Source organism: Streptomyces sp. NPDC004732 (assembly GCF_040609235.1).
GTDB lineage: Bacteria > Actinomycetota > Actinomycetes > Streptomycetales > Streptomycetaceae > Streptomyces.
In genome coordinates this window covers 385549-439807 of sequence record NZ_JBEXJR010000002.1, presented here as the reverse complement: position 1 = coordinate 439807, position 54259 = coordinate 385549, and the positions used below count along the sequence as shown (strand labels likewise).

General features: G+C 71.5%; 58 protein-coding genes (2 of these 58 running past the window's edge). 26 read left to right on the top strand and 32 right to left on the bottom strand.

The window, feature by feature from the left end; genetic code table 11:
- Positions 1-156, bottom strand: the 5' portion of a protein-coding gene (locus ABZV77_RS06605) for a gamma-glutamylcyclotransferase (protein WP_055568517.1). It extends 282 nt beyond the left edge of the window; the window shows 156 of its 438 coding nt (coding positions 1-156); the start codon lies at positions 154-156; its stop codon lies off the left edge, out of view.
- A gap of 121 nt (positions 157-277) precedes the next feature.
- On the opposite strand from ABZV77_RS06605, the gene ABZV77_RS06600 reads away from it, so the two are divergent.
- Both ABZV77_RS06600 and ABZV77_RS06595 read left to right on the top strand, forming a co-directional pair.
- Positions 278-1726 (top strand): NAD(P)H-quinone dehydrogenase, encoded by a 1449-nt coding sequence (locus tag ABZV77_RS06600; RefSeq protein ID WP_356251079.1) that lies wholly within the window; start codon positions 278-280, stop codon positions 1724-1726.
- Positions 1727-1902: 176 nt separating this feature from the next.
- A complete protein-coding gene (locus tag ABZV77_RS06595; RefSeq protein WP_356251076.1) occupies positions 1903-2874 on the top strand; it encodes a DeoR/GlpR family DNA-binding transcription regulator in 972 nt (323 codons plus the stop codon).
- 78 nt (positions 2875-2952) lie between these two features.
- Here ABZV77_RS06595 and ABZV77_RS06590 read toward each other — a convergent pair whose 3' ends face one another.
- The 4 genes from ABZV77_RS06590 to ABZV77_RS06575 form a co-directional block, all read right to left on the bottom strand.
- Positions 2953-3516 (bottom strand): helix-turn-helix domain-containing protein, encoded by a 564-nt coding sequence (locus ABZV77_RS06590; RefSeq protein WP_356252336.1) that lies wholly within the window; start codon positions 3514-3516, stop codon positions 2953-2955.
- A gap of 115 nt (positions 3517-3631) precedes the next feature.
- On the bottom strand, positions 3632-3805 hold the full coding sequence (locus ABZV77_RS06585) for a hypothetical protein (RefSeq protein WP_356251073.1): 174 nt from the start codon (positions 3803-3805) through the stop codon (positions 3632-3634).
- Between the two features lie 5 nt (positions 3806-3810).
- On the bottom strand, positions 3811-4701 hold the full coding sequence (locus ABZV77_RS06580; protein ID WP_356251070.1) for a hypothetical protein: 891 nt from the start codon (positions 4699-4701) through the stop codon (positions 3811-3813).
- Positions 4702-4883: 182 nt separating this feature from the next.
- Complete coding sequence (locus ABZV77_RS06575) at positions 4884-6656, bottom strand: biotin carboxylase N-terminal domain-containing protein (RefSeq protein WP_356251068.1); 1773 nt, start codon at positions 6654-6656, stop codon at positions 4884-4886.
- A 355-nt stretch (positions 6657-7011) separates the two neighbouring features.
- Here ABZV77_RS06575 and ABZV77_RS06570 point away from each other — a divergent pair, with 355 nt between their 5' ends.
- Positions 7012-7443: a hypothetical protein gene (locus ABZV77_RS06570; protein WP_356251065.1), complete on the top strand. Its 432-nt coding sequence runs from the start codon at positions 7012-7014 to the stop codon at positions 7441-7443.
- Positions 7444-7452: 9 nt separating this feature from the next.
- Here ABZV77_RS06570 and ABZV77_RS06565 read toward each other — a convergent pair whose 3' ends face one another.
- From ABZV77_RS06565 to ABZV77_RS06550, 4 genes are all read right to left on the bottom strand, one after another.
- Entirely contained in the window at positions 7453-8061 is a 609-nt protein-coding gene (locus ABZV77_RS06565) for a nucleoside triphosphate pyrophosphatase (protein WP_356251062.1), read from the bottom strand.
- 64 nt (positions 8062-8125) lie between these two features.
- Positions 8126-8254, bottom strand: coding sequence for a hypothetical protein (locus ABZV77_RS06560; protein ID WP_356251059.1), 129 nt, complete (start codon positions 8252-8254; stop codon positions 8126-8128).
- A gap of 71 nt (positions 8255-8325) precedes the next feature.
- Positions 8326-8532, bottom strand: coding sequence for an acyl-CoA carboxylase subunit epsilon (locus ABZV77_RS06555; protein WP_055568526.1), 207 nt, complete (start codon positions 8530-8532; stop codon positions 8326-8328).
- 35 nt (positions 8533-8567) lie between these two features.
- Positions 8568-10196, bottom strand: a complete 1629-nt coding sequence (locus ABZV77_RS06550; protein ID WP_356251056.1) for an acyl-CoA carboxylase subunit beta — start codon at positions 10194-10196, stop codon at positions 8568-8570.
- Between the two features lie 126 nt (positions 10197-10322).
- Here ABZV77_RS06550 and ABZV77_RS06545 point away from each other — a divergent pair, with 126 nt between their 5' ends.
- The 5 genes from ABZV77_RS06545 to hutH all read left to right on the top strand — a co-directional run bounded on the left by ABZV77_RS06545 (position 10323) and on the right by hutH (position 16716).
- Positions 10323-11186 carry a biotin--[acetyl-CoA-carboxylase] ligase gene (locus ABZV77_RS06545; protein WP_356251053.1) on the top strand — a complete coding sequence of 288 codons (864 nt, stop codon included), beginning with the start codon at positions 10323-10325 and terminating at the stop codon, positions 11184-11186.
- Between the two features lie 590 nt (positions 11187-11776).
- Positions 11777-12877, top strand: a complete 1101-nt coding sequence (locus ABZV77_RS06540; RefSeq protein ID WP_356252333.1) for an adenylate/guanylate cyclase domain-containing protein — start codon at positions 11777-11779, stop codon at positions 12875-12877.
- Between the two features lie 76 nt (positions 12878-12953).
- Positions 12954-13751, top strand: coding sequence for an enoyl-CoA hydratase-related protein (locus ABZV77_RS06535; protein WP_356251050.1), 798 nt, complete (start codon positions 12954-12956; stop codon positions 13749-13751).
- 83 nt (positions 13752-13834) lie between these two features.
- Positions 13835-15001, top strand: coding sequence for a GGDEF domain-containing protein (locus ABZV77_RS06530; protein WP_356251047.1), 1167 nt, complete (start codon positions 13835-13837; stop codon positions 14999-15001).
- A 167-nt stretch (positions 15002-15168) separates the two neighbouring features.
- On the top strand, positions 15169-16716 hold the full coding sequence (gene hutH, locus ABZV77_RS06525) for a histidine ammonia-lyase (protein ID WP_356252330.1): 1548 nt from the start codon (positions 15169-15171) through the stop codon (positions 16714-16716).
- A gap of 4 nt (positions 16717-16720) precedes the next feature.
- Here hutH and ABZV77_RS06520 read toward each other — a convergent pair whose 3' ends face one another.
- Both ABZV77_RS06520 and ABZV77_RS06515 read right to left on the bottom strand, forming a co-directional pair.
- Positions 16721-17488, bottom strand: coding sequence for a polysaccharide deacetylase family protein (locus tag ABZV77_RS06520; protein WP_356251045.1), 768 nt, complete (start codon positions 17486-17488; stop codon positions 16721-16723).
- A gap of 168 nt (positions 17489-17656) precedes the next feature.
- Entirely contained in the window at positions 17657-18484 is an 828-nt protein-coding gene (locus ABZV77_RS06515; RefSeq protein WP_356251042.1) for an inositol monophosphatase family protein, read from the bottom strand.
- Between the two features lie 56 nt (positions 18485-18540).
- Between ABZV77_RS06515 and ABZV77_RS06510 the strand changes: the two genes are divergently transcribed.
- The gene (locus ABZV77_RS06510; protein ID WP_356251039.1) at positions 18541-19101 is read left to right on the top strand and encodes a MepB family protein; all 561 of its coding nucleotides are present in this window, start codon (positions 18541-18543) and stop codon (positions 19099-19101) included.
- On the opposite strand, the gene ABZV77_RS06505 is transcribed toward ABZV77_RS06510, so the two are convergent.
- Entirely contained in the window at positions 19095-19433 is a 339-nt protein-coding gene (locus ABZV77_RS06505; protein WP_356251036.1) for a hypothetical protein, read from the bottom strand. The two genes, ABZV77_RS06510 and ABZV77_RS06505, sit on opposite strands and share 7 nt — an antisense overlap.
- Positions 19434-19543: 110 nt before the next feature.
- On the opposite strand from ABZV77_RS06505, the gene ABZV77_RS06500 reads away from it, so the two are divergent.
- Complete coding sequence (locus ABZV77_RS06500) at positions 19544-19873, top strand: hypothetical protein (protein ID WP_356251033.1); 330 nt, start codon at positions 19544-19546, stop codon at positions 19871-19873.
- 241 nt (positions 19874-20114) lie between these two features.
- Positions 20115-21377, top strand: coding sequence for an Ig-like domain-containing protein (locus ABZV77_RS06495; RefSeq protein WP_356251030.1), 1263 nt, complete (start codon positions 20115-20117; stop codon positions 21375-21377).
- Between the two features lie 84 nt (positions 21378-21461).
- On the opposite strand, the gene ABZV77_RS06490 is transcribed toward ABZV77_RS06495, so the two are convergent.
- Positions 21462-23066: a reprolysin-like metallopeptidase gene (locus tag ABZV77_RS06490; RefSeq protein WP_356251027.1), complete on the bottom strand. Its 1605-nt coding sequence runs from the start codon at positions 23064-23066 to the stop codon at positions 21462-21464.
- A 302-nt stretch (positions 23067-23368) separates the two neighbouring features.
- Between ABZV77_RS06490 and ABZV77_RS06485 the strand changes: the two genes are divergently transcribed.
- The gene (locus tag ABZV77_RS06485; RefSeq protein WP_356252327.1) at positions 23369-26707 is read left to right on the top strand and encodes a S8 family peptidase; all 3339 of its coding nucleotides are present in this window, start codon (positions 23369-23371) and stop codon (positions 26705-26707) included.
- Between the two features lie 6 nt (positions 26708-26713).
- On the opposite strand, the gene ABZV77_RS06480 is transcribed toward ABZV77_RS06485, so the two are convergent.
- Positions 26714-27124, bottom strand: coding sequence for a nuclear transport factor 2 family protein (locus ABZV77_RS06480; RefSeq protein ID WP_356251024.1), 411 nt, complete (start codon positions 27122-27124; stop codon positions 26714-26716).
- 48 nt (positions 27125-27172) lie between these two features.
- On the opposite strand from ABZV77_RS06480, the gene ABZV77_RS06475 reads away from it, so the two are divergent.
- Together ABZV77_RS06475 and ABZV77_RS06470 are read left to right on the top strand one after the other, a co-directional pair.
- Positions 27173-27535 (top strand): helix-turn-helix domain-containing protein, encoded by a 363-nt coding sequence (locus ABZV77_RS06475; RefSeq protein ID WP_356251022.1) that lies wholly within the window; start codon positions 27173-27175, stop codon positions 27533-27535.
- On the top strand, positions 27532-28005 hold the full coding sequence (locus ABZV77_RS06470) for an ASCH domain-containing protein (protein ID WP_356251020.1): 474 nt from the start codon (positions 27532-27534) through the stop codon (positions 28003-28005). Before ABZV77_RS06475 ends, ABZV77_RS06470 begins: the two co-directional genes overlap by 4 nt.
- Here ABZV77_RS06470 and ABZV77_RS06465 read toward each other — a convergent pair.
- Positions 27987-28373, bottom strand: coding sequence for a VOC family protein (locus ABZV77_RS06465; RefSeq protein ID WP_356251018.1), 387 nt, complete (start codon positions 28371-28373; stop codon positions 27987-27989). The two genes, ABZV77_RS06470 and ABZV77_RS06465, sit on opposite strands and share 19 nt — an antisense overlap.
- Positions 28374-28545: 172 nt before the next feature.
- On the bottom strand, positions 28546-29598 hold the full coding sequence (locus ABZV77_RS06460; RefSeq protein ID WP_356251015.1) for an NAD(P)-dependent alcohol dehydrogenase: 1053 nt from the start codon (positions 29596-29598) through the stop codon (positions 28546-28548).
- Between the two features lie 117 nt (positions 29599-29715).
- Here ABZV77_RS06460 and ABZV77_RS06455 point away from each other — a divergent pair, with 117 nt between their 5' ends.
- The gene (locus tag ABZV77_RS06455; protein WP_356251012.1) at positions 29716-30600 is read left to right on the top strand and encodes a helix-turn-helix transcriptional regulator; all 885 of its coding nucleotides are present in this window, start codon (positions 29716-29718) and stop codon (positions 30598-30600) included.
- Between the two features lie 130 nt (positions 30601-30730).
- A complete protein-coding gene (locus ABZV77_RS06450; RefSeq protein WP_356252324.1) occupies positions 30731-31078 on the top strand; it encodes a helix-turn-helix transcriptional regulator in 348 nt (115 codons plus the stop codon).
- Here the strand turns inward: ABZV77_RS06450 and ABZV77_RS06445 are convergent.
- The 4 genes from ABZV77_RS06445 to ABZV77_RS06430 form a co-directional block, all read right to left on the bottom strand.
- Positions 31075-31686: an ATP-dependent Clp protease proteolytic subunit gene (locus tag ABZV77_RS06445; RefSeq protein ID WP_356251009.1), complete on the bottom strand. Its 612-nt coding sequence runs from the start codon at positions 31684-31686 to the stop codon at positions 31075-31077. The genes ABZV77_RS06450 and ABZV77_RS06445 overlap by 4 nt on opposite strands.
- A 15-nt stretch (positions 31687-31701) precedes the next feature.
- On the bottom strand, positions 31702-32358 hold the full coding sequence (locus ABZV77_RS06440) for an ATP-dependent Clp protease proteolytic subunit (protein WP_356251006.1): 657 nt from the start codon (positions 32356-32358) through the stop codon (positions 31702-31704).
- Positions 32359-32657: 299 nt separating this feature from the next.
- The gene (msrA, locus tag ABZV77_RS06435) at positions 32658-33356 is read right to left on the bottom strand and encodes a peptide-methionine (S)-S-oxide reductase MsrA (RefSeq protein ID WP_356251003.1); all 699 of its coding nucleotides are present in this window, start codon (positions 33354-33356) and stop codon (positions 32658-32660) included.
- A gap of 108 nt (positions 33357-33464) precedes the next feature.
- Entirely contained in the window at positions 33465-34583 is a 1119-nt protein-coding gene (locus ABZV77_RS06430; RefSeq protein ID WP_356251000.1) for a hypothetical protein, read from the bottom strand.
- 101 nt (positions 34584-34684) lie between these two features.
- Between ABZV77_RS06430 and ABZV77_RS06425 the strand changes: the two genes are divergently transcribed.
- Entirely contained in the window at positions 34685-35839 is a 1155-nt protein-coding gene (locus ABZV77_RS06425; protein WP_356250998.1) for a cystathionine gamma-synthase, read from the top strand.
- Here the strand turns inward: ABZV77_RS06425 and ABZV77_RS06420 are convergent, their stop codons facing one another.
- The 3 genes from ABZV77_RS06420 to ABZV77_RS06410 form a co-directional block, all read right to left on the bottom strand.
- Entirely contained in the window at positions 35840-36091 is a 252-nt protein-coding gene (locus tag ABZV77_RS06420) for a hypothetical protein (protein WP_356250995.1), read from the bottom strand. It abuts the gene before it with no gap.
- On the bottom strand, positions 36088-36570 hold the full coding sequence (locus ABZV77_RS06415) for a sigma factor-like helix-turn-helix DNA-binding protein (RefSeq protein ID WP_356250992.1): 483 nt from the start codon (positions 36568-36570) through the stop codon (positions 36088-36090). The genes ABZV77_RS06420 and ABZV77_RS06415 overlap by 4 nt, the downstream gene beginning before the upstream one ends.
- Positions 36571-36634: 64 nt before the next feature.
- Positions 36635-37153 carry a MarR family transcriptional regulator gene (locus tag ABZV77_RS06410; protein WP_356250989.1) on the bottom strand — a complete coding sequence of 173 codons (519 nt, stop codon included), beginning with the start codon at positions 37151-37153 and terminating at the stop codon, positions 36635-36637.
- A gap of 156 nt (positions 37154-37309) precedes the next feature.
- On the opposite strand from ABZV77_RS06410, the gene ilvA reads away from it, so the two are divergent.
- The 3 genes from ilvA to ABZV77_RS06395 all read left to right on the top strand — a co-directional run bounded on the left by ilvA (position 37310) and on the right by ABZV77_RS06395 (position 40593).
- Positions 37310-38551 carry a threonine ammonia-lyase gene (gene ilvA / locus ABZV77_RS06405; RefSeq protein ID WP_356250986.1) on the top strand — a complete coding sequence of 414 codons (1242 nt, stop codon included), beginning with the start codon at positions 37310-37312 and terminating at the stop codon, positions 38549-38551.
- Positions 38552-38722: 171 nt separating this feature from the next.
- Positions 38723-39730, top strand: coding sequence for an ATP-binding cassette domain-containing protein (locus tag ABZV77_RS06400; RefSeq protein ID WP_356250983.1), 1008 nt, complete (start codon positions 38723-38725; stop codon positions 39728-39730).
- Positions 39727-40593, top strand: a complete 867-nt coding sequence (locus ABZV77_RS06395) for an ABC transporter permease (RefSeq protein ID WP_356250980.1) — start codon at positions 39727-39729, stop codon at positions 40591-40593. The genes ABZV77_RS06400 and ABZV77_RS06395 overlap by 4 nt, the downstream gene beginning before the upstream one ends.
- Before the next feature lie 72 nt (positions 40594-40665).
- Here the strand turns inward: ABZV77_RS06395 and greA are convergent, their stop codons facing one another.
- Together greA and ABZV77_RS06385 are read right to left on the bottom strand one after the other, a co-directional pair.
- A complete protein-coding gene (gene greA / locus ABZV77_RS06390) occupies positions 40666-41163 on the bottom strand; it encodes a transcription elongation factor GreA (protein WP_356250977.1) in 498 nt (165 codons plus the stop codon).
- A 166-nt stretch (positions 41164-41329) separates the two neighbouring features.
- Positions 41330-41785, bottom strand: a complete 456-nt coding sequence (locus ABZV77_RS06385) for a DUF4307 domain-containing protein (protein ID WP_356250974.1) — start codon at positions 41783-41785, stop codon at positions 41330-41332.
- A 115-nt stretch (positions 41786-41900) separates the two neighbouring features.
- Between ABZV77_RS06385 and mca the strand changes: the two genes are divergently transcribed.
- Both mca and ABZV77_RS06375 read left to right on the top strand, forming a co-directional pair.
- Positions 41901-42782, top strand: a complete 882-nt coding sequence (gene mca, locus ABZV77_RS06380) for a mycothiol conjugate amidase Mca (protein WP_356250971.1) — start codon at positions 41901-41903, stop codon at positions 42780-42782.
- Entirely contained in the window at positions 42775-43047 is a 273-nt protein-coding gene (locus ABZV77_RS06375) for a hypothetical protein (protein WP_356250968.1), read from the top strand. The genes mca and ABZV77_RS06375 overlap by 8 nt, the downstream gene beginning before the upstream one ends.
- Positions 43048-43116: 69 nt before the next feature.
- Here the strand turns inward: ABZV77_RS06375 and ABZV77_RS06370 are convergent, their stop codons facing one another.
- From ABZV77_RS06370 to ABZV77_RS06345, 6 genes are all read right to left on the bottom strand, one after another.
- Positions 43117-43287: a hypothetical protein gene (locus ABZV77_RS06370; RefSeq protein ID WP_306334155.1), complete on the bottom strand. Its 171-nt coding sequence runs from the start codon at positions 43285-43287 to the stop codon at positions 43117-43119.
- Between the two features lie 164 nt (positions 43288-43451).
- Positions 43452-43700 (bottom strand): chaplin, encoded by a 249-nt coding sequence (locus ABZV77_RS06365; protein WP_356250965.1) that lies wholly within the window; start codon positions 43698-43700, stop codon positions 43452-43454.
- A gap of 116 nt (positions 43701-43816) precedes the next feature.
- Positions 43817-47068: an NB-ARC domain-containing protein gene (locus ABZV77_RS06360; protein ID WP_356250962.1), complete on the bottom strand. Its 3252-nt coding sequence runs from the start codon at positions 47066-47068 to the stop codon at positions 43817-43819.
- Between the two features lie 83 nt (positions 47069-47151).
- On the bottom strand, positions 47152-47895 hold the full coding sequence (locus tag ABZV77_RS06355; protein ID WP_356250959.1) for a sulfite exporter TauE/SafE family protein: 744 nt from the start codon (positions 47893-47895) through the stop codon (positions 47152-47154).
- A 91-nt stretch (positions 47896-47986) separates the two neighbouring features.
- On the bottom strand, positions 47987-48577 hold the full coding sequence (locus ABZV77_RS06350; protein WP_356250956.1) for a rhodanese-like domain-containing protein: 591 nt from the start codon (positions 48575-48577) through the stop codon (positions 47987-47989).
- A gap of 66 nt (positions 48578-48643) precedes the next feature.
- Positions 48644-50032, bottom strand: coding sequence for an MBL fold metallo-hydrolase (locus ABZV77_RS06345; protein ID WP_356250953.1), 1389 nt, complete (start codon positions 50030-50032; stop codon positions 48644-48646).
- 166 nt (positions 50033-50198) lie between these two features.
- Between ABZV77_RS06345 and ABZV77_RS06340 the strand changes: the two genes are divergently transcribed.
- The 4 genes from ABZV77_RS06340 to ABZV77_RS06325 all read left to right on the top strand — a co-directional run bounded on the left by ABZV77_RS06340 (position 50199) and on the right by ABZV77_RS06325 (position 53524).
- A complete protein-coding gene (locus ABZV77_RS06340) occupies positions 50199-50462 on the top strand; it encodes a metal-sensitive transcriptional regulator (protein ID WP_356250951.1) in 264 nt (87 codons plus the stop codon).
- Between the two features lie 86 nt (positions 50463-50548).
- Entirely contained in the window at positions 50549-52570 is a 2022-nt protein-coding gene (locus tag ABZV77_RS06335) for a thioredoxin domain-containing protein (protein ID WP_356250948.1), read from the top strand.
- Between the two features lie 143 nt (positions 52571-52713).
- The gene (locus ABZV77_RS06330; RefSeq protein WP_356250945.1) at positions 52714-53172 is read left to right on the top strand and encodes a nuclear transport factor 2 family protein; all 459 of its coding nucleotides are present in this window, start codon (positions 52714-52716) and stop codon (positions 53170-53172) included.
- A 34-nt stretch (positions 53173-53206) separates the two neighbouring features.
- A complete protein-coding gene (locus ABZV77_RS06325) occupies positions 53207-53524 on the top strand; it encodes a hypothetical protein (RefSeq protein ID WP_356250942.1) in 318 nt (105 codons plus the stop codon).
- Here the strand turns inward: ABZV77_RS06325 and ABZV77_RS06320 are convergent.
- Positions 53496-54259, bottom strand: partial view of a Mut7-C RNAse domain-containing protein gene (locus ABZV77_RS06320; RefSeq protein WP_356250939.1) — the 3' portion only. It continues 1 nt past the right edge of the window; 764 of the gene's 765 nt are visible here — the last part of the coding sequence; its start codon straddles the right edge of the window (only 2 of its three bases are visible, at positions 54258-54259); it ends in the stop codon at positions 53496-53498. The two genes, ABZV77_RS06325 and ABZV77_RS06320, sit on opposite strands and share 29 nt — an antisense overlap.

The window sequence follows — 54259 nt, the reverse complement described above, 5'->3', positions numbered from 1 at the left end:
GAGCGTGGCGAGCGCGCCTTCCCAGCCCATGTGTTCCCCGCCGAACGTGAGCCGCCAGCCGGTCAGCCACCCGGTCGCGCGCAGCGGTGAGTGCGGTGCGCGGCGTGACATGAGCCGCGGATCCAGATTGCCGGCGTACGCGGCGTAGAGCGACATGTGGTCGAGGGTACGGCAGCAATCAAGTGCACCCCTCCTGGAACGGAAGGACCGCCCGGACGAGGGGCGGTCGCACGAACGGAGGCCCCCGGGGCGTGAGCACCTTGAAGCGTGCGGGACAATGGAGTACGTGACTCGGATCGTGATCATTGGCGGCGGACCCGGCGGATACGAGGCGGCTCTTACGGCCGCCCAGCTCGGCGCGGAGGTGACCGTCGTCGATTGCGACGGTCTGGGCGGGGCGTCGGTGCTCACCGACTGCGTGCCGTCCAAGACTCTGATCGCCACGGCCGAGGTGATGACCACCTTCGATTCGTCGTACGAAGAGCTCGGCATCATCGTCGCGGACGACACCCCGCACATCGACACCCCCGCGCGCGTGGTCGGCGTCGACCTGGGCAAGGTCAACCGCCGTGTGAAGCGGCTCGCGCTCGCGCAGTCCCACGACATCACCGCGTCGGTGACGCGGGCCGGTGCGCGCGTGCTGCGCGGCCGGGGGCGGATCGAGGGGCAGCAGGACGTCGACGGGTCGCGGAAGGTCGTGGTGCGGGCCGCGGACGGGAGTGAGGAGACTCTTGTTGCCGACGCCGTGCTGATCGCTACCGGCGGTCACCCGCGCGAGGTGCCCGACGCCCAGCCCGACGGCGAGCGGATCCTGAACTGGACGCAGGTCTACGACCTCGACGAGCTGCCCGAGGAGCTCATCGTGGTCGGCTCGGGTGTGACGGGTGCCGAGTTCGCCGGTGCCTATCAGGCGCTCGGGTCGAACGTGACCCTCGTGTCGAGCCGTGACCGGGTGCTTCCCGGTGAGGACCCGGACGCCGCCGCCGTCCTGGAGGACGTCTTCCGGCGCCGCGGCATGAACGTGATGTCCCGCTCCCGTGCCGCTTCCGCCAAGCGCGTCGGCGACCGGGTCGAGGTCACCCTCGACGACGGACGCGTCATCTCCGGCTCGCACTGCCTGATGGCCGTCGGTGCCATCCCGAACAGCAGCGGCATGGGCCTGGAGGAGGCCGGGGTCAAGGTGAAGGACTCCGGGCACATCTGGACCGACAAGGTGTCGCGGACGTCGGCCCCCGGCGTGTACGCCGCCGGTGACGTGACCGGGATCTTCGCGCTGGCCTCCGTCGCCGCCATGCAGGGGCGCATCGCGATGTACCACTTCCTGGGCGACGCCGTGCAGCCGCTGAACCTGAAGGCCGTGTCGGCGAACGTCTTCACCGACCCGGAGATCGCGACCGTCGGCTACAGCCAGGCCGACGTCGACGGCGGAAAGATCGACGCCCGCGTGGTGAAGCTGCCGCTGCTGCGCAATCCGCGCGCGAAGATGCAGGGCATCCGCGACGGCTTCGTCAAGATCTTCTGCCGCCCCGGCACGGGCATCGTGGTCGGCGGTGTGGTCGTCGCACCGCGCGCTTCGGAACTGATCCACCCCATCTCGATCGCGGTCGACAACAATCTGACGGTCGAGCAGATCGCGAATGCGTTCACCGTGTACCCGTCGCTTTCGGGGTCGATCGCGGAGGTCGCGCGCCAGCTGCACACGCGGAAGACGGCGGGCGAGGGCTGATCGGGCCGACGGCCCGAATCAACTCTTTGCAGGTCACGCACTGTTGTCGCCCATTCGCGCGGCATAGGCGGGGAGAGTAAGCACCTATACCACTTCCCGCCCTGCCGTGCGAACAACTTCTGTAATTCGGCGCAAACTGCTGAAAGCAGACGGTCGTTGGGGTTACTGTCAGTTTCGTGTTCGCTGCAGAACGTCGTCAATTGATCCTCGAAATGGTGCGAGCCAACGGGGCGGTATCGCTCCGTGAGCTCGCCCGCGTCGTCCAGACCTCCGAAGTGACCGTACGGCGGGACGTGCGCGCACTGGAGGCAGAAGGACTCCTCGACCGCCGACATGGCGGTGCGGTATTGCCGGGCGGATTCACGCGGGAGTCCGGCTTTCCGCAGAAATCACATCTCGCGACCGCCGAGAAGACGGCCATCGCCGATCTCGCGGCGGGCCTCGTCGAAGAGGGCGAAGCCATCGTCGTCGGGGCGGGTACGACCACGCAGGAGCTGGCCCGACGGCTCGCGCGGGTACCCGGCCTGACCGTCGTCACCAACTCCCTCCTGGTGGCACAGGCGTTGGCCCACGCCAACAGGGTGGAAGTCGTCATGACCGGCGGCACCCTGCGCGGCTCGAACTACGCGCTGGTGGGCAGCGGGGCCGAGCAGTCCCTCCAGGGGCTGCGGGTCTCACGGGCCTTCCTGTCGGGCAGTGGTCTGACCGCCGAGCGCGGCCTCTCCACGTCCAACATGCTCTCCGCGAGCGTGGACCGCGCGCTGGTCCAGGCGGCGGCCGAGGTCGTGGTCCTCGCCGACCACACCAAGCTCGGCACCGACACGATGTTCCAGACGGTGCCGACGGACGTCATCACCCGCCTGGTCACGGACGAACCGCCGGGGCACGACGACCGTGCCGCGACGGAACTGCAGGCCCTGGCCGACCAGGGCGTGCAGATCACGGTGGCGGGCGGTGCCACAGGCCCTAACTCCGCGCCCGGTGTCGACTCCGTCCCGGCGGGGCGCCAGCCGCGCCGGGACGTGCCCCTGCCGGGTCAGCGTCGCAATCACGGGGCGGGCCCGGGCCAGCAACTGCGCAGCGCGCTCCTCGGGGAACAGCCCCCTGGGGAACGGGCGGCGCGGGTCGCGGACCTGCGCCGCCGCTGAACCCGGCGGCCGCGGGACCGCCGGGCAGGGTCGCCGTGCCGTCACGGACCGTGACGGCACACCGGGCAGGCGCGGGCGTTATGCCGGTGTCTGCCCGTCGGCCTTCAGCCCCCGCAGGGTCAGCGTGAGCAGGCGGTCGGCCAGCTCCGGATCGTCCGGAGTCTCCTCGGCCGCCAGGGAGATCGCGTTGGTCAGCTGGAGCAGGTCGCCGATGGAGACGTCGGGGCGCACCGCCCCCGCCTCCTGCGCGCGGACGAGCAGCGCCGTGCCCGCCTCACGCATGGGCATGCTGCACTGCGCGAGCGCCGAAGTGTCGTCGTGCGACGCCGACATGAGCGCGCTCGACAGGCCGCGATACTCACCCGCATGAGTGATGATGGCGCGCAGCCACGCCACCAGCGCGGAGCAGGGCTGCGGGTCGTCGAGCAGGGCGTGCGAGCGCGCGAGGAGGTCGCACACCGCGTCCTTCCAGACCGCGCTCATCAGCGCGTGCCGGTTGGGGAAGTGCCGGTAGAGCGTGCCGATGCCCACGCCCGCGCGGCGCGCCACGTCCTCCAGGGACGTGCCCGTGCCGTGCTCGGCGAAGGCGGAGCGCGCCTCGGCGAGCAGCCGGTCGTAGTTGCGGCGGGCGTCGGCCCGCATCGCGCGCGCCGACTGTGCCGCCTGCTGCGGCGTTCTCGCCTGCTGGCCCGTGCCGGTCGTCATCCCCGCACCCTTCGTGAACGTACGCGTCCCTCAAGGATGCCACTGCCCGTGCTCAGGGATCCTGGCGGGCGAAGAAGGCGTCGAGCTCCGCGCGGGCCCTGCGCTCGCGGCGGTGCGGCGGCAGGGATCCGCCGCTCACGTTCCGGGTCAGCCACAGGACCAGCGGATACGTGACACAGGTGCCGAGGGCCAGGCCGCTCAGCACACCGGTGACCAGCTCACTCATGATCATCAACTCACCTTCGTACGGGACTTCTTGGAGCCGCGCCCGGCTGCCGCAGCGGGACCGGGGTCGCGGAAGCCGTCCCGGGCCGTCGCGATCATCGTGGCGCCGTTGTCGGGGACCACCGCGCCGTAGCCGAGCAGCCGCCAGCGTGCGTCGACGGCATCGCTTTCGTAGTACGGCACCGGGCCCGCAGCCGACGGCACCAGGAGCGGCTCGGGCCCCTTCGCGCAGGCGTGGCAGGCGGCGACCTCCTCGGTGCCTTCCGGGGCGCCGGGCAGCGCCACGCGTGCGTGCCCGCGCTCGTGCAGCGGGTTGAAGTAGCAGGGCGGGTCGGGCCGCAGCGGCCGCTCCGTCACCAGGGCCTCCAGGGCGCGCATCCCGATGCGGCTGAACTCGACCGCCGCCACGAGCTCGCCGAGCGCGTGGGCCGCGTCGTACGCGGGGTCGGGGCTCTGCGGTCCTTCGCAGGGCGGGGCGATCACCGAGTTGCTGGCCTGGATCGACGCCGTGACTGCGAACGAGGCGAGCTCCGTGCGCAGTTGCGGGGTGAGCGAGCAGGTGTGGTGCAGGGTGTCGCCGAGCGCGGACGCGTCGCCGAGCAGCCCGGCCTGCCGCTCGGCGTGCGGGCGCAGGGCCTCCGGGTCGCCCGCCGGGTCCGGCGGCGGCGCCGCCCAGTCGGGCGCGGGCAGCGGCAGGGCGAAGGTGTACGGGCGGCGTCTGCCCAGCGGAAGGTGGGTGAAGCGGCGCAGGAGCGCCACGGAAAGGGCGGCGGACAGGCCGAGGACGAGCCCGGCCTCGTAGCGCTGCCCGGTGTCCGCGGTGGCCGCGAACCAGCCGGTCGTGGTGATGGCGGCCGCCGCTGAGAGCAGCCCTAGTACGTCCCCCGTGCGTTTCACTGAAGTCCCCCCGTGGCCTTCGGTTCTACGCGGGGGAGGACGCGGGGCGGGCCTGGGGCGGTTGCGCTTCTTCCGGCCGGAGTGCAGCCGGAGTGAAGAGACTGCCGCGCGGGTCGGTGCGGAACGCCGCAGGGCCGGGCTGGAAGAACCAGCCCGGCCCTGCGGCATATGCGTTGCTGTGGTCAGTCCTTGATCTCGCAGATCACCGCACCGGAGGTGAGGCTCGCGCCGACCTCCGCGGTGAGGCCCTTGATCGTGCCCGACCGGTGCGCGTTCAGGGGCTGTTCCATCTTCATGGCCTCCAGGACGACGACGAGGTCGCCCTCGTTGACCTCCTGGCCCTCCTCGACCGCGACCTTGACGATCGTGCCCTGCATGGGCGAGGCGAGGGTGTCGCCGGACGCGGCGGGACCGGACTTCTTGGCCGCGCGGCGCTTGGGGCGGGCGCCGCCCGCCGCCGCGGTGCGCGCGATGGTCATGCCCAGGGAAGAGGGCAGCGAGACCTCGAGGCGCTTGCCGCCGACCTCGACGACGACCGTCTCGCGGCCCGGCTCCTCGTCCGTCTCGGCGTCCGCGGACGCCGTGAACGGCGGGATCTCGTTGACGAACTCGGTCTCGATCCACCGGGTGTGGATCGTGAACGGGTCGCTGGAGCCGGTCAGTTCGGGCGCGAATGCCGGGTCCGTGACGACGGCACGGTGGAAGGGGATGGCCGTGGCCATGCCCTCGACGTCGAACTCCGCGAGCGCGCGGGCGGCGCGCTGCAGTGCCTGCTGACGGGTGGCGCCGGTGACGATCAGCTTGGCCAGGAGCGAGTCCCAGGCCGGGCCGATGACCGAGCCGGACTCGACGCCCGCGTCCAGGCGGACACCGGGGCCCGAGGGCGGCGCGAACGTCGTGACGGTGCCGGGCGCGGGCAGGAAGTTGCGGCCCGGGTCCTCGCCGTTGATGCGGAACTCGAAGGAATGACCCCGCAGTTCCGGGTCTCCGTAACCGAGCTCCTCGCCGTCGGCGATGCGGAACATCTCCCGGACGAGGTCGATGCCCGCGACCTCTTCGGTGACCGGGTGCTCCACCTGCAGACGGGTGTTGACCTCCAGGAAGGAGATCGTGCCGTCGACACCGACGAGGAACTCGACGGTGCCCGCGCCGACGTATCCGGCCTCCTTGAGGATGGCCTTGGACGCGGCGTACAGCTCGGCGTTCTGCTCGGCGGTCAGGAACGGCGCGGGCGCCTCCTCGACGAGCTTCTGGTGGCGGCGCTGCAGCGAGCAGTCGCGGGTCGAGACGACCACGACGTTGCCGTGCTTGTCCGCCAGACACTGGGTCTCGACGTGCCGCGGCTTGTCGAGGTAGCGCTCCACGAAGCACTCGCCGCGGCCGAAGGCGGCCACGGCCTCGCGCACCGCGGAGTCGTACAGCTCGGGGATCTCTTCGAGGGTGCGGGCCACCTTCAGTCCGCGGCCACCACCGCCGAACGCCGCCTTGATCGCGATGGGCAGGCCGTTCGCCTCGGCGAACGTGACGACCTCGTCGGAGCCGGACACCGGGTCGGGCGTGCCCGCGACGAGCGGGGCACCCGCCCGCTGCGCGATGTGCCGCGCGGCGACCTTGTCGCCGAGGTCACGGATGGCCTGCGGCGGCGGGCCGATCCAGTTCAGGCCCGCGTCGATGACGGCCTGGGCGAAGTCGGCGTTCTCCGAAAGGAAGCCGTAGCCGGGGTGGATGGCATCCGCCCCCGCGTCCTTGGCCGCTGCCAGCACCTTGGAAAAGTCCAGGTAGCTGGTGGCCGGAGTGTCACCGCCCAGCGCGAACGCCTCATCGGCTGCCCGTACATGCAGAGCGTCCCTGTCAGGGTCTGCGTAGACGGCTACGCTCGCGATCCCTGCATCCCGGCATGCCCGGGCAACGCGGACAGCGATTTCGCCACGGTTGGCGATGAGCACCTTGCGCACGATGGCTCCCTCCTTGAAACAAGCCGAGTTTAGGGACTGCCGACACGGCCTTACGACCCGTCCCCAATGGTGAGCTTGCCCACACGGAGTGTGACTCGAGACCGGCTAGGTTCGCGAAAACCCTTGTCGCACCGCGGTACGCAGGGTCCCTTGACGGCAGCGTAGCCCTCCGGTGTGGCCAAGGTCTCTGTGAGTCAGCGCTGCGGACGCGGGGCTTTCTTTGTGGAGTCCCTACGAATGGCCCAATGATTCTTTGCCTGCGGCACAGCTCTTGTCCCGGGGTTTACCCGTTAGTAGCGTTCGCGATGGCTTGAACGTACTAGGGGTAACAGCAGCGGAAAGTGGGTGGGGCGCCGTGGCGCGCAGACCGGTAGCCTGGGTGGGCGCGATCATTCTCCTGGTGGAGGCGGTCGGCATCGCCCTCCTGAACTGGTTCCTCGGTCTCGTCGTCGACAAGCAGGACATGTCGCTCGCGGGCCTCGACCCGCGCGCGATGACCGTGTCCACCTGGATCGCGGGCATCCTCTTCGGCGGCTACCTCGCGCTGTGCGGCATCGTCCTGATCCGCACCGCCGTGCGCGACCGCGCCCCCGGCACCTTCGGACGGCTCCTCCTGATCAGCTGTGCCGTCGTGCACGGGCTGCTCGGGGCCTTCTCCGTGGGCCTGGTGGGCTGGGCCGCGTTCGTCTTCATGATGGTCGTGCTCGGCCTGGTCGTCCTCACGCTCGTGGCGTACGAGAAGAAGGCGCAGCAGGAGGGCGCGGTGGCCGCTCCACAGGCCGCCTGAGCCGGGTTCCTACTGCTGCCACAACTCCGTGATGCCGACGCCCAGTTCGCCCAGGAGGCGGCGCAGCAGCGGCAGTGACAGGCCGATGACGTTGCCGTGGTCGCCCTCGATGCCCTCGATGAACGGCGCCGAGCGGCCGTCCAGCGTGAACGCCCCGGCCACGTGCAGCGGTTCGCCGCTCGCGACGTAGGCGGCGATCTCGGCGTCGGAGGGCTCGCCGAACCGGACGACGGTGGACGCCGTCGCCGACGCGTACCGCCCGGAGACGGTGTCGCGGACGCAGTGGCCGGTCTGCAGGACGCCCGCGCGGCCGCGCATGGACTTCCAGCGGGCGGTGGCCTCTTCGGCGTCGGACGGCTTGCCGAGCGCCTGGCCGTCCAGTTCGAGGACCGAGTCGCAGCCGATGACCAGCGCGCCCTTGGCGTCGGGCCGCGCGGCGACCACGGACGCCTTGGCCTCGGCCAGGGCGAGGGCGAGCTCGGCGGGGGTGGGCGCGGACACCTTGTCCTCGTCGACGCCACTGACGATCACCTCGGGGGCGAGGCCCGCCTGCCGGAGCAGGCCGAGCCGGGCGGGCGACTGGGAGGCGAGGACGAGACGGCGGGGCTGATCACTCATGCGCTCAGCGTAGCGAGCGCCCGCGCGGGTGCGGATCTCACGGTTGCCGCGGTTCTCGCGGTCCTCAGTGGAGGCCCAGCACGAACATCGCGACAACCATCGCCAGGGCGAGGACGAGGCCCGCGCGGCGCATCTTCGCCTGCAGGTCCCGCATGTCCTTCGGAGGATTGTTCTCAGGGTCCGACCACAGCATGCAATCGATGGTGCGGCCGGACGGCCGGGGGCGCCTGAGTACGCGTACTCAAGTTCCCCCGGCCCGAGGCCCTAGCCGGGCCAGTAACTGCGGCCCCACGCCGTGGGCGAGGGCGCGGGCAGCCGGTGGCGGGCGACCCGCGCGGGGTCGGCCCAGGAGTCGGGCAGCGCGGGCGCGCCGGACGGCCCGTCCGCCACCGCCGCGGCGCGCACCTGGACCACCGCCAGGGCGGCGGCGAGCTCCTCCGGGGTCGGATTTCCGCGTACGACCTTGATCATGAGGGCTCCTTACGGGATCGCGGCTTGATCGCGGCTTACAGGGGGATGTTGCCGTGCTTCTTCGGAGGGAGGGATTCCCGCTTCGTACGCAGCTGACGCAGCCCGCGCACGAGGTGGGACCGGGTCTCGGACGGCATGATCACCGCGTCGACGTAGCCGCGCTCCGCCGCCGTGTACGGGTTGAGCAGGGCGTCCTCGTACTCCTGGATGAGCCGCGTCCTGACCTCCTCGACGTCGTCCCCGGCCTCGGCGATCGTGCGGCGGTGCAGGATGTTCACCGCGCCCTGCGCGCCCATCACGGCGATCTGCGCGGTCGGCCACGCGAGGTTCAGGTCGGCGCCCAGGTGCTTGGAGCCCATCACGTCGTACGCGCCGCCGAAGGCCTTGCGCGTGATGATCGTGATCAGCGGGACGGTGGCCTCCGCGTACGCGTAGATGAGCTTCGCGCCGCGGCGGATGATGCCCGTGTGCTCCTGCTCGACGCCCGGCAGGAAGCCCGGCACGTCGACGAAGGTGATGACCGGGATGTTGAACGCGTCGCAGGTGCGGACGAAGCGCGCGCCCTTCTCCGAGGCGTCGATGTTCAGGCAGCCCGCGAACTGCGTCGGCTGGTTGGCGACGATGCCCACCGGGTGGCCCTCGACCCGGCCGAAGCCGGTGAGGATGTTCGGCGCGAACAGCGGCTGCGTCTCGAAGAACTCGGCGTCGTCCAGGACGTGCTCGATGACACCGTGCATGTCGTACGGCTGGTTGGCGCTGTCCGGGATCAGCGTGTCCAGCGCCAGGTCCTCGTCCGTGGGCGCCAGGTCCGCCTCCTCGGGGAAGGCGGGCGGCTCGCTGAGGTTGTTCGAAGGCAGGTAGGACAGGAGGGACTTGACGTACTCGATCGCGTCCTTCTCGTCGCCCGCCATGTGGTGCGCCACGCCCGACGTGGAGTTGTGGGTGCGGGCGCCGCCCAGCTCCTCGAAGCCCACGTCCTCACCGGTGACGGTCTTGATGACGTCGGGGCCCGTGATGAACATGTGCGAGGTCTGGTCGACCATGACGGTGAAGTCGGTGATCGCCGGGGAGTAGACGGCGCCGCCCGCGCAGGGGCCGACGACCAGGCTGATCTGCGGGATCACACCCGAGGCGTGGGTGTTGCGGCGGAAGATCTCGCCGTACATCCCGAGGGCCATGACGCCCTCCTGGATGCGGGCGCCGCCGGAGTCGTTGATGCCGATGACCGGACAGCCGGTCTTCAGCGCGAAGTCCATGACCTTGACGATCTTCTGGCCGTAGACCTCGCCGAGGGCGCCGCCGAAGACGGTGAAGTCCTGCGAGAACACGGCGACCGGGCGGCCGTCCACGGTGCCGTATCCGGTCACGACGCCGTCGCCGTACGGCCGGTTCTTCTCCAGGCCGAAGTTGGTCGACCGGTGCTGGGCGAACTCGTCGAGCTCGACGAAGGAGCCTTCGTCGAGCAGGAGTTCAATGCGCTCGCGCGCCGTCAGCTTCCCCTTGGCGTGCTGCTTCTCGACCGCGCGGGCCGAGCCCGCGTGCTTGGCCTCCTCGATGCGGCGCTGCAGGTCGGCAAGTTTTCCCGCGGTCGTATGGATGTCGATGGCGCCGTCTTCGGCGGTGCGGTCTGACGCGGGCACGTTGGGCTCTTCCGGCTCGGACATCGGGATGCGGCTCCCTGCCTGCTCAAAGGTGCTTGTCTACGGCTGTGCGGCTGGCTACTGACCCGTAGCGTATCGGCGCCGATACCGTTCGGCAGTGCGTCGTTTACCACACCTAAGGTGGCTTGCATGACGCCGTCAGATGCTGAAGACAACCGCTGGTCCGACCTCGACAGGCCGCCCCTGAACGCCGCCTCGCTCCGCAGGACCCTGCTGAGGGACGGCGGCCTGTGGTCCTCGCTCGACGTGGTGGCCGCCACCGGCTCCACCAACACCGACCTCGCGGCGCGGGCCGATGAGCTCCCCGAGGGCGCGGTGCTCGTCGCCGAGGAGCAGAGCGCGGGGCGGGGCCGCCTCGACCGCCGGTGGTCGGCGCCCGCCCGCTCCGGCCTCTTCTTCTCCGTGCTGCTCAAGCCCGCCGAGGTGCCGGTCGAGCGCTGGGGGTGGCTGCCGCTGCTCACCGGTGTCGCCGTCGCCTCGGGCCTGTCGCGGGTGGCGGGCGTGGACACCGCACTCAAGTGGCCGAACGACCTCCTGGTAACGGTCGGTGACCAGGAACGGAAGGCGGGCGGCATCCTCGCGGAGCGGGCGGGCTCGGCGTCCGGCGGGGGCATCGTCGTCGGCGTCGGCCTCAACGTCACGCTGCGCGAGGACGAGCTGCCCGTGCCGACGGCGGGGTCGCTCGCCCTGGCGGGCGCGAAGGTCACGGACCGCGATCCGCTGCTGCGGGCCGTGCTGCGCTCCCTGGAGCAGTGGTACGGCGACTGGCGCGCGGCATCCGGCGACCCGGCCGCCTCCCGCCTCCAGGAGGCCTACGCCGCAGGCTGCGCGACACTCGGCCGCCGGGTCCGGGCAGAACTCCCCGGCGACCGCTCCATCGTGGGCGAGGCGGTAGCGGTGGACGGCGACGGCCGCCTGGTCCTGGCCACGGAGGAGGGCGTGCAGCAGCCGGTAGGGGCGGGCGACATCGTCCACCTGCGCCCGGCGGGGTAGCGGAGCGCGCCTGAGGGGCCGCGGGGAACGGCGCGCCCAGCCACGGCGCACTTGCGGATGCCGGACGGCCTGGGTACGTGCCCCGCAGGGGCGCAGGGAACGGCGCGCCCAGCCAACGACGTACCCGCAGGTGTCGGACGGCCTAGGCACGCGCCCCGCAGGGGCGCGGGGAACTGCGCGATCAGCCACGACGCACCTGCGGATGCCGGACGGCCTGGGTACGTGCCCCGCAGGGGCGCGGGGAACGGCGCGCCCAGCCAACGACGCACCCGCAGGTGTCGGACGGCCTGGGCACGCGCCCTGCAGGGGCGCGGGGAACTGCGCGATCAGCCACGACGCACCCGCAGGTGTCGGACGGCCTCGCCGGGCACACGCGAAGCGCCTCGCGGGAGTAGGGAGTGAGCTGCGGCACACCTGCCGTAAAGTTGGCGCCGGTCGATACCTGACCGCGGCAGATCGGAAGGGCAGCAGGCGTGACCGTCGACGACACGGGCTCAGGCGAGGGCGTACACCCCGCCCCCGACGGCGGGTCCGGCCGTACCGCTGGGTCCGTGGCCGCCCGTGACGGCGGGGCGGAGGGTGCGAGGGACATGTCCGGGGTGCCCGAGGTGCCCGACGTGGACGAGAAGAGCGAGGACGACGCGGAGAGGGATCCGCTCGCCCTCCGCCTCGAACAGCTCATCCTCGGCGCCGACCGCAGGTACACCCCCTTCCAGGCGGCCCGCAGCGCGGGCGTCTCGATGGAGCTGGCGTCCCGGTTCTGGCGGGCCATGGGCTTTCCGGACATCGGCCAGGCCAAGGCGCTGACCGAGGCGGACGTCCTCGCCCTGCGCCGCCTCGCGGGCCTCGTGGAGGCGGGCCTGCTGAGCGAGGCCATGGCCGTGCAGGTGGCCCGGTCGACGGGGCAGACCACCGCCCGGCTCGCCGAGTGGCAGATCGACTCCTTCCTGGAGGGGCTCACCGAGCCGCCCGAGCCCGGCATGACCCGCACCGAGGTCACGTACCCGCTCATCGAACTGCTCCTGCCCGAGCTGGAGGAGTTCCTCGTCTACGTGTGGCGGCGCCAGCTCGCCGCCGCCACCGGCCGCGTCGTGCAGGCCGCGGACGACGAGGAGATGGTGGACCGGCGCCTCGCCGTCGGCTTCGCCGACCTCGTCGGCTTCACCCGGCTGACCCGGCGCATGGAGGAGGAGGAGCTCGGCGAACTCGTCGAGGCCTTCGAGACCACCGCCGCGGACCTGGTCGCCGCGCACGGCGGACGGCTCATCAAGACCCTCGGCGACGAGGTCCTGTACGCCGCCGACGACGCGGGCGTCGCCGCGGAGATCGCGCTGCGGCTCATCGAGACGATGGCCAACGACGAGACGATGCCGGAGCTGCGCGTCGGCATCGCCTTCGGGACCGTGACGACCCGCATGGGCGACGTCTTCGGCACGACCGTGAACCTCGCGAGCAGGCTGACCTCGATAGCGCCCAGGGACGCGGTCCTCGTGGACGGGGCGTTCGCGGAGGAGCTGACGCGCACGGGCGACGCGCCCGCCTCCGAGACCCAGGCCGCGGAGGAGGCCGCCGCGGCGGAGAAGGAGGGCGAGGAGCCCCCCTCCTACCGTTTCGCCCTGCAGCCGATGTGGCAGCGCCCGGTCCGCGGCCTCGGCGTCGTCGAGCCGTGGCTGCTGGCGCGAAGGGGCTGAGGAGTCCCTTCCCCCGGGGCGGGCCCGGTGACATGATCCCCGGGTAACGGTCGTTAACCGGAGGTGGAGGAGCGTCATGGGCGACGAGCAGCGGTACGGGGAGTACGTGGCGGTCAGGCGGCACGGCCACGTCGTCGAGCTCGTCCTGGACCGCCCCAAGGCGATGAACGCCGTCTCCTCGGAGATGGCCCGGTCCATCGCCGCCGCCTGCGCCGCCCTCGCCGAGGACCACGACGCCCGCGTCGTCGTCCTGACCTCCACGCACGAGCGGGCCTTCTGTGTGGGCGCCGACCTGAAGGAGCGGAACTCCTTCAGCGACGACGAGTTGCGCCGCCAGCGCCCCACGACCCGTGCCTCGTACACGGGTGTCCTGGAGCTGCCCATGCCCACCGTCGCGGCCGTGCACGGCTTCGCGCTCGGCGGCGGGTTCGAGCTCGCGCTCTCCTGCGACATGATCGTCGCCGACTCGACCGCGGTCGTCGGACTCCCCGAAGTCTCCGTCGGCGTCATCCCGGGCGGTGGCGGCACCCAGCTCCTGCCGCGCCGCGTGGGCGCCGCTCGAGCCGCCGAGCTGATCTTCTCGGCGCGCCGGGTGGAGGCCGCGGAGGCGCGGGAGTTGGGCCTGGTGGACCTGCTGGCGGAGGGCGGCGAGGCGCGTACGGAGGCGCTGGCGCTCGGCGCCCGCATCGCGGCCAACTCGCCGGTCGGCCTGCGCGCGGCCAAGCGCGCCCTGCGCCTCGGGCACGGCCTCGACCTGCGGGCCGGTCTGGAGGTCGAGGACGCGGCGTGGCGCACGGTGGCGTTCTCGGGCGACCGGGCGGAGGGCGTCGCGGCCTTCAACGAGAAGCGGAAGCCGCAGTGGCCCGGGGAGTGACACCCCGGCGAACCGGGCGGCCCCGGCGCAGGTGCGCCATGTCCCGAAGTTCCAAAATGCCGCAAACCTCCTAATCTGGGGAAATGGGTGAGGATGTCCGGCTGCGGGCCGTGGTCGAGCTGGCGCAGGGAATGGCCGCCGCGCACACTCCGCGCGAGTCCTGGCGGGCGGCCGCTCTCGGCACCTGTCGCGCGCTGAGCGGGAGTTTCGCCGCACTGTCCGTCTGGGAGCGGGACATGGGGCGGCTGCGGGTCCTGGTGAACGCGGGCCAACGCGTCCATGGCGAGGAGGAGTTCCCGGAGAACGAGGCGTACCCCGTCCACCAGTTCCCGGAGATCACCGAGTTCCTGCACGAGCACTGGGCGGGCGGCGGCGAACCGCACGCCTGGGTCGAGACCGCCGAGGGCCCCGCGGACGCCCGCGAGCCCGGCTACTGCCATCAGCGCGTCGCCGCCCTGCGCCGCCGGGGCCGCGGCTGCTGCGTGGTCGCCCCGGTCGTGCTGCACGGCCGCGCCTGGGGTGAGCTGTATGTGGCGCGTCCGCCGGGCGCGCCGGTGTTCGAGCGGGCCGACGCCGACTTCGCGACGGTCCTCGCGGCCGTGGTGGCCGCCGGGATCGCGCAGACCGAGCGCCTGGAGGAGGCGCGCCGCCTGGCCTTCACGGACGCGCTCACGGGGCTCGCCAACCGCCGCGCGGTCGACCTCAGGCTCGACGAGGCGGTGGAGCGGCACCTCGCCGAGGGGGCCGTGGTGAGCCTGGTCGTCTGCGACGTCAACGGGCTCAAGCGGGTCAACGACACCCAGGGCCATGCGGTCGGCGACCGCCTCCTCGAACGCTTCGGCTCGGTCCTCTCGCTCTGCGGCGCGATGCTGCCGGGGACGCTCGCGGCGCGTCTCGGCGGCGACGAGTTCTGCCTGGTCGCGGTGGGGCCCACCGCCGACGAGGTGGTGCGGGTCGCCGACGAACTCTGCGTACGGGCGTCGGAGTTGGAGCTCGGCGACGGGGTCGCGTGCGGTGTGGCGTCGACCGGGGACCCGATCGGGGCGGTGCGCTCGGCCCGCCGCCTCTTCCGGCTCGCCGACGCGGCGCAGTACCGCGCCAAGGCCGCGCGCGCGGCGAAGCCGGTGGTGGCGGGGCGCGAGGGCGTGGACGACCCGGTGGTGCGGCTCGCGGACGCGCCCGCGGGGGCGCACCGGGCGGGGGAGCGGCGCAAGTTCAGGGGGCGGGGGTCGCGGGCCATCGACGGGTAGGTCCACGGGCGTCCGCAGGCCGCGCGGCCGCCACGGAAGGGCGGTCCGCGGGCGATCTGCGGGCGGTCCGCGGGGCGTTCTGACGCGGCTGACCTCGCGGTAAGTGGCTCTTGCCAATTCCACCCGTGACACCTGGCGATTCAGTCCGTACGCTGCTGAATATGGATATGCACAGCGTGGGTACCGTGGCCCTTGGGACGTCCGGGACGACCGCGGCGGACGTCGTCGCCGTCGCGCGCGGCAACGCACGGATCGAACTCTCCGCCGAGGCGCTGACGGCGCTCGCCGCGGCCCGCGGGATCGTCGACGCGCTCGCGGCCAAGCCCGAGCCCGTCTACGGCGTCTCGACCGGCTTCGGCGCCCTGGCCAGCCGCCACATCGGCCCCGACCTCCGCGCCCAGCTGCAGCGCAACATCGTCCGCTCGCACGCGGCGGGGATGGGCCCGCGCGTGGAGCGCGAAGTGGTGCGCGCGCTGATGTTCCTGCGCCTGAAGACGGTCTGTTCCGGCCACACGGGCGTGCGCCCCGAGGTCGCGCAGACGATGGCCGACGTACTGAACGCGGGCATCACGCCGGTCGTCCACGAGTACGGCTCCCTGGGCTGCTCCGGAGACCTCGCACCGCTCAGCCACTGCGCGCTGACGCTGATGGGCGAGGGCGACGCCGAGGGTCCCGACGGCGAGCTGCGGCCCGCGGGCGAGCTGCTCGCCGCGCACGGCATCACGCCGGTCGAGCTGCGCGAGAAGGAGGGCCTCGCCCTCCTGAACGGCACCGACGGCATGCTCGGCATGCTGGTGATGGCCCTCGCCGACCTGGAGACCCTCTACAAGTCGGCCGACATCACCGCCGCCCTGACGCTGGAGGCGCTGCTCGGCACGGACAAGGTCCTCGCGCCCGAGCTGCACGCCATCCGCCCCCACCCGGGCCAGGCTGCCTCCGCCGCCAACATGCTCGCCGTCCTCGCCGGGTCCGGCCTCACCGGCCACCACCAGGACGACGCGCCGCGCGTCCAGGACGCCTACTCGGTGCGGTGCGCGCCGCAGGTCGCGGGCGCGGGCCGGGACACGATGGCCCACGCGCGGCTCGTCGCCGAGCGCGAGCTGGCCGCCGCCGTCGACAACCCCGTCGTACTGCCCGACGGCCGCGTCGAGTCGAACGGCAACTTCCACGGCGCCCCGGTCGCGTACGTCCTCGACTTCCTCGCCATCGCGGCGGCCGACCTCGGCTCGATCGCCGAGCGCCGCACCGACCGGCTGCTCGACAAGAACCGCTCGCACGGCCTGCCGCCGTTCCTCGCGGACGACGCGGGCGTCGACTCGGGCCTGATGATCGCCCAGTACACGCAGGCGGCCCTGGTCAGCGAGATGAAGCGGCTCGCGGTCCCGGCCTCGGCCGACTCGATCCCGTCCTCCGCCATGCAGGAGGACCACGTCTCCATGGGCTGGTCCGCGGCCCGCAAGCTGCGCACCACGGTCGACAACCTCGCCCGCATCGTGGCGATCGAGCTGTACGCGGCCACGCGCGCCGTCGAACTCCGCGAGGGCCTCACCCCGGCGCCCGCGACGCAGGCGGTCATCGAAGCCGTCCGCAAGGCGGGCGTCGAGGGTCCCGGTCCGGACCGCTTCCTCGCGCCGGACCTGGCGGCGGCGGACGCGTTCGTCAGGTCGGGCGCGCTCGTGACCGCGGTCGAGCCGGTGACGGGGCCGCTGGCCTAGCGGTTCAGCGCACCGGGAAACCGAAGGTGTAGCCCTGCGCCTTGAGCTGCGGGAGCAGTCGGCGCAGGGCCTCGACGGTCTGGGTGCGGTCGCCGCCCGCGTCGTGGAAGAGGAGGGTCGGACCGTTGGGCAGTTCACGCTCGACGGTCGCGACGATGGCGTCCGTGCCCGGGCGCTCGAAGTCCTTGGTGTCCACGTTCCAGCCCAGCGGGCGCATGCCGCGGTCGGCGGCGAGCTTGCGGCTGTAGGGGGTGAACGCCCCGCCGGGCGCCCGGTAGTACATCGGCCGGACGCCGCCGGACGCCTTGGTGATCATGCGCTCGGCGTCGAGTATCTGCTGGGACTGGTAGGCCTGGGTGTCCTTGTCCATGCCGGTGTTGTGCGACACGGAGTGGTCGCACAGCCGGTGCCCGGCCGCGACGACCTTCTTCACGACGTCCGGGTTGGCCTGGGCCTGCGTCCCCACCATGCAGAACGTGGCCTTCACCCCGTTCTCCCGCAGCAGGTCGAGCATTTGAGGGGTCCACTTGGGGTCGGGGCCGTCGTCGATGGTGATGTTGACGCCGCGCTTCCCCTTCTCCGAGGCGTGCGCGATGGTCGGCGAGACCGGCTTGACGCCGGGTCTGGCCGGTGCGGTCGCCTCCGGTGACGCGTCGTCCGCGTCACCGGCCTGCGCGGTCCACACCGAGGCGCCGGTGGCGAGCATCGTCACCCCGAGCGCAGCCCCGATCAACTTGCCGTACCAGCCCCGCCCACCGCTGTGCCGTGCCATGCCCGCCCCTTTGCCAAGTCCTCGCCGAACCCCCGGTCGCCGCGTTGCGGCCACCCGGCAGGACGAGTCACGGAGCCGAAGGGATGCGCCTGTTACGGATCACGGACAATTCCGATGAAGATCGCGGACAACTCCCCGCGAGCGGGCCCCTCCCGGAGCCGCTGGCCGCTAGCCGCCGATCATCGACATCAGCAGCCCGTGGGTCTCGGCGTCCGCCGCCACCACGAGACCGCGGCCCCCACGCCCCGGCGGGGCGCCGTCAACTCCGGTGACCACGCAGCCCGCTGCCCGGCACAGGGCGATCCCGGCGGCGAAGTGCACGCTCTCGGACAGGTCACCGCCATCGGTGACGTACGCGGCCCGCCTGCCCGCGGCGACCCACGCCAACGCCAGCGTCGTGGACACGACCCGGGGCCGGAACCGCGCGGCGAAGCCGGGGTGGGCCAGCAGGTCCACGCCGCGGAATCCGGGCGCACCGGGGAACGGCGGATCGAGGTTGACGTCGACGAGCCGGGTGTCGGAGGTGGGGGCCAACAGCCCGTCGACACCCTCGGACCCCTCGTAGTGCCGCACGCGGGCGGACGTGCCGTCCGTGTGGAAGACCTCGCCGCTGAACGGGTCCGCCACCGCCGCCGCCCCGTCGCGCAGCGCCACGTTGACGGCCACGAGCATGGTGCCGACGGCGTAGTTCAACGTCCCGCAGAGGGGATCCACCAGCCACTGGCGCGCGGCGTCGGGGGCGCCCCGCTGCCCGCCCTCCTCGCCGAGCACGGAGTCGTCGGGCCGCGCGGCCCGTATGACGTCGAGGATCGCCTTCTCGGCCGCCACGTCGGCCTCGGTGGCGAAGTCGCCCGCACCCTTGTCGATCCGGGCGAGCCGTCGGCCGTACAGGCCGCGCACGACGTCCGCGCCCGCGCGGGCCGCGGCTATGGCGACTTCGGCGTCACCGGATGCACCGGATTCACTGGATTCCGTATACGTGTCTGAGCTGGTCATGCGGCGCAGAGTAGCCGTCGGCGGGCCCGGTCCACGCCCCGTGACAGGGTGGCCGGATGACAGCGAACCGAGCGTGTCCTTCGGCCGGTCTCATGGCGGCGAAGGCACTCGTCTACGACCCCTGCGGCTTCGTCTGGTCGCAGCCGGTGCCCGAGGCGGAGGGCGCCGACTACGCCGCCCAGACGTTCACGCTCGACGGCCTGCGCGTCCGCTTCCGCGAGGCCAGGACGACGCCGACCAAGGTCGGCCAGTTCGTCACCGTCTGGATGAGGTCCGCCGCCGGGCCCATCCGGCCCTTCGACGACACGGACGGCGTCGACCTCTTCGTCATCAGCAGCCGCGACCAGGGCCACTTCGGCCAGTTCGTCTTCCCTGCGGAGGCGCTCCGCGCACACGGTGTCGTGGCGACGGACGGCGTCGGCGGGAAGCGCGCCTTCCGCGTCTATCCGCCCTGGGTGACCACCACCAACCGGCAGGCGGAGAAGGCGCAGTCGTGGCAGGTGGAGTTCTTCCTGCCGGTGTACGAGAACGAGGGCGGGGAAGCGCACGGCTCCACCGACCTCGCCCGCGCCCGGGAGCTCTACCGCCCGCAGCGGGACGCCCTCGGGCCTCAGTAGGCCGCGCTGCCGCGCCCACCGCTTTCGCCGTCGCGTTCCCTGCGTACCGAGAACACCACGAAGCCCGCGCCCAGGCCCAGGAACGCCGTGCCGCCGACGACGTACGGGGTCGTGTCGAAGCCGCCGCCCGTCTCCGCGAGGCGCCCCGAGGCCGCGGAGGCCGTTTCGTGGCGGTTCGAGGGAGCGGATGGATTCGAGGAACTCGAGGAACTCGAGGAATCCGAGGAGGGGGCTGCGTCGGGCGACGTCGCGTTGGCGGAGGGGACGAAGCACAGGGCGCCGAGCAGGGCTCCGGCGGCAGCAGTGGTCAGCAGTGATCGGCGTGCGGACACGGAATCGGATCCCCCTTGTGGCGCTGGCGAATTGGCCGTGTGGGGCGATGCTAATGAAAGGTGCGGGTCGCGGGAAAGTCGCGAGCTCACGGGGCCGTACCCTCCGTCGTATGAGTGGAGACGAGACATCACGGTTTGTACGGCTGCGGGTGGAAATGGTCGTCGAGGTGGGTGACGCCGAGAAGCTGACCGGCGCCGCGCTGGCCCACATCGGCGAGGACGAGCAGATGCCCGGCGAGGAGCGGGCGCACGCCGAGACCGCCGTCCAGGAGGACGTCGCCGAGGCGCTCGCCTACCTCGTGGACCCCTTCGACCTGGTCAGCCACGTGCCCGGCACCGAGCTGACCCAGGCCTCGTGGAGCAGCGAGTCGATCGACTACGACCCCGATTCGCCGGACTGGGACCCGGACGAGGATGATGGCGAGAACGACGAGTTGTAGCCCGGATTGAAGAATCCGGAACCGGGAACCCCGGGCAGCAACCGCCGCCCGGGGTTCCGTCGTCTCACCCTGCACGGACGGCACGGGGGGCGACGCGAGACAATTCCAGTACCGCGAACGTGGTGTTCCCCACACTCTTCGCGGTTGTGGAACGGGACGAACCGGGCAGGACGTTATGCGGGATTGCAGGGGGACTCTCGGGGTTGGCTCTGGGGATTCGGCAACTATGGAGATGCGTGTGATGACGGACAGTAGGCGTCGCGGGCTCGGACGCGGGCGCAAGAGCGTCGCGGCCGTATCCGCTCTGGTGAGCGGCGTGCTCGTGCTCTCGGCGTGCAGCAGCGACGACGGCGACAAGGCTTCGGGCGGCAAGGAGTCGCAGAACCAGGTCGACGAGGCGGCGGCCAAGAAGACCTCTGCCGCCCAGATCAAGATCGCGCCGAAGAACGGCTCCGACAACGCAAGCATCAACAGCGCGGCCGCTGTCACGGTCAGCGACGGCACGCTCACCGACGTGACGATGAAGAGCGACGGCGGCACCGTCGTGGCCGGAAAAATATCTGCGGACAAGAAGAGCTGGAAGCCCAGCGCCCAGCTCGAGCGCGCCACGAAGTACAAGATCTCGGCGACCGCCAAGGACTCCGAGGGCCGCAAGGCGCACGAGAACTCGGCGTTCACGACCGTCTCGAAGGCCAACAGCTTCATCGGGAGCTTCACGCCCGAGGACGGCTCCACGGTCGGCGTCGGCATGCCCGTGTCGATCAACTTCGACAAGGCGATCACCAACAAGAAGGACGTCCAGTCCTCGATCAAGGTGTCGTCCACCGGCGGGCAGGAGATCTCCGGCCACTGGTTCGGCGCGAACCGCCTGGACTTCCGGCCCGAGGACTACTGGAAGGGCAACTCCACCGTCACCCTGAAGCTGGACCTCGACGGCGTCGAGGGCTCCGACGGGGTCTATGGAGTGCAGCAGAAGACCGTCCAGTTCAAGATCGGACGCAACCAGGTCTCCGTCGTCGACGCCAAGACGAAGCAGATGAAGGTGATGCGGGACGGCAAGGTCGTCAAGACCATCCCGATCTCCGCGGGCTCGCCCGAGAACAAGACGTACAACGGCAAGATGGTGATCTCCGAGAAGTTCAAGGAGACCCGGATGGACGGCGCGACCGTCGGCTTCAAGGACGGCGACGGCAAGGGCGAGTACGACATCAAGGACGTGCCCCACGCCATGCGCCTGTCGAACTCCGGCACGTTCATCCACGGCAACTACTGGGGCTCGCCCTCCATCTTCGGCGGCGCCAACACCAGCCACGGCTGCATCGGCCTCCAGGACGCCAAGGGCGCGGGCGACAAGAGCACCCCCGGCTCCTGGTTCTACGAGAACTCGATCACCGGTGACGTCGTCGACGTCCGCAACACCGGCGACAAGACCATCTCCCCGGACAACGGCCTCAACGGCTGGAACATGGACTGGGCGCAGTGGAAGGCCGGCTCCGCGGTCTGATCCTGGTCCGATCCCTGAGCACGGTCGTACGGAAGCGGCCCGCACCCTGTGAAGGGTGCGGGCCGCTTCCTGCGTGCCCGGCCCTCATGCCCCGGTCGGCGTGAAGACCGCGCTGATCGTGTACGGGCGGTCCATCGTCATCGTCACGTTCTCGTCCGTGATGTCGTGGCGCCTGCCGTCGACGATCCAGCCGCTGACGCGGTATCCGGCCGCGGGCTTCGCCGTGACGCCCACCGTGGTCCCGGGGGCGTAGGGGCCGTGGACGGCGGGGCGGACCGTGCCGTTCGGGCTCGCGCCGATCGTGAGCCGGTGCCGGACGCGGTCCACCTTCAGCTCGCGGTAGCCCGCGACGATGGGGGCGGTCCTGCGGGCCAGCGCGGCGTTGTTGTTGTTCTCGTCGCCCAGGGGCTGGCCGTCGACCGTGTTCTCGGTGTTCGAGTACTGGTTGACGGGGCTGCAGGGCTGGCCGCAGCTCTCCGCGTAGGCCATCAGGGAGTGGTAGTCGCGGCGCGGGGTGATCCACCCCGTTCCTGCGGGGGAGTTGAGCAGCTCGCGGTAGCCGCCCGAGGGGTCCTGCCGGTCGAGGGTGACGCGGTCGTGGAACAGGCCCAGGTTGTGACCGAGTTCGTGCCCGAGGTTGTACCACTCGCTGAGCGACTGGACGTCGACGGCCGAGTAGGCCAGCTCGTCGTCCAGGTGACCCCTGGTGGGCAGGCTGGCCTGGCCCGAGGAGCCGACGGGGACGTCGTTGATGACGGTGACCAGGTCGACGCCCAGCTCCTCGCGGTGGCGGTGCGCGGTGGCGCCCAGGTCGCGGTCCCGCGGGTCGGAGAGCTTTTCGAGCATGCGTGCGGCGGTCTGGTTGCCGCTGTAGCCGGTGTCGTAGCGGCCGACGACGTCGATCCTGGCCGCGACGTTGCTGTCGGCCAGGGCCTGGTTCATATAGGACTCGGCCATCCCGATGCGGGCCGCCATCGCCTGCTCTCCGCCCACCCGGCGCAGCGCGGGCGGGGTGTACCCGGCGAGGACGTCGATGACGACCGGGTCGGCCGGATCGGCCGGGGCGCGGTCTTTGAGGGAGTCGTGCAGCTCCCGGGCGGCGCGCTCGTCGAGGGTGCCGTTGTCGGGCGCGGGGTGGCGGCGCGCGCCGGGGTTCTCCTCGGTGATCCGCAGTCGCGGGCGCTCTCCCGGCAGGGTGGTGACGTGGTACGTGCGCGCCCCCAGGTCGACCATGGCGTCGACGGCGGGCTGGTTCTTCTGGTTCTTCAGGTTCTTCTGGTCGGGCCGGGACTCGATGACCGGGCGGGTTGCCTTCGTGGGGCGGCACACGTGGCTGGCCGAGATCACCGCCTGCTGCTCAGGAGCCCCCTTGACATGGCCGGTCCACGTGACGGTGTTCTCCTTCGCTTCGCGGCCGTCCTGGACGAGCGTGATCCGCACGCCGGGAAACAGGTCGAGGGCGTGCTCGGTGGCCCGGCCGAAGCCACCGGCCGAGCACAGCCACCGGTAGTCGGCGACGTCGAGGGCGACCGTGCGCTCTCTGAGGACGTCCTTCTCGTTCGCGGTCGGTCTTGGGCCCGAAGGGTGGGGTTCGGCGACCGCCACGGCCGTGGTGAGGGTCAGGGCGGCGGCGCACAGGCAGGCCAGCCGGATCGCGCCGCGCGGGCGCAGGGAGGGCATCGGGATCATGGCGCTTGTCGTTCCACTGCGGGGGTGTGCGGCAACCGGGGGCCGCGGGTACGTCACCCGAGCGCGCGCCTGTGGCACTCACACGGCTGCGTCCATTCCGGCCCCGGGGAAATGGGGAACGCGGCGATCCGTATTTCGGAATTGCCCCGATCCGGCCAATTGCCGTTAAGGCGTCATGAATTTCGGTCAGCCTCAACTCTGTACTTCTGTCCCGCTATTGAGCAGGTGTAGCCCCCTCGGCATACTTCGACATCCAGGGGGCGGGAGCCCCTATACCTCCAGGGGGAGACTTGCGCAGACAAGTGAAGAGAGCGTGCGGGGCCAGTATCGCCGCGGCGGTGGCCGTGGCCCTCGCGGCGGGCATGACCAGCCCGGCCGCCGCGGACCCCGCCCCCGCGGGGCACACGGTCCAGGCCGAGGGCGGGCTAGGCAAGGGCGCGGGCAGGACCCACGTCACGCTGATCACCGGCGACCGTGCCGTCCTCGACGCCAACGGCCGCGTGGTCGGCATCGACCGTGCCAAGGGGCGGGAACACATCCCCGTACAGGTGCGGCGCAGCGGCGGACACACGCTGCTGATACCCGCCGACGCGCAGCGCCTGATAGCCGACGGCACCCTCGACCGGCGCCTTTTCGACGTCACGGAGCTGAACAAGAAGCGCAACCGTGCGGCCCAGAAGAAGGCCCTGAAGGTCATCGTCGGCTACAAGGGAGCCGCCGCCACGACCAAGGCCGATGTCCGCGGCGCCGGTGACACCACCGTCCGCAGGAGCCTGAAGGCGCTGAACGCCGACGCGGTCAGCACGCCGAAGCAGGACGCGACCGACCTGTGGGCCGCGCTGACCAGCGGCAAGGACGGCGCCCGCACCGCGGCGTCCGGCATCAGCCACGTCTGGTTCGACGGCGTCCGCAAGGCGAGCCTCGACAAGAGCGTCAAGCAGATCGGCGCCGACAAGGCCTGGGCCGCCGGGTACGACGGCAAGGGCGTCAAGATCGCCGTGCTGGACACCGGTGTCGACGCCACCCACCCGGACCTCAAGGACCGGGTGATCGCCGAGAAGAACTTCACGGAGTCGGCCGACGCCAAGGACCGCTACGGCCACGGCACCCACGTCGCGTCCATCGCGGCCGGGACGGGCGCCAAGTCCGGCGGGAAGTTCAAGGGCGTCGCGCCCGGCGCCAAGCTGCTCAACGGCAAGGTCCTCGGCGACGACGGCTACGGCGAGGACTCCGGCATCATCGCCGCCATGGACTGGGCGGCCGCAGAGGGTGCCGACGTCGTCAACCTGAGCCTCGGCGGTTCCGACGCCCCCGGCATCGACCCCCTCGAAGCGCAGGTCGACAAGCTCTCCGCGGAGAAGGGCATCCTCTTCGCGATCGCCGCGGGCAACGACGGCGAGCCCGGCTCGGTCGGCTCCCCGGGCAGCGCGGACGCCGCGCTCACCGTGGGCGCGGTCGACGACAACGACAAGCTGGCGGACTTCTCCAGCCAGGGCCCGCGGGTCGGCGACGGCGCGATCAAGCCCGACGTGACCGCGCCCGGCGTCGACATCACGGCCGCCGCCGCGCCCGGCTCCGTCATCGAGAAGGAGGTCGGCCAGAACCCCGAGGGCTATCTGACGATCTCCGGTACGTCGATGGCGACCCCGCACGTGGCGGGCGCCGCCGCCCTGCTCAAGCAGCAGCACCCGGAGTGGAAGCACGACGAGCTGAAGGGCGCGCTCACCGGTTCCACCAAGGGCGGCAAGTACACGGCGTTCCAGCAGGGTTCGGGGCGCATCGCCGTCGACAAGGCCATCAAGCAGACCGTGATCGCCGACCCGGTGTCGGTGAGCTTCGGCACGCAGCAGTGGCCGCACACCGACGACAAGCCGGTCACCAAGAAGGTGACGTACAAGAACCTTGGCAAGGACGAGGTCACCCTCGACCTCGCCGTGGACGCCACCGACCCGAAGGGCAACCCCGCCCCCGCCGGGTTCTTCACCCTCGGCGCGAAGAAGGTGACCGTCCCCGCGGGCGGCACCGCCTCCGTCGACCTGACGGCCGACTCCAAGCTGGGCGGCACGGTCGACGGCTCGTACTCCGCGTACGTCGTGGCGAGCGGCGGCGGCCAGTCCGTGCGCACGGCCGCCGCGGTCGACCGCGAGGTGGAGTCGTACGACCTCACGGTGAAGCACCTCGGCCGTGACGGACAGCCGACGAAGCACTACAACGACTCGGTCCAGGGCCTGACCGGCGCGGCCAGGGGCGCGGACTTCGACACGTACGACCCCTCCGGCACCTTCAAGGTCCGGGTTCCCAAGGGCAGTTACGTCCTCGACTCGAACATCGCGGTCGACCTTGCGGACCTCAGCAAGGGCGTCGACTGGCTCGCCCAGCCGAAGCTGGACGTCACCAAGAACACCACGGTCACGGTGGACGCGCGGACCGCGAAGCCGGTCGACATCAGCGTGCCCGCGACCGACGTGAAGGGTGTCCTCGCCTCCCCCGACTACACGGTCGAGACGGCGGACTTCAGCAGCAGCTTCGGCTGGCTGATGGACGAGTACAAGAACTTCCGCACCGGTGCCGTCGGTGCCGCCCCGACCGGCGTCAAGCTCAGCCAGACGTGGTCGGGCGTCTGGACCAAGGGCGACAAAACCGAGTACAACGTCCTCTCCGGCACCGCGGTGAAGCACGTCGCCACGGGCTACACCAAGCACTACAAGGCGAGCGAGCTGGCCACGGTCAAGGCCGGGCTCGGCGCGGCCGCGAGCGGCAAGACGGGCTCGCTGCGCGCGGCCGGTGAGCTGCCCGTCGGCAGCGGCACCTGGTCCGTCTCCGTCCCGACGAAGCTGCCCACGGACCGCACGCTGTACGTGTCCACCGCGGACAAGGTCAAGTGGGGCCTGGAGTTCGAGCAGAACGGTCCGGTCGACCCGGAGGGCTGGCCGACCGTCGAGACCGGCTACTCGCTGGGCACCCCGCAGACCTTCAAGGCGGGCACGACCTACGAGAAGACGTTCAACACCGCCGTCTTCGGTCCCCGCATCGGCGGTCAGTACGGCGTCTACCGGCGTGGCAACGAGATCCAGGGCTACCTCCCGGTCTTCGCCGACGGCAAGACCCACGCGGGCTACTCGCAGTTGACGTCGGTGAAGACGACGCTGACCCGCAACGGCACCCAGATCGGTGAGAACGACGACCCGCTGGTCGGCGACAAGCCGTTCAAGGTGCCGTCGGGCGACGCCGCGTACAAGCTGTCGACGTCCGTGAAGCGCAGCGTCAAGGTGGGCGCGGCCTCCACGCGGATCGACGCGAGCTTCAGCTTCCGCTCCAAGAAGGCGGACGAGGCGAAGCTGCCGGTCTCCACGGTGCGGTTCGGCCCGAAGGTCGGCCTGGACAGCCGTGCGAAGGCCGACGAGAAGCAGTCGGTGCCGGTCACGGTCCAGGGCGCGGCGGCGGGCTCGAACCTCAAGTCCCTTGCCGTGTACGTGTCCTACGACTACGGCCAGACCTGGAAGAAGGTCACGGTCACCAACGGCAAGATCTCCGTGCAGAACCCGGCGAAGAACAAGGCCATCTCGTTCCACGCCAAGATCGCGGACAAAAAGGGCAACAAGTCGACGCTGTCGATCTACAACGCGTTCTACAGCAAGTAGACGCACCTAGGGGGTCGGCCCGGGGCTGACTCCCGACGGCGCGGCACCGAAGGGACTGTCGATCACGTATCGCCAGCACCCGTCGGTGCCGCGCCGCACCACGTCGGTGGCCGTGGACCTGGACCGCGCCTCGCCCGCGCCGATCTCCCAGTCGACGACGAGCAGCGCGACATCGCCCGCGACGTGCACGTGCCGGGGCCGCACGGCGATCGGCAGGCCGAGGGCGAGGAACGGCGCGTTCGCGGCGGCGATCTCCGCACCGCCGTGCACGGCGTCCCCCGACTCCGGCACGAAGGCGGCCCGCTCCTCGTAGAGCTCGCGCACGGCTTCGGGGTCCCCGCTGTTGAACCGCGCGGCGAAGGCCGCGGGGACGTCCTCGGGACGGGTGGGCAGGGCGGCTATGTTCGTGGTCGTCATGGCTGAACCGTAGGAGGCCCTCTCGTGACTCACCGAACGGTAAGCGGCGTGCGGCCCGGTCTCCCGGACGACGCACTGGCCGAGATCGCCGCCCCCAGCCCCGCCTGCCCCGTGGAGATCACGCTCGCCGCCCTGCGCGGCCGCTGGACCACGCTCGTCGTCCGCGAACTGCTGCGTCACGAAAGCCTTGCGTACGGCGAGCTGGCCGCCGCGCTCCCGACCCTGTCCGACAAGGTGCTGACCGAACGCCTCGCGCAACTCGTCTCCGCAGGCGTGGCCCACCGCACCCGCACACCCGGCTGGCCCGCCACGGTGACCTACGAACTGACCCCGCACGGGCGCCAGTTGGGCCCAGTTCTGCAGGCGCTCTGGGACTGGGGTGCGGGCGCCGAGCATAGGGTGAGCCCATGACGGAGATCACGGAGGCCGCGGACCGGGCCGACGAGCCGCTTCCCAAGGCCGAGTTCGCCTTTCCCGGACCGCTGCGCGATCAGCTCGTGGCGGCCATCCTCGACGGTTCCAAGACCTCGACGACCGGTCTGGTCGTCGACTACGAGCACGAGGGCGAACCGCTGCCCGTGGTGGGGGAGCGCGCCGTCGTCGTCGACTCCGACGACCGGCCGGTGGCCGTCATCGAGGTGACCGGCGTACGCGTCGTGGCGCTCGCCGACGTGGACCTCGCCCACGTCGTGGACGAGGGCGAGGGGGACGAGACCGTCGCCCAATGGCGGGCGGGGCACGAGGAGCACTGGCACGGCGCCGAGATGCGGGCCGCGCTCGGCGACCCGGACTTCACCGTCGACGACGCCACGCTGTGCGTCCTCGAACGCTTCAGGCTCGTGACGGACGCCGAGCTCCCGGATCAGCTCCCGGAGCCGTAGGGCCTGGTGATGATCTCCAGGTTGTGGCCGTTCGGGTCGTCCCAGTAGACGCCGCGGCCGCCGTCGTTGGTGTTGGTCTCGTTGACGCGCTGGTGGTACGGGTCGGCCCAGTAGGTGAGGCCGCGGCTCTTGATGCGCCCGAAGATCTCGTCGAACTCGTCGTCGGAGACGAGGAAGGCGTAGTGCTGGGGCGTGAGCGGCACGCCGTCGCCGTCGTAGAAGTCGAGGGTCACGCCGTTGGGGATCTCCACCGGGATGAAGGGGCCGTACTGGGGGCTCACCTCCAGGCCCAGGATGTCCGCGAGGAACTGGGCGGACTCCTTCTTGTCCCGCGCCGCGACGATGGTGTGGTTCAGCTCGATCGACATCGTGTGACCTCCCGGCCTTTCGGCCCTGCGCGTTGTCCGTCCGGTACGGGAACAACGCTAGGACCGGCAGGCCGGGCGCCGCATCGGTCGTACGGGTCCGGCGCGGTGCGCCATGAGGACTAGGCCCCCCGCCCGAGACTGCTTCAGGCCACGGGAACCCGCACCGCCGACGTCAGATCGTCGCGGTGTCGATCACGAAGCGGTAGCGCACGTCGCTGGCGAGGACCCGCTCGTACGCCTCGTTGATCTGGTCGGCGCGGATCAGCTCGATCTCCGAGCCGAGCCCGTGCGCGGCGCAGAAGTCCAGCATCTCCTGCGTCTCCTGGATGCCGCCGATGCCGGAGCCCGCGAGGGTCTTGCGGCCGGCGATCACGGAGAACAGGTTGAGGGAGACCGGCTCCTCGGGGGCGCCGACGTTCACGAAGGCGCCGTCCGTGCGCAGCAGGCCCAGGTACTTGTCCAGGGGCAGCGGCGCGGAGACCGTGGAGAGGATCAGGTCGAAGGAGCCCGTGAGCTGCTCGAACGTGGCGTCGTCGCTGGTTGCGTAGTAGTGGTCGGCGCCCAGCTTCAGGCCGTCGTCCTTCTTGCGCAGGGTCTGCGACAGGACGGTGACCTCGGCGCCCATGGCGTGCGCGATCTTGACGGCCATGTGGCCGAGACCGCCGAGGCCGACGACGGCGACCTTCTTGCCGGGGCCCGCGTGCCAGTGCGCGAGCGGGGAGTACGTGGTGATGCCCGCGCAGAGCAGCGGCGCGGCCACGTCGAGCGAGAGCCCGTCGGGGATGCGGACGGTGAACGCCTCGTCCACGACGATGTGCGTGGAGTAGCCGCCGTAGGTCGGCTCGCCGTTCTTGTCGAGCGCGTTGTACGTGCCGATGTTGCCCTGCGCGCAGTACTGCTCCAGGCCCGCCTTGCAGTTCTCGCACTCGCGGCAGGAGTCGACCATGCAGCCGACGCCGACGCGGTCACCCACGGTGAACTTGGTGACACCGGGGCCGACCTCGGTGACGACACCGGCGATCTCGTGGCCGGGCACCATCGGGTAGATGCCCTTGCCCCAGCCGTCGCGGGCCTGGTGAATGTCCGAGTGGCAGATACCGGCGTACTTGATGTCGATCAGGACGTCGAACTCGCCGACGGCGCGGCGCGGCACGGTGGTCCGCTCCAGGGGCGCCTCGGGGGCGGGAGCGGCGTAGGCGGAAACGGTGGTGATCTGCTCAGTCATGTCTTCGAGGCTGCCACTGACCTGCGGTGTCACCCAGACACCCGTTCTGCCTACGACCACTGTGCCTACCACTGGCGGGGTCAGGCTCGGGGACGTACGAGCCTGGATACTGGAAGCATGGACGAGAACCCCGCGCTCCTCGACAGCCGGGCCGAGCTGAGTGAATTCCTGCGCACCCGCAGGGCCCGGCTGCAGCCCCAGGACGTCGGCCTGCCGAATTTCGGACGGCACCGCAGGGTGCCCGGGCTGCGCCGCGAGGAGCTCGCGCAGCTCGCCGGGGTCTCCGTCGCGTACTACACCCGTCTTGAGCAGGGCAACGGCCGCAACGTCTCCGGCGAGGTGCTCGACGCCATCGCGCGGGCCCTGCGGCTCACCGACGCGGAGCACGCACACCTGACGCGGCTCGCGAAGCCGAAGACCCTCAAGAAGAAGCGGGCGGCGCGCCAGCAGCACATGCGGCCCGCCCTGCAGCAGCTCCTGGACTCCATCCAGTCCGTGCCCGCGTACGTGGTCGGCCGCCGGACGGACATCCTCGGCTGGAACGCGCTCGCCGCGGCGCTCTTCGGCGACTGGGGCGAGCTCGCGCCGGGCGACCGGAACTGGGCGCGCATCTGCTTCCTCGACCCGCGCTCGCGCGAGCTGTTCGTGAACTGGGAGCAGAAGGCGTCGGACATCGTCAGCTATCTGCGGATGGACGCGGGCTGCTATCCCAACGACCCCGAGCTGTCCGCGCTGGTCGGCGAACTCTCCGTGAAGAGCGAGGAGTTCAGGGGCCTGTGGGCGACGCACGACGTCCGGGAGAAGGGGCACGGCGTCAAGCACATGCGCCACGCGCTGGTGGGCGACCTGACGCTGTCGTTCGAGACGCTGCGGCTGCCGGACGACTGCGACCAGTCCCTGATGATGTACCACGCGGAGCCGGACTCGGCGTCGGCGCAGGGGCTGCGGCTGCTCGCGAGCTGGGGGCGGGACGCGTCGTCGGTGGGTTCGCCGAAGACGTGACGGGTGCTTGGACCCGGGGATTTCGCGGGCGGCGGAACGCTCCGCACTGCGCCGACGGCCGTACCCCTCCTACGCTGGGGAAGTGAGCAGCCAAGAGCGCCAGAAGGCGAACGAAGCCCGCGTCATCCCCCTGCGCCCGGTCAAGGCGGCGCCGAACCCCGCCCCGTCCAGGGAGACCGCGGCGGGCAAGGAACCCCTCTGGCGCGACGTCGTCGGTGACGTCCTGCGCCGTGAGCGCCTCGCGCAGGAGCGCACGCTCAAGGACGTGGCCGAGGCCGCCCGGATCTCCATGCCCTACCTCTCCGAGCTGGAGCGCGGCCGCAAGGAGGCCTCCTCCGAGGTCCTCGCGGCCGCCGCCCGCGCACTCGGCCTCGGCCTGCCCGACCTGCTGTCCCTGGCCCAGACCCGGCTGGCCGGCCTTCCCCGCGCGAGGCCGGCCAGGGCTTCGTACCAGGGCGAGGTGCGCCTGGCCGCCTAGGCTGCGGCGGGCAGCGCGCGCCTGCTGAGCACCTGGTCCGCGAGGCCGTACGCGACCGCTTCCTGCGCGGTGAAGAACTTGTCGCGGTCCATGTCGGCGCGGAGCGTCGTGATGTCGTGGTGCGTGTGGTGGGCCAGCACCTCCTCGACCTGCGAGCGGATGCGGAGCATCTCCTTCGCTTGCAGGCTGAGGTCCGACACCGTGCCCTGCTGGCCACGGCTCGCGGGCTGCCCGAGCAGTACGCGGGCGTGGTCGAGCACGAACCGCCGTCCCGGGTCGCCGCCCGCGAGCAGCACGGCGGCCGTCGAGGCGGCCTGGCCGACGCAGAACGTCGAGATCGGCGCGGTGATGAAGCTCATGGTGTCGTAGATGGCCATGAGTGAAGTGAAGGATCCGCCGGGCGAGTTGATGTAGATGGAGACCTCGCGCTCGGGGGCGGACGATTCAAGATGCAGCAGCTGCGCGATGACGACATTGGCGACGCCGTCGTCGATCTCCGTGCCGAGGAAGATGATCCGCTCGGAGAGCAGCCTGCTGTAGACGTCGTAGGCCCGCTCGCCGCCCTGCGGGGTGCGCTCGACGACGGTGGGAATGGTGTACTGACTCATTGCTCTTCCCCCTCCTCAGATTCCCAGTCCGATACGGCGCTTCGACCCGGCGGGCCGCACGTCGTCCAGCGAGGCGACCACGTGGTCGACCATTCCGTACTCCTTGGCCTGCTCGGCGGTGAACCAGCGGTCGCGGTCGCCGTCCCGCGAGATCGTCTCCGGGCTCTGCCCGGTGTGCTCGGCGGTGAGCCGCTCGATGGTCCGCTTCGTGAACTCCAGGTTCTCGGCCTGGATGGCGATGTCCGCGGTGGTGCCGCCGATCCCGGCCGAGGGCTGGTGCATCATGATCCGCGCGTTGGGCAGCGCGAACCGCTTCCCGTGCGTGCCCACGCTCAGCAGGAACTGCCCCATGCTCGCGGCGAACCCCATGGCGAGGGTGGCCACGTCGTTCGGGATGAGCCGCATGGTGTCGTAGACGGCGAGCCCGGCGGTGACGGACCCGCCCGGGCTGTTGATGTACAGACTGATGTCGGTCTTCGGGTCCTCCGCCGACAGCAACAGCATCTGCGCGCACACGCGGTTGGCGGACACCTCGTCGACCTGCGTCCCGAGGAACACGATCCGCTGGTTGAGCAGTTGCGCGGCGAGATGGTCGTCGAACCGCGAGGGGGCGGTGTCCCCGTCCTCACCCCGCGGCCGCGAGTTCTCCCAGCCACTCTCCCGCACCGACATAACGCCTCCCAAGTCCCCAGCGGCACCCAACGCCCCGCTCTCCCTCCACTGTTGCCCGCGGCCCCCGCCCCTGTCCGAAATCTCGGCTGGCGGCAGATTCGCTGAGGGCAGAGGGGCGTGGAGGGGGCGTCAGGCCGACAGCGAGGCCTGCGCGGAGCTGGAGGCGGGGAACGACGCGGCCGTCGCTGAACTCCGCCGCGTCATGCGGCGTGACCTCGGGGTCGACTGAGGGGCTCGGTGGGGGGGGGAGGGTGGAGGAGACGTCGGGTCTCGGTTCTGCCTCCCCCGGCACGTGGTGCTCAGCCCTCCGCTTGGGCCACCCCGGTCGGGCAGGAGCGGCCCCAGTTCGTCTCCGACGGGGAGTCGAGCGTCGCGCCCGTGCCGCCGATGCCGCAGTAGCCGTCGGGGTTCTTGTCCAAGTACTGCTGGTGGTATGCCTCCGCGGGCCAGAACGTGCGGTCGGACGCCGGGAGGACCGTCGTCGTGATCGTGCCGTGGCCCGCGGCCGTCAGGACCTTCTGGAAGGCCGCCAGGGACGCCGTCGCCGTCTCCTCCTGCTCGGGGGAGTGAGTGTAGATCGCCGAGCGGTACTGCGTGCCCACGTCGTTGCCCTGGCGGAAGCCCTGCGTGGGGTTGTGGGACTCCCAGAACAGCTTCAGGAGCTCGGCGTACGTGACCTTGGACGGGTCGAAGACGACGCGGACCGCCTCCGTGTGGCCGGTCAGGCCGGAGCACACCTCTTCGTAGGAGGGGTTTTCCGTGTAGCCGCCCTGGTAGCCGACGTACGTCGTCCAGACGCCCTCGGTCTGCCAGAACTTGCGCTCCGCGCCCCAGAAGCAGCCCAGCGCGAAGTCCGCCACCTCCAGCCCGTCGGGGTAGGGGCCGAGCAGCTGGTTGCCGAGGACCGTGTGGCGGGAGGGGACCTCGAATTCCGGGGTCGCCCGGCCCTTGAGGGCCTGCTCGGCGGTCGGGAGCTCGGGCGTGCGGCCGAAGATCATGGGGTCTCTCCTCGTGCGTGACAGGGGTCTACCCCGTCAACGTACGGACGGGGTGGCGCATTCCGGTCGGAGGCCGGAGGCCGGAGGTCGGAGGGCGCAGGGCGGGGCTCAGTGCGAGAGCGTCGCCGGGCTGCCGCCGTTCGCCTCGTACCCCGCGACCGCCAGCGCGCGGTACACCGCGTAGTCCGAAGCAGGGTCCTCGGAGAGGGTCCACGGCAGCGCGCCCACGTGGCCGTCCACGTGCACCAGCTGGTTCATCGCCTCCGACCAGCGCTGGCTGCGGACCAGGAAGAAGACCAGGAGATGGCGGACGTGCGCCAGCATCGGGTCGTCCGCGCGCGCGGAGTGCACCGCGAACAGCGCACCCTCGACGGCCTTGGTGACGACCTCGCTCTCGTAGAAACCGCGCACCAGGTTGACCTCGGGCAGGTGCTCGTAGACCCCGAAGAGGGGGAGCGCCGCGAGCAGGGAGCCGCGGGGCGCGCGGGCGGCGGCGGCCTCCGCGAAGTCGTACGCGAGGTCGCGCGAGCCGTGCCACTTCTCGCACCAGTAGTGCAGCGCCGCGAGGTGGGCGCCCATGTGCGCGGGCGCGCGGTCCAGGATCTTGAGCCAGAGCTGCTCGAACTCCTCGCGGGGGTACGCGAGTCCGCGGGCGATGGAGAGCTCGATGATGTACGGCACCGGGTCGCCGGGGGAGAGCAGCGCCGCCTGCGCGCAGGCCTCCTTCGCCTCCTCGAGGATGATCCGGAACTCGTCCGTCCCCTGCGCCGCCGTGCGCCACGCCTGCTGCACGAGGAACTCCGCGTGCACCGCCGCGCCGCCCGCGTCCTTGGGCGTCTCGGCACGCCATACGCGCAGCCACTGCCCGCCGGGGTTGTCGCTGACGCCGCCGGGCCGCTGCTGCAGCTCCAGGGAGGCCGCGCCCGCGAAGGCCTGCACGCGCTGCCAGCGCCGCTCACCGTGCGTCTCCGTGCCCGCGAGCAGCTGGGACGCGGCCTTCCACTCCTGCGTGCGCTGCACGAGGTCGAGCACTTCGAGGAGATCCGCGTCAGGACCCGGCATGCGGATGTCCAGCTCCTCCTGGCGCAGGAAGCCGTAATTCGCCGGGTCCGCGGCGTCCGGCGAGCCGGGGGCCACCTGCCGGATTCCGCCGCGCCTGCGCAGCAGTACGGGCCCCAGGACCGCACCGATCATGATCACCGCGAACAGGAACCAGAGAATCTCCATGACACAAGCGAACCAGACGCGTCGGACAATTGGCCAACCTGCCGGGACGTACCCGGACCGACCCGGCAGAAGGACCCGTGCGCGCACTACGCTCAGGCCGCATGAGTGACTCGCACAGCACGCAGAGCTTCGAGACCGTGGCGATCCACGCGGGCAACACCGCCGACCCCCTCACCGGCGCCGTCGTCCCGCCCATCTACCAGGTCTCGACCTACAAGCAGGACGGCGTCGGCGGTCTGCGCGGCGGCTATGAGTACAGCCGCAGCGCCAACCCGACGAGGACCGCCCTCGAAGAGAACCTGGCCGCACTGGAGGGCGGCCGCCGCGGACTCGCCTTCGCGTCCGGACTGGCGGCCGAGGACTGCCTTCTCCGTACGCTGCTCGCCCCCGGCGACCACGTGGTGATCCCCAACGACGCGTACGGCGGCACCTTCCGGCTCTTCGCCAAGGTCGTCTCGCGGTGGGGCGTGGAGTGGTCCGTCGCGGACACCTCCGACCCGGAGGCCGTGCGGGCCGCGCTGACCGACCGCACGAAGGCGATCTGGGTGGAGACCCCCTCCAACCCGCTGCTCGGCATCACCGACATCGCCGCGGTCGCGCAGATCGCCCGTGACGCCGGGGTGCGCCTCGTCGTCGACAACACCTTCGCGAGCCCCTACCTCCAGCAGCCGCTCGCGCTCGGCGCGGACGTCGTCGTGCACTCCATGACGAAGTACATGGGCGGCCACTCGGACGTCGTCGGCGGCGCGCTCGTCGTCAACGACGCGGAGCTGGGCGAGGAGCTGGCGTACCACCAGAACGCGATGGGCGCGGTCGCCGGGCCCTTCGACGCCTGGCTGGTGCTGCGCGGCATCAAGACCCTCGCGGTGCGCATGGACCGGCACAGCGAGAACGCCACCAAGGTCACCGAGATGCTGACCCGGCACGCGCGCGTGAGCCGCGTCCTGTACCCGGGCCTTCCGGAGCACCCCGGTCACGAGATCGCCGCCAAGCAGATGAGGTCGTTCGGCGGCATGGTGTCGTTCCAGGTCGACGGCGGCGAAGAGGCGGCCGTCGAGGTCTGCAACCGGGCCAAGCTGTTCACCCTGGGCGAGTCCCTGGGCGGCGTCGAGTCCCTGATCGAGCACCCGGGCCGCATGACGCACGCCTCGGTCGTGGGCTCGGCCCTGGAGGTCCCCGCGGACCTCGTGCGGCTCTCGGTGGGCATCGAGTCGGCGGACGACCTCATCGCCGACCTGCAGCAGGCGCTGGGCTAGTCACCAGCGGGTCAGGGGTGGGGTCGTGTCCGTCGGCGGCTCCACCCACGGCCGGGCGACGGACGCCCACACGACGAACGCCACCGCGGCGGCGAAGAGCAGCGTCCACAGGGCCCGCCGCACCGCCCTGCGGCGCCGCAGCGACCGGCTGCCCCGCCGTACCGCGTCGTGGAGGAGTTCGGGCGGCACGGCGGGCGTCGCGCCCTCCAGGATCCGCCGGATCGCCTGTTCCTTGCGCTCGTACTGACTCATGAGGGCGCCGCCCCGCTCAGCGTCCGTGCGGGCGCGGGACCCCGCGGCGGATGCAGCACCGTCGCGGTGGCGCGGGCGCAGACCCCCCGGACCCGCTCGGTGGGCAGTCCGAGGAGCGCCGCCGTCTGCTCCTCGGCCACGCCCTCGTACATCCGCAGGACGAGAATCAGCCGCTCCTGGGGCCGCAGCCGGTCCAGGACCCCGCCGTGGCCGCGGCGGAGGCGCCAGGCCGCGCGGCCGAAGCGGAGGGCGACCTGCTGGCGGGTGCGGTCGTAGGGGTCCTCGCCGCGCAGCCGGTCCCAGGACGCGTAGGTGTGCGCGAGCGCCGCGGTCAGCAGGGCACGCGCGCGCGGGTTGTCGTCCGGGGGCTCGGCGGTGAGCAGGGTCGCGGCATGCAGGAGCCGCCCTGCCGCGCCCGCGACGAACGCCTCGAACTCCCGGGCACGGCGGGCGCTCTGGAGCGCCTGCCGTTCTCGCACCGCACCTCCCGGCCACGAGGAAGGGGGATCCCGGTCTCATATGAGGCCAGACGCGGGGCCGGGGTCAAGACTCCGGAGTGGCCGGAACCTCTCCCACGGGTGCCGTCTGTGACGTCTGGCGCGCACTGAGGGCGGAATTGAAGCGTGTGAGGAGCGCACAGAAGCTCTCGCGCTCCGCCGGGTCCCAGTCCTGCGTCAGCTCGGCCATCAGCTCGCGCCGCGAGGAGCGCACCTCGTCGAGTCTGGCCTGGCCGCGCGGCGACAGCTGGAGCACCACGGCGCGGCCGTCCTCGGGGTGCGAGGTCCGCTTGACGAGGCCCGTGTCGACGAGCGGGGCGACCTGCCTGGTGACGGTCGAGGAGTCGATGCCCATGCTCGCCGCGAGCGCCTTGACGCCCATCGGCCCCTCCTTGTCGAGGCGGTTGAGCAGCAGATAGGCGGCGCGGTCCATGGAGTTGCGGACCTGGCCGACGCCGCCGAGGCGAGTCTGCTCCGCGCGGCGGGCGAAGACCGCCACCTGGTGTTGCAGGCTGTCCAGGAGGGCGGGCTCGCTGGCGGTCGTCATGTCCGGAGTTGTGGGCATGGCCGGGGGCTCACTTCATGCGAGGGCGATGGGTTGGGGGACAGGGTACGCGGCCGCGGCGGGTACCGTACCTGCGCTGCGCAAACCCGGGGGAGAACGGTCTCGTTCCTTGGTCATCCCAGGAGGACCGGGGCGTCGGCTGCAAGACTTGCCGTCATGAGCTACCGCACGCCGCACTCCTTGCCGAAGTCCCTCCCGACGGTGACCCTCGACGATGTGCGCGGTGCGCAGAAGATGCTCTCCGGAGTGGCCCGGATGACGGCGATGGAGGGCAGCAGGTACCTGTCCGGGCTGGTCGGAGCCCCTGTGCACCTCAAGTGCGAGAACCTGCAGCGGACGGGTTCGTTCAAGCTGCGCGGCGCGTACGTACGGATCGCGGGCCTGCTCCCCGAGGAGCGCGCCGCCGGTGTGGTCGCCGCAAGCGCGGGCAATCACGCCCAGGGCGTGGCGCTGGCCTCCTCGCTCCTCGGCGTGCGCTCCACGGTGTTCATGCCGGCCGGAGCGCCGCTGCCCAAGGTCGCCGCGACGCGCGACTACGGCGCGGAGGTGCGGCTGCACGGCCAGGTGGTCGACGAGACGCTGGCCGCCGCGCAGGAGTACGCGGACCGGACGGGCGCGGTCTTCATCCACCCCTTCGACCACGCGGACATCATCGCGGGGCAGGGCACGGTCGGCCTGGAGATCCTGGAGCAGTGCCCCGAGGTGCGCAGCCTCCTCGTCGGCATCGGGGGCGGCGGGCTCGTGGCGGGCATCGCGGTCGCGGTCAAGGCGCTGCGCCCGGACGTGAAGGTGATCGGCGTGCAGGCGGCCGGGGCCGCGGCCTATCCGCCCTCGCTGGCCGCCGGGCACCCGGTGTCGGTCAAGAACCCCGCGACGATGGCCGACGGCATCAAGGTGGGACGCCCCGGAGACGTACCGTTTCGGCTGGTGGAGGACCTGGTCGACGACGTCGTCACGGTCTCCGAGGACGAGCTCTCCAGCGCCCTGCTGCTCTGTCTGGAGCGGGCGAAGCTGGTCGTCGAGCCGGCCGGTGCCAGCCCCGTCGCGGCCCTGATGAGCGACCCGAAGGCGTTCGAGGGCCCGGTGGTGGCGCTGCTTTCGGGCGGCAACGTGGACCCGCTCCTGATGCAGCGCATCCTGCGGCACGGCATGGCGGCGGCGGGCCGCTACCTCTCGCTGCGGCTGCGCCTCACCGACCGCCCCGGGGCGCTGGCGACGCTCCTCGGCGTGCTGTCGGAGGTGGACGCCAACGTCCTCGACGTGAGCCACGTGCGCACGGACCCCCGCCTCGGGCTCACGGAGGCCGAGGTGGAACTGCACCTGGAGACGAAGGGGCCCGAGCACTGCGTCGAGGTGGGCACGGCGCTGCGGGCGGCGGGCTACACGGTCATCGGCTGAACCCGCGCCACCTGGTCGTGTCCGGGACTTTGGAAAAACAGCTGAGCCAACGCGATGTATCGCGTTATGGTGTGCCTCTCGTCACCTGTCGCCGGGCGCACCAAGTCCGGCAAATCTAAGCTTTTCCGTAGGAACTTCACCCGAAGCAATCCACATCAGGGGAGAACCCACATGCCAGGCGCGATCTACGCCGAAGGTCTGGTGAAGACCTTCGGTGACGTACGGGCTCTGGACGGCGTCGATCTGGATGTCCCGGAAGGAACCGTGCTCGGCCTCCTCGGACCGAACGGCGCGGGGAAGACCACGGCGGTCCGCTGCCTCACGACGCTGCTCAGGCCCGACAGCGGCAGAGCGGTCGTCGCGGGCATCGACGTCCTCAAGCACCCCAACGAGGTGCGGCGCTCCATCGGTCTGTCCGGCCAGTTCGCGGCCGTGGACGAGTATCTGACCGGCCGCGAGAACCTCCAGATGGTCGGCCAGCTCTACCAGATGCGGGCCAAGCAGGCGAAGGCCAGGGCGGCCGAGCTGCTCGACCGGTTCAACCTCGCCGACGCCGCGGACCGCCCCTCCAAGACGTACTCCGGCGGCATGCGCCGCCGCCTCGACCTCGCCGCCGCGCTCGTCGTCTCGCCCCCCGTGATGTTCATGGACGAGCCGACCACCGGCCTGGACCCGCGCAACCGCCAGCAGCTGTGGGAGGTCATCCAGGAGCTCGTCCAGGGCGGCACGACCCTGCTCCTGACCACGCAGTACCTCGAAGAGGCCGACCACCTCGCGCACGACATCTGCGTCGTCGACCACGGCCGCGTCATCGCCCGCGGCACCTCCGACCAGCTCAAGGGCCAGACCGGCGGCGAGCGCGTCGAGGTCGTGGTGCACGAGCGCGAGCACATCGCGACCGCGTCCGAGATCCTGCGCGGCTTCGGCAAGGGCGAGGTCGCCGTCGCCCAGCACACCCGCAAGCTGACCGTCCCCGTCACCGGCGGCGCCAAGCTGCTCGCCGAGGTCATCCGCGAGCTGGACGCCCGCGGTGTGGAGATCGACGACATCGGCCTGCGCCGCCCGACCCTCGACGACGTCTTCATCTCCCTCACCGGACACGTCGCCGAAGTGGCGGACGAGACCAAGGGAGAGGGCGCCGACGCCGACGCCGAGAGCCAGAAGGAGACCGCCAAGTGAGCACCGTCACCGACGCCGTGCCCACCGCCGGGCCCAGGCCCGCCGGCGGCATCGGCCAGTCCGTCAGGGACTCCCTGGTCGTCGCCAAGCGCAACCTGATCCGCATGACCAGGATTCCCGAGATGATCCTCTTCGGGATCATCCAGCCGGTCATGTTCGTGGTCCTGTTCACGTATGTCTTCGGCGGCTCGATCGCCATTCCGGGCGCGGGCGTCAGCGCCGGGGCGTACAAGGAATTCCTGATGGCGGGCATCTTCGCGCAGACCGTCACCTTCGCCACCGCGGGCGCGGGGGCGGGCATCGCCGACGACATGCACAAGGGCCTCATCGACCGCTTCCGTTCGCTGCCCATGGCGCGCGGCGCGGTCCTCACCGGCCGCACCCTCGCCGACCTCGTGCAGACGGCCATCACGCTCGCGGTGCTCGCGGTGGTTGCCCTGCTCGTCGGCTGGCGCACCCACGAGAACATCGGCAAGGTGCTCCTGGGCTTCGCCCTGCTCCTGCTGCTCGGCTATGCATTCACCTGGATCGGCGCACTGATCGGCCTGTCCGTGCGGACACCGGAGGCGGCGACATCGGGTGGCCTGATCTGGCTGTTCCCGTTGACGTTCATCTCGAACGCGTTCGTGCCGGTCAACGGCATGCCACGGTTCCTGCAGTACGTCGCCGAGTGGAACCCCTTCAGTGCCACGGTGGCCGCGGCCCGTGAACTGTTCGGCAACACGATCGACGGCGTTCCGAAGTCCGTGACCGGGGCGTGGCCGATGGAGCACCCCGTGTGGGCCTCGCTGATCTGGTCGGTGCTGATCATCCTGCTCTTCCGCACGCTGGCTGTGCGCAAGTACCGCTCGGCGACGGCCTGAGACACGGACCGGGACACGACAGGGCCCCGGCGCGTGCTGCGCCGGGGCCCTGTCGTGTCCGCGATACGGGTGTCAGGCCGAGTACGGCTTGGCCGCGAGGATCTTCACGGAGGCGAACTTGCCGTTCGGCAGTTCGTACTCCGCGTCCTCGCCCACCCGCTTGCCGTTCACGCCGGTGCCCAGCGGGGACTGCGGCGAGTACGTCTCGATGTCGGCGCTCGCGTACTCACGAGAGGCGAGCAGGAACGTCAAGGTGTCGTCCTCGTCGCCGTCGAAGGCGATGGTGACGACCATGCCGGGCTCCACGACGCCGTCGTCGGCCGGGGCCTCGCCCACGCGCGCATACTCAAGGAGCTGAGTCAGCTGGCGGACGCGGAGCTCCTGCTTGCCCTGCTCCTCCTTGGCCGCGTGGTACCCGCCGTTCTCACGCAGGTCGCCCTCCTCGCGCGCCGCCGCGATCTTCGTCGCGATCTCGGTGCGCGCAGGACCAGACAGATACTCCAGCTCGGCCTTGAGCTGGTTGTACGCCTCCTGGGTCAGCCAGGTGACGTTGTCGCTGGTCTGGGTCACAGGTGCTCCTCGTAGGTACTGGGAATACAAAGCATCGCCCTACCCAGAAGGATGTTCCTTCTCGGGTGGGCGAAACCACGAGCCTAACAATTCGGGAGGCCGAGGGGGAGGACATAAGCCATCAGATTTGCGTCAACGCAGGTGGGCGCGGTAAAGCCGTCCGACCTCAGTCCGAGTGGCAGCCCAGCAGCTCGACGCTGGTGGCCTTCTTCGTCGTACGCAGCGTGACGACCTTGTCGATGCGGTCCGTGCGCTGGTCGAAGCGGAAGTCCGCGCGGCCGACCTCGGCGCCGGACTCGGCCTGCGAGCGCAGGGTGCAGTAGCCCTTGGCCCCGGTGTCCTTGCGGACCTCCAGATGGGCCTCGACGGCGTGGTCGGAGACGACGTCGAACTTGATGATCTCGCCGCTGACCTTCGCGCCGTTGACGTAGTCGTAGCCGAACCAGCCGATGACGCCGAGCAGGAGCACGCCGAGCACCGAGCCGATGATCTTCAGCTTGCGGTCGGCGGCTTCGTCGGCCGTGCGCGCGCGGCCGTACCGCCCTTCGGGAAGCCCGCCGGGAGTTCCCGCCGGGAGCTCCTCCGAGTGCCCCTCGGGGAGCTTCGAGCCCGCCGCCGCCATGATCGTCCTCCAGGAACAGGGGATGCCGGAATTTTCCGCCCCCCGGTTCCGTCACTATAGAAGCCGCCTGATGCGCCGGAATCACGAGGGCGCCCAATACCTTGAGGATCGAGTCTTGACTCAGCAGCTGCGACTGATGGCCGTTCACGCCCACCCCGACGACGAATCGAGCAAGGGCGCGGCCACCATGGCCAAGTACGTGTCCGAGGGGGTGGACGTGCACGTGGTGACCTGCACGGGCGGGGAGCGTGGCGACATCCTCAACCCCAAGCTCCAGGGCGACAAGTACATCCAGGAGCACATCCACGAGGTGCGCAGGAAGGAGATGGACGAGGCGCGCGAGATCCTCGGCGTCAAGCAGGACTGGCTCGGCTTCGTCGACTCCGGCCTGCCCGAGGGCGACCCGCTGCCGCCGCTGCCCGAGGGCTGCTTCGCCCTGGAGGACGTCGACAAGGCGGCCGGTGAGCTGGTCCGGCAGATCCGCTCGTTCCGTCCGCAGGTCATCACGACGTACGACGAGAACGGCGGGTACCCGCACCCCGACCACATCATGACCCACAAGATCTCGATGGTGGCCTTCGACGGTGCGGCCGACGCCGAGAAGTACCCCGAGAGCGAGTTCGGCCCGGTCTTCCAGCCGCAGAAGCTCTACTACAACCAGGGCTTCAACCGGCCGCGCACCGAGGCGCTGCACCACGCGATGATCGACCGTGGCCTGGAGTCGCCGTACGGGGACTGGCTCAAGCGGTGGGACGAGTTCGAGCGGGTCGAGCGCACGCTGACCACGCACGTTCCGTGTGCCGACTTCTACGAGACCCGTGACAAGGCCCTGATCGCACACGCCACGCAGATCGACCCCGACGGCGGCTGGTTCCGGGTGCCGATGGAGATCCAGAAGGAGGTCTGGCCCACGGAGGAGTACGAGCTCGCGAAGTCGCTCGTCGATACTTCCCTCCCCGAGGACGACCTCTTTGCGGGCATCCGCGACAATGCCTAGCGTGAACGCACATCTGGCAATGACGCATCTCGTCCCTCTTGCCAAGGAGGTCGACGACGACAAGGTGACGCCCGGCGTCCTCGGCTTCATCGTCTTCGCGGTGATGGCACTGGCCGTCTGGGGCCTCATGAAGTCGATGAACCGGCACATGCGCAAGGTGGACTTCAAGGACCCCGAGGAGAGGTCGGAGAAGGAGCCCGTCGGCGCGTCGGCGGGCGAGGCCGCCGGTTCCGCGCCGGAGAAGAAGCCGGGCGCCGGGAAGTAGCGCCCGAAAAGACCGGACCCCTCCCGCCCGAAGGCGAGAGGGGGCTGAGCTGTCTGCTGGTGGTGCCGGTCAGTCCAGGACCATGTCGCCGAAGGCCGCGACGTTGACCTCGTGGTGCTCGACGTTGACGGCGTCGTTGTCGACTCCGTAGGGGCCGTCGTTGGCGGAGGCGATGCCCGCCCCGCCGAGGACGGTGATGGCGGCCAGGACAGTGGTGGCTACAGCAGTACGCAAACGCATGAAGCAGTCCTTTCTTGTGGGTGTGAAGATCGCAAGAAGGCTTTTCCGGTCCGTTCGAGCCGTACACGGCCTTCGGGCGAAGCCCACCCGTCCGCATGGTTCATGCGGCCGATGCGCGGAGCGCGTCCGGGGGGCGCACGCGGGGCGTCAGGCCGTTGCGGCCGTCAGTCGTTCCTGCACTGATTGCCGAGGGCCGGGTTGAGCAGGCCGATGACGTCGACGCTGTTGCCGCACAGGTTGAGGCCGAGGTCGACGGGGACCTGCAGCGAGTTGCCGCTGAGGACGCCGGGGGAGTTGCTGACCGTGGCTTCGGCGTTGGCGTCGGGACCGGGGTCGGCGACCGCGGCGCCGGCGCCACCGAGGACGGTGACGAGGGTGAGGGCGGCTGCGGTGACGATGCTGCGCGTACGCATGGATACCTCTTCACAGAAGGAGAAGGCGGTCCATGCGAGCCTCACCCGGGGCGGCCGCGGGCGCTCACGTTCGTAGGCCGTCGGTGCAAGGGATGCCCCTATTGGGGGAGATCCGCTCACTCCCGGCCCGGTACGTCCACCCCCATGACCTCCCTCGCGTGCCGACTCGGCACCATGCCCAGGCGCCACGCCTGCCAGCCCGTCTCCAGGTCGGCGCCGCGCTCCAGGAGCAGGGCATAGGCCTGGACGCAGTCGGTGAGTTTCCCGTCGCGGGTCGGGTGGTCGGCGCGGGCGAGCTGGCTGAGCTCCTCCTGTGCGACCGCCGTGCCGATCTCCCAGCCGCCCGGCGAGGCGTACGGCAGCAGGGTGCAGCGCAGGAAGCGGGCCCAGTCGGCGCCGCGGCGGTCGCCGTACGAGGTGAAGAGCTCGATGGCCTCGTCGCACAGGGCGAGCGCCTGCTGGCTGCGGTTGTTGCCCGCGTCCACGACCACCAGCTCCAGACACGTCCAGGCCTCGCCGTGCGCGACGCCGATGCGCTGGAAGTCGGCGCGGGCGTCCACCAGGAGCTGGCGGGCGAAGCCGGAGTTGCGCAGCGAGCCCGTCTGCGCCGCGCGCTGGTCGCGGGTGACGCGCGCCGAGTGGTGCCGGGCGCAGGCCAGGCCGTACACGTCCCGCATCCGGGAGAACATCGTGCGGGCCCGCTCCAGGTCGCGCACCGCCTGGTCGAGGCTGCCCGCCTCCTCCAGTGCCTGCCCGAGGTAGTAGAGGGACCAGGCCTCGCCGCGCGCGTCGTCGTTGTCCCGGTGCCGGGAGACCGCCTGGCGCAGCCCGTCGACGGCCGGTGAGGGGTCGCCGTCGACCAGCCGGGCCCGCGCCAGCTGTGTGAGGGCCCAGGCCTCGCCGCGCGGGTCGCGGGTGCGGCCGTACAGGTCGAGGGCGCCCCGCAGCTCCTCCTCCGCGCGGGGTACGTCGCCCATGCGCAGGCAGAGCTGGCCGAGCTGGAAGTGCGTCCAGGCCTCGCCGTGCACCGAGCCGCTCTGGTGATGCAGGGCGAGCGCCGTCTCCAGCATGCCGAGGGCGTGCGCGAGGTGGGCGCGGTCCCGCTCGACCGCCGCGAGCGCGTGCAGCGTCCAGGCGCGGTCGCCCGCCAGCTCGTCGGTGTCCTGCAGATCGAGGGCCTCCGTCAGGCGTGCCGCGGCCTCGGTGAGATTGCCCTGGTGGTGCAGCGTGATGCCGAGGGAGCCGAGCGCGCGGGCGGCCGCCGCGTCCTGGTGGGCCTCGAAGTACAGGTCGACGACGGAGTTCAGCGTCGTACGCGACTGGTCGAGCTCGCCGAGCTGGCGGGCGGCGATGCCGGTGCGCCACTGCACGCTGCGGCCGAGGAGGCCCTGGTCGATGGCCTGGGTGAGTTCGTTGATCTCACCGAGCCGGTAGAGGTCGCCGCGCAGCAGGCAGTAGTCGCACAGGGCGCCGAGGAGGTTGAGCACGGCCGTCTGGTCGACGCCCTCCGCGTGCCGCAGCGCCGCCGTGATGAACGTCGACTCGTCGTCCAGCCAGCGCAGCGCCGCGTCGAGCGAGGTGAAGCCATGCTGCCCGAACTGATCGGCGCGCGTGGACGTCTTGCCGTCGACCAGGCGGATCACCGTGTCGGCCAGCTCGCCGTAGCTGGCGATGAGTCGTTCCTGCGCGGCCGTGCGCTCGGCGGGCTCCTCCTCGTCGAGGAGGCGGGTGCGGGCGAAGGAACGTACGACGTCGTGCAGGCGGTAGCGGCTGCCGGGCGGGGCGCCTTCGCCCTCGTGGTCCCGGGGGCGGGGCACTTCGACGAGGCCCGCGCGGGAGAGCGCCGTCAGCTGCCGGTCCGCCTCCTGCTCGTCCGCGCCGAGCAGTGCCGCCGCGGCGGCCGCGCCCAGCGAGGCGCGCCCGGCCAGTGCCAGGCGGCGCAGCAGCCGCCTGGCCTGCTCGGACTGGTCGGCGTAGCGCAGCCACAGGACGCGCTCGACCGGGCCGACCTTCTCGGCGGGCCCGTACGCCGACAGGTCCGAGGCCAGCTGACGCGGCGTACGCGGACCGAGCGAGGAGCCCGCGGCGCGCAGCGCCAGCGGCAGCCCGCCGCACAACTCCCGCACCGAGTCGCCCGATTCGGCGTCGTAGGGCCCGGAGAGGTCCTCGGCGGACTCGCGGAGCAGCTCCTCGGCGGCCGCCTCGTCCAGCGCCTCGACCGGCAGCACGTGCACCCACGCGGGCAGGTCGCCGGGCAGTTCGAGCGGCTCCCTGGAGGTGACGAGGACGAGGCTGTCCGAGCGCTCCGGGACCAGCGTGCGGACCTGCTCGGCATCGCTTGCGTCGTCGAGCACGATCGTCACCGCGAGGCCGGTCAGATACTGGTGATAGAGCTCGCTGAGCCGCTTGACCTGCTGTTCCTGCGAGGACCGCTCGCGGAAGAGCAACTGCTCGCGCGGCGCGCCCAATCGGTTCAGCAGATGCAGCAGGGCGTCGCGCGTGGACATCGGCGACTCCTGCGTGGCGCCGCCGCGCAGGTCCACCACGCACGCGCCGCGGAACTGGTCCCGCAGGTCGTGCGCCGCCCGCACCGCAAGCGAGGTCCGCCCCGAGCCCGGCACGCCGTGCAGCATGACCACCGTGGGCCGGGTGTCGGTGCTGGCGCGCGCCGCGTGCACCCACTGCGCGATCCGGCCCAGTTCGGTCCTGCGCCCCACGAAGGGGGCCGCCGTCTCGGTGAGTTGGGCGAAGGACTGCTGCAGCACGCTGCGCCTGCGCGCCGCCGCGCTCTTGTCCGTGCCGCGCAGCTGGGGCGCGGGCTTCTTCGCGGCGTGCGCGCCGGTCGACGCGGCGAGGACGCGCTGCTGGTCGAGGAAGGGCCGGATGCCGCGCACCTCAAGTGCCGTCAGCCACTGCAGTCGCAGCTGCTCGGGGCCGCCGGGCCTGCTGAGCTCCCCGGCGCGGCGACTGGCCGCGGGGACGTGGGCGGCCGTCACCTTCACGACGGTGGCCGCCGCGCCCGCCACGGCGACGACCGCGCCGGTGCCCAGGGCGGTGCCGACGCTGGTGCCGAACGACAGGTCGGACACCCCGGCCGCGACCGCCGCAACGACCGCCACCAGCAACGGAGTTCCGGCGCCCTCCCTCGCGTACCGCTGCCCGAAGGTGAGCAGGCCCGCCTCCGACTCGTCGAGCGCCCCGGTGTACGCGGCGTACTCCTCGTCCGCTGTCTGCGCCATGGCGTCCAGTGCGCCGCGCGCCCGCGAGAGCAGCACGCCCCCGTCGACGCGCCCGCCCGAACGACGGACCTCCTCCTCCACGGCCCGTCCCAACAGCCGCTCGGCCTCGGCCCGATGGCTGTCCCGCATATGGGTTCCCCCTCCGAGATCAACAGTTGCCTGCGGTCACAAGTGTCCTGCGTACGGGGCCCGGGCGCGAGGGCGTCCCCGGATCAGACGAATACGTCGGCGAGCATGAGGGCCGCGACCGCGAGGAGCGCGTAGGCGAAGAGGCGCTGCAGCGTGTTGCCGCTGAGCCGTTGCGCGTACCGTTTGCCGTCGCGGGCGCCGAGGATCGCGGCGGCGGTGAAGGGCGCTATGACGGCCCAGTCCAGATGCACGCCGGTGCCCGCCCGGGCGCCGAGCGCGGCGATCGAGTTGATGGTGATGACCAGCAGGCTGGTGCCGATGGCCCGGCGCATCGGGAGGTTCAGTATCCGCGCCAGAGCCGGTACGGCGAGGAAGCCGCCGCCCACACCCAACAGCCCGGTCACGGCGCCGAGTCCGGCGCCTGCGGCGCCCGCTCTTGCGGGACGGGCCTCGCCCGCGGCCGTGGCGGGTGCGGGCCGCAGCATGCGCAGGGCGGCGAGCCCCGCGACGGCCGCGAAGGCGACGGTCAGGCCGAGCCGGGGCAGGTGACCGGCGACCGCCCCGGCGAGCAGGGCGGGGACGACACCGGCCGCCGCGAACAGCAGCCCGGTCCGCCAGACCACGTTGCCGTCCCGGGCATGCCCGGTGAGCGCGGTGACGGACGTCAGGGTGACGATGATCAGGCTGGCGGTGATCGCGTCCGCAGGGGGCAGGCCGATCAGGTAGGTCAGGGCGGGGACCGCGAGGACGCCACCGCCACCGCCGAGTCCGCCGAGCGCCAGGCCGACGACGGCTCCGGCCACGAGCGCGAGGATCAGGGCGGTCATGCCGCCGGGCCGTCGTTGCCGTGTCCGCCGGCGACCGGGTGCCCGGCGGCGTTTCGTGAGCGGTTCCCGCCGGCGCGGGGGAACAGGGGCATCACAGGACCGGCCGGTCGCGCAGGGCGGCGGTGACGGTGTGGATGTCGGTGCGCGGGCCGCGGTTGTAGGGCAGCTTGGAGAGCGCCATGCCCAGCGCGCAGGTGTTGCTGAGGGCCGCGAAGGTCAGTCCGGCGCCGATCGCGGTGCCGATCAGGTGCACACCGGGGACGAAGAAGCCCACGACGCCGGTGACCAGCACGATCGAACCGGCGACGAGACGGACCTGACGCTCGAGCTCCCAGCGCGCCGGGCCGCGGTCGACCGGGGCACCGGAAGCCTCCCAGGCCAGCATGCCGCCGTCGAGGACCCGCAGGCCGGGCAGGCCCGCCTCGGCGAGAGCCGCCGCCGCCTGCGCGGCGCGGGCACCGGAGCGGCAGACCAGCACCACGTCCTCGTCGAGGTGCTGCCGCAGCTCCATGCGGTGCTTGCGCAGGGTGTCCAGGGGCACGTTGTGGGCGCCGGGTATGTGACTGGTCCGGAACTCGCCGGACGTACGCACGTCCAGCAGCCGGGGGCCTTCGCCGGTCTTGGTCAGGTGCTGGAGGGCGGCGGGCGTGCAGGCGGCGGCGCGCGGGGCGTCGGTCGTCATGGGGAACTACTCCGTGAAGAGGAAACGGGAACGGGGGACGGGCGGAACAGGGAACGGGTGCCGGAGTCAGGCGGCGGTGGGCGTGTTCAGCAGGGACCAGGCGGCCCAGCCGCCGAGTACGTCGGAGACGTCCTGGAACCCTTCGTGGCGCAGCAGGCTGGCGGCAATGGAGGAGCGGTGGCCGCCCGCGCAGTGCAGGACCAGCGGCCTGTCGCGCGGGATCTCGTCGAGACGGCGGGGGAGTTCTCCCAGGGCGATGTGCAGAGCGCCCTCGACGGACCCGTTCTCGGCGCGCTCGCCGCAGTTGCGGACATCGAGGACGACCGGCGGGTTCTCGCCGTCCAGCTCGGCGCGCAGCCGGGCCGCGGTCAGGCGGCTGGCCGGGGCGACCTCTTCGGCCATCGTCTCCAGGGCCTCGTCGGGCGCGGCCAGGTACCCGGCCACCCGGTCGAAGCCGACCCGGGCGAGCCGGGTGACGATCTCCTCCGCACGGTCCTCCGGCGCCACTACCAGCAGCTCCGCGCCGAGCGGCAGCACGGTGCCTGCCTGCTCGGCGAACCGGCCGTCGGCCGGGACGTTGACCGCCCCGCGCACGTGCCCGACGGCGAACTCCTGCGGATCGCGCGCGTCGACCACCACCGCGCCCGCCGCACGCCCGGCCAGGAAGTCCGCCGTGCCCAGCGCCCGCGACGCGCTCGCCGGGTCGAACAGCTCCCGCTCCCGGCGGTTGAGGTCCGCGTCGTAGGCGAAGTACCCCGGCGCCGCCGACTGACCGGCGGTCACGATCGCGACGAAGTCCTGCTCGCTCATCGGCGCGCACGCGTAGTTGGTGGCGCGCTGCTCGCCGATCGTCGACTGCCGTTCGGTGGACAGGTTCTTGCCGCAGGAGGACCCGGCACCATGGGCGGGGAAGACCCGCACCGCGTCGGGCAGGCCCATCAGCTTGTGCTGCACGCTGTCGTGCAGCATCGCGCCCAGTTCGTCGGCGGTCACCCCGACCGAGGCGAGGAGGTCCGGGCGGCCGACGTCGCCGATGAACAGCGCGTCACCGGTCAGCACGCCGTACGGGACGGTGTCCTCGGCGCGCTCGTACACCAGCACGCTGATCGACTCCGGCGTGTGGCCCGGGGTCTCCATGATCTTCAGCGTCACGTCGCCGAGGCCGATGGTGTCGCCCTCGGCCAGCTCGCGGATCGCGTACTCGGTCTCGGCCCGGCGCCCGTAGCCGATCCACGCGCCGGTGCGGGCGGCCACCTCCAGGTGACCGGCGACGAAGTCCGCGTGGAAGTGCGTGTTGATGACGCCCACCACGGTGAAGCCACGGGCCTCGGCGTCGTTCAGGTACTCCGTCACGTCCCGGCGCGGGTCCACGACCACCGCCTGTCCTGTGGTCTCGTCGGCGATCATGTACGACGCCTGGGACAGGCACTCGAGGTAGTACTGCGAGAAGAACACGGAAACCTCCGAAACAAGGTGGGTGGATACCCCGGGGGGTATTACGTTTTCGACGGTAAGCGTCGGCATTCGCCTTGTCAAATACCCTGGGGGGTATCGAATCGACACCCGGGATTAATACCCCTCCGGGTATCGTTGCCAGGGAATGGGAGCGAAGGAGGATCGCATGCAGGTGGACGAAGAGTCGATGCAGCCCGTCCTGAACCGGCTGCGGCGGGCTCAGGGACAACTGACCGCCGTGATCACGATGATCGAGGCGGGCCGGGACTGCAAGGACGTGGTGACGCAGCTCGCCGCGGTGTCCCGCGCCCTGGACCGGGCCGGGTTCAAGATCGTCGCAAGCGGAATGCGGCAGTGCCTCGCGGGAGACTCCGACACCCCGCCGATGTCGGAGGAGGAACTGGAGAAGCTCTTCCTCGCCCTCGCGTAACGGGGCCCGGCGCGGCGGCCCGCGCCATGGGCGCGTAAGACCTTCGCCTCGACGCGCGGGCACAGCCGGTGATGGAGGATGGCCCCATGCCCAATCGCCTTGCGCAAGAGACCTCCCCCTACCTCCTTCAGCACGCCGACAACCCGGTCGACTGGTGGCCGTGGGCGCCCGCCGCCTTCGAGGAGGCCAGACGGCGCGGCGTGCCGGTGCTGCTGAGCGTCGGCTACAGCTCCTGTCACTGGTGCCACGTCATGGCGCACGAGTCCTTCGAGGACGAGGCGACGGCCGCGCTCATGAACCGGAACTTCGTGAACATCAAGGTCGACCGCGAGGAGCGGCCCGACGTCGACGCCGTCTACATGGAGGCCGTGCAGGCCGCGACGGGTCAGGGCGGCTGGCCCATGACCGTCTTCCTCACCCCCGACGCCGAGCCGTTCTACTTCGGCACGTACTTCCCGCCGGAGCCGCGGCACGGCATGCCGTCCTTCCCGCAGGTCCTCGACGGCGTCCAGCGGGCGTGGACGGACCGGCGCGGCGAGGTCGACGAGGTGGCGGGCAAGATCGTGCGCGATCTCGGCGAGCGCCAGCTCACCCACAACGCCGACGAGAAGCCCGGCGAGGACGAGCTCGCCCAGGCGCTGCTCGGCCTGACCCGTGACTACGACGCGGCGCACGGCGGCTTCGGCGGCGCGCCGAAGTTCCCGCCGTCCATGGCGGTCGAGTTCCTGCTGCGGCACTACGCCCGCGTGGGCGCCGAGGGCGCGCTGCAGATGGCCGCCGACACATGTGAGCGGATGGCGCGCGGCGGCATCTACGACCAGCTCGGCGGCGGCTTCGCGCGGTACTCCGTCGACCGCGAGTGGGTGGTGCCGCACTTCGAGAAGATGCTGTACGACAACGCGCTGCTGTGCCGTACGTACGCCCACCTGTGGCGGGCCACCGGCTCGGAGCTCGCCCGCCGCGTCGCCCTGGAGACGGCGGACTTCATGGTCCGCGAACTCCGCACGAACGAAGGCGGGTTCGCCTCCGCGCTCGACGCGGACAGCGAGGACCCGGCGACGGGCGAGCACGTCGAGGGCGCGTACTACGTGTGGACGCCGGAGCAGCTGCGTGAGGTGCTCGGGGAGGCCGACGCGGAGCTGGCGATGTCCTGCTTCGGCGTGACGGCGGAGGGCACCTTCGAGAAGGGCGCCTCCGTCCTGCAACTCCCGAGGACCGAGGGCCCGCTGGCGGACGCCTCGCGGCTTGCCGCCATCCGGGAGCGGCTCCTCGCGGCGCGCGCGGGGCGTCCCGCGCCGGGCCGCGACGACAAGGTGGTCGCCGCGTGGAACGGTCTGGCGATCGCCGCGCTCGCCGAGGTCGGCGCGTACTTCGACCGGCCGGACCTGATCGCGGCCGCGGTGGGCGCGGGCGATCTCCTCGTACGTCTCCACATGGACCCGCGCGCCCGGCTCGCCCGCACCTCCAAGGACGGCAGGGCGGGCGCCAACACGGGTGTCCTGGAGGACTACGCCGATGTGGCCGAGGGCTTCCTCGCGCTGGCCGGGGTCACCGGGGAGGGGGTGTGGCTGGAGTTCGCGGGCTTCCTCCTCGACCACGTCCTCGCGCAGTTCGTGGACGCGGAGAGCGGCGCGCTGTACGACACGGCGGCCGACGCGGAGCAGCTCATCCGCCGCCCGCAGGACCCGACCGACAACGCGGCGCCCTCCGGATGGACGGCGGCCGCGGGCGCGCTCCTCTCCTACGCGGCGCACACGGGCGCCGAGCCGCACCGCACCGCGGCGGAGCGGGCGCTGGGCATCGTCAAGGCGCTCGGCCCGCGCGTGCCGCGGTTCATCGGCAACGGCCTCGCGGTCGCGGAGGCGGCGCTCGACGGGCCGCGCGAGGTGGCCGTGGTGGGCGACGTCCTGGGCGACCTGCACCGCACGGCGCTGCTCGGCACGGCACCGGGAGCGGTCGTGGCGGCGGGCCCGGCGGGCAGCACCGAACTCCCGCTCCTCGCCGACCGCCCCCTGGTCGAAGGCCGCCCCGCGGCGTACGTCTGCCGGGGCTTCGTCTGCAGCGCTCCGACGACGGACCCGGCGGAGCTCGCGGAGCAGCTCTCCTAGGGCCAATGCCGTTGCGTTTGCCGTGGGCGTAGGCCGCCATTACCCGCGAGGTAATCGCCCCGTCCCGGCCGCGCCGGAAAGGATGGTGATCTTCCCGCGCCGACCTTGGCGCGGCCGGGACGGAAGGGCCGACCATGCCGACCATGTCCACCAGCACCGCACCTCACCGCACCCGCGCCGTCATCGAGGAGCTGCTGCGCCGGATCGGCGAGGGCGACCCGGAACGGATCGCCGAGCTGTACGCGGAGCGGGGCGACTGGAAGCTGGACTGGCCGGAGTCCGAGCACGGCCGGGCGGCCACGCCGTGGATCCGGCACCGGTCCACCCGGGCCGACGCGGCCGCGCACTACCGCGAGCTCGCCGAGCACCACGTGCCCGAGCAGGTGGCGACCGAGGTCGAGCGCATCCTCGTCGACGGCGACGACGCGGTGGTGCTCGGCGAGATCCGCCAGACCGCCCGTCCCACGGGGCGCGCCTACCGTGCGCGGTTCGCCCTGCACCTGACGGTCGAGGACGGCCTCGTCACCCGGCACCACGTCTACGAGGACAGCCTGGCGGTGGCCCGGGCCTTCGAGCCGGGGAGCGCTGCCCAGGGGCGCTGACGGCGGCGCGGGGCCCGGTGGTTAGGGTCCCGGGATGGTGCGTCTGAAGATAGAGATAGCCGTCCCGGAGAGCCATGTGGAGCAGGTGATCGACGCCCTGCACGCGGCCGGTGCGGGCCGGATCGGGGAGTACGCGCGGTGCGCGAGCTGGTGGCCCGTCAGCGGGACCTGGCTGCCCCTGCCCGGCGCACAGCCCTACGACGGGGAGGTCGGCGTCGTGCAGCGGGGAGCGGAGTGCCGGGTCGAGTCCGTCTGCGGGCAGGAGCAGGCCCGCGCCGTCCTGGAGGCGGTGCGGGCGGCTCATCCGTACGAAGAAGCGGCCATCAACTTCCTGCCGCTGTACGAGCCGTGACCCCGGCCCCCGCGGCACCGAATTCCTCCAGCGCCCGCTCCACGATGGCTTCGAGGCGGTCGTGGTGGGCGCCCCGCCAGAACACGCGCTCGCAGGTCCCGCACTGGGCGAACACGTCGTACGTGCCGCGGGTGCCGCCCTCCAGGCGGTCCGCCACCTCGTCCTTCGTGGCCGGGCGCAGCGTGCCGTTGCAGGCGCTGCAGCGGGTCCAGGGGCGCAGTTCGGGGGCGAAGCGGCCGAGGACGTCGCGGAGTTGGTCGTCGGGGCGGTCGCTGTAGACGTAGGCACCCGCCCACAGCTCGCGGCGGCGGAGCAGGCCACGGTCGCGGCTGAGCAGGACGCGGCGTTCGGCGGCCGAGCGCGCCGCCAGGGCCGGGTCGCCGATGTCCGTGCTCTCGTACGCCGTGTCGACGCCCAGCAGCCGCAGGCGCCGCGCCAGCGTGCCGAGATGGACGTCGAGGAGGAAGCGCAGCGGGGCGCCGGGCACTTCCTGGGGGCGGGCGACCGCGCGGACGATGACGGTCTCGCCCGCCGCGGGGACGTGCCCGACGGCGACCTCGCGGCCGTCGACGACGAGCGCGCCTGCCTCCGTGAGCGGGACGCCGAGCGACTCCACGACGTGCCCGAGCGTGGACACGCCGTCCGTAACGGCCCCCGTGGGGCCGCCCCTTCGCTCGTGCGGGACGAAAATCCCCAGCTCGGGGGCGAAGTCGATGAGGATCTCCGGACCGTTCA

Excerpts from the sequence above, each read along its gene's own strand:
- ABZV77_RS06600 (WP_356251079.1), top strand. The coding sequence starts at position 278 with ATGGAGTACGTGACTCGGATCGTGATCATTGGCGGCGGACCCGGCGGA.
- ABZV77_RS06590 (WP_356252336.1), bottom strand. The coding sequence starts at position 3,516 with ATGCGGGCCGACGCCCGCCGCAACTACGACCGGCTGCTCGCCGAGGCG.
- ABZV77_RS06585 (WP_356251073.1), bottom strand. The coding sequence starts at position 3,805 with ATGAGTGAGCTGGTCACCGGTGTGCTGAGCGGCCTGGCCCTCGGCACC.
- ABZV77_RS06565 (WP_356251062.1), bottom strand. The coding sequence starts at position 8,061 with ATGAGTGATCAGCCCCGCCGTCTCGTCCTCGCCTCCCAGTCGCCCGCC.
- ABZV77_RS06560 (WP_356251059.1), bottom strand. The coding sequence starts at position 8,254 with ATGCTGTGGTCGGACCCTGAGAACAATCCTCCGAAGGACATGCGGGAC.
- ABZV77_RS06555 (WP_055568526.1), bottom strand. The coding sequence starts at position 8,532 with ATGATCAAGGTCGTACGCGGAAATCCGACCCCGGAGGAGCTCGCCGCC.
- ABZV77_RS06550 (WP_356251056.1), bottom strand. The coding sequence starts at position 10,196 with ATGTCCGAGCCGGAAGAGCCCAACGTGCCCGCGTCAGACCGCACCGCC.
- ABZV77_RS06545 (WP_356251053.1), top strand. The coding sequence starts at position 10,323 with ATGACGCCGTCAGATGCTGAAGACAACCGCTGGTCCGACCTCGACAGG.
- ABZV77_RS06540 (WP_356252333.1), top strand. The coding sequence starts at position 11,777 with ATGTCCGGGGTGCCCGAGGTGCCCGACGTGGACGAGAAGAGCGAGGAC.
- ABZV77_RS06535 (WP_356251050.1), top strand. The coding sequence starts at position 12,954 with ATGGGCGACGAGCAGCGGTACGGGGAGTACGTGGCGGTCAGGCGGCAC.
- ABZV77_RS06530 (WP_356251047.1), top strand. The coding sequence starts at position 13,835 with ATGGGTGAGGATGTCCGGCTGCGGGCCGTGGTCGAGCTGGCGCAGGGA.
- hutH (WP_356252330.1), top strand. The coding sequence starts at position 15,169 with ATGCACAGCGTGGGTACCGTGGCCCTTGGGACGTCCGGGACGACCGCG.
- ABZV77_RS06520 (WP_356251045.1), bottom strand. The coding sequence starts at position 17,488 with ATGGCACGGCACAGCGGTGGGCGGGGCTGGTACGGCAAGTTGATCGGG.
- ABZV77_RS06515 (WP_356251042.1), bottom strand. The coding sequence starts at position 18,484 with ATGACCAGCTCAGACACGTATACGGAATCCAGTGAATCCGGTGCATCC.
- ABZV77_RS06510 (WP_356251039.1), top strand. The coding sequence starts at position 18,541 with ATGACAGCGAACCGAGCGTGTCCTTCGGCCGGTCTCATGGCGGCGAAG.
- ABZV77_RS06500 (WP_356251033.1), top strand. The coding sequence starts at position 19,544 with ATGAGTGGAGACGAGACATCACGGTTTGTACGGCTGCGGGTGGAAATG.
- ABZV77_RS06495 (WP_356251030.1), top strand. The coding sequence starts at position 20,115 with ATGACGGACAGTAGGCGTCGCGGGCTCGGACGCGGGCGCAAGAGCGTC.
- ABZV77_RS06490 (WP_356251027.1), bottom strand. The coding sequence starts at position 23,066 with ATGATCCCGATGCCCTCCCTGCGCCCGCGCGGCGCGATCCGGCTGGCC.
- ABZV77_RS06480 (WP_356251024.1), bottom strand. The coding sequence starts at position 27,124 with ATGACGACCACGAACATAGCCGCCCTGCCCACCCGTCCCGAGGACGTC.
- ABZV77_RS06470 (WP_356251020.1), top strand. The coding sequence starts at position 27,532 with ATGACGGAGATCACGGAGGCCGCGGACCGGGCCGACGAGCCGCTTCCC.
- ABZV77_RS06465 (WP_356251018.1), bottom strand. The coding sequence starts at position 28,373 with ATGTCGATCGAGCTGAACCACACCATCGTCGCGGCGCGGGACAAGAAG.
- ABZV77_RS06460 (WP_356251015.1), bottom strand. The coding sequence starts at position 29,598 with ATGACTGAGCAGATCACCACCGTTTCCGCCTACGCCGCTCCCGCCCCC.
- ABZV77_RS06455 (WP_356251012.1), top strand. The coding sequence starts at position 29,716 with ATGGACGAGAACCCCGCGCTCCTCGACAGCCGGGCCGAGCTGAGTGAA.
- ABZV77_RS06445 (WP_356251009.1), bottom strand. The coding sequence starts at position 31,686 with ATGAGTCAGTACACCATTCCCACCGTCGTCGAGCGCACCCCGCAGGGC.
- ABZV77_RS06440 (WP_356251006.1), bottom strand. The coding sequence starts at position 32,358 with ATGTCGGTGCGGGAGAGTGGCTGGGAGAACTCGCGGCCGCGGGGTGAG.
- msrA (WP_356251003.1), bottom strand. The coding sequence starts at position 33,356 with ATGATCTTCGGCCGCACGCCCGAGCTCCCGACCGCCGAGCAGGCCCTC.
- ABZV77_RS06430 (WP_356251000.1), bottom strand. The coding sequence starts at position 34,583 with ATGGAGATTCTCTGGTTCCTGTTCGCGGTGATCATGATCGGTGCGGTC.
- ABZV77_RS06425 (WP_356250998.1), top strand. The coding sequence starts at position 34,685 with ATGAGTGACTCGCACAGCACGCAGAGCTTCGAGACCGTGGCGATCCAC.
- ABZV77_RS06420 (WP_356250995.1), bottom strand. The coding sequence starts at position 36,091 with ATGAGTCAGTACGAGCGCAAGGAACAGGCGATCCGGCGGATCCTGGAG.
- ABZV77_RS06410 (WP_356250989.1), bottom strand. The coding sequence starts at position 37,153 with ATGCCCACAACTCCGGACATGACGACCGCCAGCGAGCCCGCCCTCCTG.
- ilvA (WP_356250986.1), top strand. The coding sequence starts at position 37,310 with ATGAGCTACCGCACGCCGCACTCCTTGCCGAAGTCCCTCCCGACGGTG.
- ABZV77_RS06400 (WP_356250983.1), top strand. The coding sequence starts at position 38,723 with ATGCCAGGCGCGATCTACGCCGAAGGTCTGGTGAAGACCTTCGGTGAC.
- ABZV77_RS06385 (WP_356250974.1), bottom strand. The coding sequence starts at position 41,785 with ATGGCGGCGGCGGGCTCGAAGCTCCCCGAGGGGCACTCGGAGGAGCTC.
- ABZV77_RS06375 (WP_356250968.1), top strand. The coding sequence starts at position 42,775 with ATGCCTAGCGTGAACGCACATCTGGCAATGACGCATCTCGTCCCTCTT.
- ABZV77_RS06370 (WP_306334155.1), bottom strand. The coding sequence starts at position 43,287 with ATGCGTTTGCGTACTGCTGTAGCCACCACTGTCCTGGCCGCCATCACC.
- ABZV77_RS06365 (WP_356250965.1), bottom strand. The coding sequence starts at position 43,700 with ATGCGTACGCGCAGCATCGTCACCGCAGCCGCCCTCACCCTCGTCACC.
- ABZV77_RS06360 (WP_356250962.1), bottom strand. The coding sequence starts at position 47,068 with ATGCGGGACAGCCATCGGGCCGAGGCCGAGCGGCTGTTGGGACGGGCC.
- ABZV77_RS06355 (WP_356250959.1), bottom strand. The coding sequence starts at position 47,895 with ATGACCGCCCTGATCCTCGCGCTCGTGGCCGGAGCCGTCGTCGGCCTG.
- ABZV77_RS06350 (WP_356250956.1), bottom strand. The coding sequence starts at position 48,577 with ATGACGACCGACGCCCCGCGCGCCGCCGCCTGCACGCCCGCCGCCCTC.
- ABZV77_RS06340 (WP_356250951.1), top strand. The coding sequence starts at position 50,199 with ATGCAGGTGGACGAAGAGTCGATGCAGCCCGTCCTGAACCGGCTGCGG.
- ABZV77_RS06335 (WP_356250948.1), top strand. The coding sequence starts at position 50,549 with ATGCCCAATCGCCTTGCGCAAGAGACCTCCCCCTACCTCCTTCAGCAC.
- ABZV77_RS06330 (WP_356250945.1), top strand. The coding sequence starts at position 52,714 with ATGTCCACCAGCACCGCACCTCACCGCACCCGCGCCGTCATCGAGGAG.
- ABZV77_RS06325 (WP_356250942.1), top strand. The coding sequence starts at position 53,207 with ATGGTGCGTCTGAAGATAGAGATAGCCGTCCCGGAGAGCCATGTGGAG.